Origin of the sequence: Paracoccus sp. SY, assembly GCF_002901215.1 — a bacterium.
Taxonomy (GTDB): domain Bacteria; phylum Pseudomonadota; class Alphaproteobacteria; order Rhodobacterales; family Rhodobacteraceae; genus Paracoccus; species Paracoccus acridae.
In genome coordinates, this window is the sequence record NZ_NWMQ01000003.1 from 54115 (window position 1) to 109856 (window position 55742).

Annotated in this window: 57 protein-coding genes and 1 pseudogene (2 of these 58 only partly in view); 18 read left to right on the forward strand and 40 right to left on the reverse strand. The window is 66.7% G+C overall.

Features of this window, described 5'->3' with window-relative positions; genetic code table 11:
* From CK944_RS04040 to cyoA, 12 genes are all read right to left on the reverse strand, one after another.
* A protein-coding gene (locus tag CK944_RS04040; protein WP_103171760.1) for a BatD family protein crosses the window boundary here: on the reverse strand, window positions 1-238 show its start. It extends 923 nt beyond the left edge of the window; 238 of the gene's 1161 nt are visible here — the first part of the coding sequence; its start codon is at window positions 236-238; its stop codon lies off the left edge, out of view.
* Complete coding sequence (locus CK944_RS04045) at window positions 232-846, reverse strand: hypothetical protein (RefSeq protein WP_103171761.1); 615 nt, start codon at window positions 844-846, stop codon at window positions 232-234. The genes CK944_RS04040 and CK944_RS04045 overlap by 7 nt, the downstream gene beginning before the upstream one ends.
* Complete coding sequence (locus CK944_RS04050; protein ID WP_103171762.1) at window positions 843-1742, reverse strand: VWA domain-containing protein; 900 nt, start codon at window positions 1740-1742, stop codon at window positions 843-845. Before CK944_RS04050 ends, CK944_RS04045 begins: the two co-directional genes overlap by 4 nt.
* Window positions 1730-2677: a VWA domain-containing protein gene (locus tag CK944_RS04055; RefSeq protein ID WP_103171763.1), complete on the reverse strand. Its 948-nt coding sequence runs from the start codon at window positions 2675-2677 to the stop codon at window positions 1730-1732. Before CK944_RS04055 ends, CK944_RS04050 begins: the two co-directional genes overlap by 13 nt.
* Window positions 2674-3012 (reverse strand): hypothetical protein, encoded by a 339-nt coding sequence (locus CK944_RS04060; protein ID WP_103171764.1) that lies wholly within the window; start codon window positions 3010-3012, stop codon window positions 2674-2676. Before CK944_RS04060 ends, CK944_RS04055 begins: the two co-directional genes overlap by 4 nt.
* Window positions 3009-3842 carry a DUF58 domain-containing protein gene (locus CK944_RS04065; RefSeq protein ID WP_239985951.1) on the reverse strand — a complete coding sequence of 278 codons (834 nt, stop codon included), beginning with the start codon at window positions 3840-3842 and terminating at the stop codon, window positions 3009-3011. Before CK944_RS04065 ends, CK944_RS04060 begins: the two co-directional genes overlap by 4 nt.
* Window positions 3836-4795: a MoxR family ATPase gene (locus tag CK944_RS04070; protein WP_103171766.1), complete on the reverse strand. Its 960-nt coding sequence runs from the start codon at window positions 4793-4795 to the stop codon at window positions 3836-3838. Before CK944_RS04070 ends, CK944_RS04065 begins: the two co-directional genes overlap by 7 nt.
* A gap of 101 nt (window positions 4796-4896) precedes the next feature.
* A complete protein-coding gene (locus CK944_RS04075) occupies window positions 4897-5580 on the reverse strand; it encodes an SURF1 family protein (RefSeq protein WP_205049002.1) in 684 nt (227 codons plus the stop codon).
* Window positions 5577-5993: a cytochrome o ubiquinol oxidase subunit IV gene (locus CK944_RS04080; protein WP_103171767.1), complete on the reverse strand. Its 417-nt coding sequence runs from the start codon at window positions 5991-5993 to the stop codon at window positions 5577-5579. The genes CK944_RS04075 and CK944_RS04080 overlap by 4 nt, the downstream gene beginning before the upstream one ends.
* Window positions 5993-6610 (reverse strand): cytochrome o ubiquinol oxidase subunit III, encoded by a 618-nt coding sequence (gene cyoC, locus CK944_RS04085; protein ID WP_103171768.1) that lies wholly within the window; start codon window positions 6608-6610, stop codon window positions 5993-5995. The genes CK944_RS04080 and cyoC overlap by 1 nt, the downstream gene beginning before the upstream one ends.
* A gap of 3 nt (window positions 6611-6613) precedes the next feature.
* On the reverse strand, window positions 6614-8620 hold the full coding sequence (cyoB, locus tag CK944_RS04090) for a cytochrome o ubiquinol oxidase subunit I (RefSeq protein ID WP_103171769.1): 2007 nt from the start codon (window positions 8618-8620) through the stop codon (window positions 6614-6616).
* Between the two features lie 9 nt (window positions 8621-8629).
* On the reverse strand, window positions 8630-9817 hold the full coding sequence (cyoA, locus tag CK944_RS04095; RefSeq protein ID WP_103171770.1) for a ubiquinol oxidase subunit II: 1188 nt from the start codon (window positions 9815-9817) through the stop codon (window positions 8630-8632).
* Between the two features lie 231 nt (window positions 9818-10048).
* Between cyoA and CK944_RS04100 the strand changes: the two genes are divergently transcribed.
* Window positions 10049-11368 carry an MFS transporter gene (locus tag CK944_RS04100; RefSeq protein ID WP_103171771.1) on the forward strand — a complete coding sequence of 440 codons (1320 nt, stop codon included), beginning with the start codon at window positions 10049-10051 and terminating at the stop codon, window positions 11366-11368.
* A gap of 9 nt (window positions 11369-11377) precedes the next feature.
* On the opposite strand, the gene CK944_RS04105 is transcribed toward CK944_RS04100, so the two are convergent.
* The gene (locus CK944_RS04105) at window positions 11378-12268 is read right to left on the reverse strand and encodes a LysR family transcriptional regulator (protein ID WP_103171772.1); all 891 of its coding nucleotides are present in this window, start codon (window positions 12266-12268) and stop codon (window positions 11378-11380) included.
* A gap of 168 nt (window positions 12269-12436) precedes the next feature.
* Between CK944_RS04105 and CK944_RS04110 the strand changes: the two genes are divergently transcribed.
* The gene (locus CK944_RS04110) at window positions 12437-13330 is read left to right on the forward strand and encodes a DMT family transporter (protein ID WP_103171773.1); all 894 of its coding nucleotides are present in this window, start codon (window positions 12437-12439) and stop codon (window positions 13328-13330) included.
* Here CK944_RS04110 and CK944_RS04115 read toward each other — a convergent pair.
* From CK944_RS04115 to cls, 9 genes and pseudogenes are all read right to left on the reverse strand, one after another.
* Window positions 13293-15485, reverse strand: a complete 2193-nt coding sequence (locus tag CK944_RS04115) for a malate synthase G (protein WP_103171774.1) — start codon at window positions 15483-15485, stop codon at window positions 13293-13295. The two genes, CK944_RS04110 and CK944_RS04115, sit on opposite strands and share 38 nt — an antisense overlap.
* Window positions 15486-15611: 126 nt before the next feature.
* Complete coding sequence (locus tag CK944_RS04120; RefSeq protein ID WP_103171775.1) at window positions 15612-16862, reverse strand: AI-2E family transporter; 1251 nt, start codon at window positions 16860-16862, stop codon at window positions 15612-15614.
* Window positions 16863-16930: 68 nt separating this feature from the next.
* Window positions 16931-18157, reverse strand: a complete 1227-nt coding sequence (locus CK944_RS04125; RefSeq protein WP_103171776.1) for a saccharopine dehydrogenase family protein — start codon at window positions 18155-18157, stop codon at window positions 16931-16933.
* 35 nt (window positions 18158-18192) lie between these two features.
* Window positions 18193-19293 (reverse strand): carboxynorspermidine decarboxylase, encoded by a 1101-nt coding sequence (gene nspC / locus CK944_RS04130; RefSeq protein ID WP_103171777.1) that lies wholly within the window; start codon window positions 19291-19293, stop codon window positions 18193-18195.
* An 86-nt stretch (window positions 19294-19379) separates the two neighbouring features.
* Entirely contained in the window at window positions 19380-19727 is a 348-nt protein-coding gene (locus CK944_RS04135; protein ID WP_146038602.1) for a hypothetical protein, read from the reverse strand.
* 10 nt (window positions 19728-19737) lie between these two features.
* A complete protein-coding gene (locus tag CK944_RS23940) occupies window positions 19738-20316 on the reverse strand; it encodes a DUF6478 family protein (RefSeq protein ID WP_146038603.1) in 579 nt (192 codons plus the stop codon).
* A pseudogene (locus CK944_RS24320) lies at window positions 20234-20509 on the reverse strand (DUF6478 family protein); the annotation flags it as partial. The pseudogene CK944_RS24320 and the gene CK944_RS23940, both read right to left, overlap by 83 nt.
* A gap of 56 nt (window positions 20510-20565) precedes the next feature.
* The gene (locus CK944_RS04150) at window positions 20566-20844 is read right to left on the reverse strand and encodes a 4a-hydroxytetrahydrobiopterin dehydratase (protein ID WP_103171781.1); all 279 of its coding nucleotides are present in this window, start codon (window positions 20842-20844) and stop codon (window positions 20566-20568) included.
* 6 nt (window positions 20845-20850) lie between these two features.
* The gene (cls, locus tag CK944_RS04155; RefSeq protein ID WP_103171782.1) at window positions 20851-22278 is read right to left on the reverse strand and encodes a cardiolipin synthase; all 1428 of its coding nucleotides are present in this window, start codon (window positions 22276-22278) and stop codon (window positions 20851-20853) included.
* 91 nt (window positions 22279-22369) lie between these two features.
* Between cls and accD the strand changes: the two genes are divergently transcribed.
* Complete coding sequence (accD, locus tag CK944_RS04160; protein WP_103171783.1) at window positions 22370-23290, forward strand: acetyl-CoA carboxylase, carboxyltransferase subunit beta; 921 nt, start codon at window positions 22370-22372, stop codon at window positions 23288-23290.
* Window positions 23291-23349: 59 nt separating this feature from the next.
* Window positions 23350-24621, forward strand: coding sequence for a folylpolyglutamate synthase/dihydrofolate synthase family protein (locus tag CK944_RS04165; RefSeq protein ID WP_103171784.1), 1272 nt, complete (start codon window positions 23350-23352; stop codon window positions 24619-24621).
* Window positions 24622-24626: 5 nt separating this feature from the next.
* Here the strand turns inward: CK944_RS04165 and zapE are convergent, their stop codons facing one another.
* Entirely contained in the window at window positions 24627-25727 is a 1101-nt protein-coding gene (gene zapE, locus CK944_RS04170; RefSeq protein ID WP_103171785.1) for a cell division protein ZapE, read from the reverse strand.
* Window positions 25728-25829: 102 nt separating this feature from the next.
* On the opposite strand from zapE, the gene CK944_RS04175 reads away from it, so the two are divergent.
* Together CK944_RS04175 and CK944_RS04180 are read left to right on the forward strand one after the other, a co-directional pair.
* On the forward strand, window positions 25830-26477 hold the full coding sequence (locus CK944_RS04175) for a 5'-methylthioadenosine/S-adenosylhomocysteine nucleosidase (RefSeq protein WP_103171786.1): 648 nt from the start codon (window positions 25830-25832) through the stop codon (window positions 26475-26477).
* 51 nt (window positions 26478-26528) lie between these two features.
* A complete protein-coding gene (locus tag CK944_RS04180) occupies window positions 26529-28325 on the forward strand; it encodes an ABC transporter transmembrane domain-containing protein (RefSeq protein ID WP_103171787.1) in 1797 nt (598 codons plus the stop codon).
* Here CK944_RS04180 and CK944_RS04185 read toward each other — a convergent pair whose 3' ends face one another.
* Entirely contained in the window at window positions 28326-28760 is a 435-nt protein-coding gene (locus tag CK944_RS04185) for a CAP domain-containing protein (protein ID WP_103171788.1), read from the reverse strand.
* A 270-nt stretch (window positions 28761-29030) separates the two neighbouring features.
* On the opposite strand from CK944_RS04185, the gene lysM reads away from it, so the two are divergent.
* From lysM to CK944_RS23140, 6 genes are all read left to right on the forward strand, one after another.
* A complete protein-coding gene (lysM, locus tag CK944_RS04190; RefSeq protein WP_103171789.1) occupies window positions 29031-29534 on the forward strand; it encodes a peptidoglycan-binding protein LysM in 504 nt (167 codons plus the stop codon).
* A 140-nt stretch (window positions 29535-29674) separates the two neighbouring features.
* Window positions 29675-31558, forward strand: a complete 1884-nt coding sequence (locus CK944_RS04195; RefSeq protein WP_103171790.1) for an acyl-CoA synthetase — start codon at window positions 29675-29677, stop codon at window positions 31556-31558.
* A gap of 80 nt (window positions 31559-31638) precedes the next feature.
* Window positions 31639-32727, forward strand: coding sequence for a DUF563 domain-containing protein (locus CK944_RS04200; RefSeq protein WP_103171791.1), 1089 nt, complete (start codon window positions 31639-31641; stop codon window positions 32725-32727).
* Window positions 32728-32738: 11 nt separating this feature from the next.
* Window positions 32739-33560, forward strand: a complete 822-nt coding sequence (locus CK944_RS04205) for a glycosyltransferase (protein WP_103171792.1) — start codon at window positions 32739-32741, stop codon at window positions 33558-33560.
* 72 nt (window positions 33561-33632) lie between these two features.
* Window positions 33633-33911, forward strand: coding sequence for an HNH endonuclease (locus CK944_RS04210; protein ID WP_103171793.1), 279 nt, complete (start codon window positions 33633-33635; stop codon window positions 33909-33911).
* A 71-nt stretch (window positions 33912-33982) separates the two neighbouring features.
* A complete protein-coding gene (locus CK944_RS23140; RefSeq protein WP_158247952.1) occupies window positions 33983-34126 on the forward strand; it encodes a hypothetical protein in 144 nt (47 codons plus the stop codon).
* 168 nt (window positions 34127-34294) lie between these two features.
* Here CK944_RS23140 and ettA read toward each other — a convergent pair whose 3' ends face one another.
* The 9 genes from ettA to CK944_RS04255 all read right to left on the reverse strand — a co-directional run bounded on the left by ettA (window position 34295) and on the right by CK944_RS04255 (window position 43486).
* Window positions 34295-35950, reverse strand: a complete 1656-nt coding sequence (gene ettA / locus CK944_RS04215) for an energy-dependent translational throttle protein EttA (protein WP_103171794.1) — start codon at window positions 35948-35950, stop codon at window positions 34295-34297.
* 58 nt (window positions 35951-36008) lie between these two features.
* Window positions 36009-36851 (reverse strand): sulfotransferase, encoded by an 843-nt coding sequence (locus CK944_RS04220; RefSeq protein ID WP_103171795.1) that lies wholly within the window; start codon window positions 36849-36851, stop codon window positions 36009-36011.
* A gap of 14 nt (window positions 36852-36865) precedes the next feature.
* Window positions 36866-37501: an MT-A70 family methyltransferase gene (locus tag CK944_RS04225; protein WP_103171796.1), complete on the reverse strand. Its 636-nt coding sequence runs from the start codon at window positions 37499-37501 to the stop codon at window positions 36866-36868.
* Window positions 37502-37585: 84 nt separating this feature from the next.
* Window positions 37586-38962, reverse strand: a complete 1377-nt coding sequence (gene rimO / locus CK944_RS04230) for a 30S ribosomal protein S12 methylthiotransferase RimO (protein ID WP_192877723.1) — start codon at window positions 38960-38962, stop codon at window positions 37586-37588.
* Between the two features lie 27 nt (window positions 38963-38989).
* Entirely contained in the window at window positions 38990-39520 is a 531-nt protein-coding gene (locus CK944_RS23145; RefSeq protein ID WP_158247953.1) for a hypothetical protein, read from the reverse strand.
* A 195-nt stretch (window positions 39521-39715) separates the two neighbouring features.
* Window positions 39716-40486: an ABC transporter permease gene (locus tag CK944_RS04240; RefSeq protein WP_103171798.1), complete on the reverse strand. Its 771-nt coding sequence runs from the start codon at window positions 40484-40486 to the stop codon at window positions 39716-39718.
* Window positions 40483-41424, reverse strand: coding sequence for an ABC transporter ATP-binding protein (locus tag CK944_RS04245; RefSeq protein WP_103171799.1), 942 nt, complete (start codon window positions 41422-41424; stop codon window positions 40483-40485). Before CK944_RS04245 ends, CK944_RS04240 begins: the two co-directional genes overlap by 4 nt.
* Before the next feature lie 12 nt (window positions 41425-41436).
* Window positions 41437-42018: an NADPH-dependent FMN reductase gene (locus CK944_RS04250; RefSeq protein ID WP_103171800.1), complete on the reverse strand. Its 582-nt coding sequence runs from the start codon at window positions 42016-42018 to the stop codon at window positions 41437-41439.
* A 199-nt stretch (window positions 42019-42217) separates the two neighbouring features.
* Window positions 42218-43486 carry a 4-aminobutyrate--2-oxoglutarate transaminase gene (locus CK944_RS04255; RefSeq protein WP_103171801.1) on the reverse strand — a complete coding sequence of 423 codons (1269 nt, stop codon included), beginning with the start codon at window positions 43484-43486 and terminating at the stop codon, window positions 42218-42220.
* Between the two features lie 122 nt (window positions 43487-43608).
* Here CK944_RS04255 and CK944_RS04260 point away from each other — a divergent pair, with 122 nt between their 5' ends.
* Window positions 43609-44031, forward strand: a complete 423-nt coding sequence (locus CK944_RS04260) for an META domain-containing protein (RefSeq protein ID WP_158247954.1) — start codon at window positions 43609-43611, stop codon at window positions 44029-44031.
* A 4-nt stretch (window positions 44032-44035) separates the two neighbouring features.
* Entirely contained in the window at window positions 44036-44761 is a 726-nt protein-coding gene (locus CK944_RS04265) for a rhomboid family intramembrane serine protease (protein ID WP_103171803.1), read from the forward strand.
* Here the strand turns inward: CK944_RS04265 and mnmD are convergent.
* Complete coding sequence (gene mnmD / locus CK944_RS04270; protein WP_192877724.1) at window positions 44758-45429, reverse strand: tRNA (5-methylaminomethyl-2-thiouridine)(34)-methyltransferase MnmD; 672 nt, start codon at window positions 45427-45429, stop codon at window positions 44758-44760. The two genes, CK944_RS04265 and mnmD, sit on opposite strands and share 4 nt — an antisense overlap.
* Here mnmD and CK944_RS04275 point away from each other — a divergent pair.
* Window positions 45428-46486, forward strand: a complete 1059-nt coding sequence (locus tag CK944_RS04275; protein WP_103171805.1) for an FAD-binding oxidoreductase — start codon at window positions 45428-45430, stop codon at window positions 46484-46486. The two genes, mnmD and CK944_RS04275, sit on opposite strands and share 2 nt — an antisense overlap.
* A gap of 66 nt (window positions 46487-46552) precedes the next feature.
* Here the strand turns inward: CK944_RS04275 and CK944_RS04280 are convergent, their stop codons facing one another.
* Entirely contained in the window at window positions 46553-47074 is a 522-nt protein-coding gene (locus tag CK944_RS04280) for an NnrU family protein (RefSeq protein ID WP_103171806.1), read from the reverse strand.
* Window positions 47075-47140: 66 nt separating this feature from the next.
* Between CK944_RS04280 and CK944_RS04285 the strand changes: the two genes are divergently transcribed.
* Both CK944_RS04285 and CK944_RS04290 read left to right on the forward strand, forming a co-directional pair.
* Window positions 47141-47704, forward strand: coding sequence for a DUF4202 domain-containing protein (locus CK944_RS04285; RefSeq protein WP_103171807.1), 564 nt, complete (start codon window positions 47141-47143; stop codon window positions 47702-47704).
* Window positions 47701-48396 carry a CbiX/SirB N-terminal domain-containing protein gene (locus CK944_RS04290; protein WP_239985952.1) on the forward strand — a complete coding sequence of 232 codons (696 nt, stop codon included), beginning with the start codon at window positions 47701-47703 and terminating at the stop codon, window positions 48394-48396. Before CK944_RS04285 ends, CK944_RS04290 begins: the two co-directional genes overlap by 4 nt.
* Here CK944_RS04290 and CK944_RS04295 read toward each other — a convergent pair.
* Window positions 48391-49104, reverse strand: coding sequence for a GNAT family N-acetyltransferase (locus CK944_RS04295; RefSeq protein ID WP_103171809.1), 714 nt, complete (start codon window positions 49102-49104; stop codon window positions 48391-48393). The two genes, CK944_RS04290 and CK944_RS04295, sit on opposite strands and share 6 nt — an antisense overlap.
* Window positions 49104-49844, reverse strand: a complete 741-nt coding sequence (locus CK944_RS04300) for a molybdopterin-binding protein (RefSeq protein WP_103171810.1) — start codon at window positions 49842-49844, stop codon at window positions 49104-49106. Before CK944_RS04300 ends, CK944_RS04295 begins: the two co-directional genes overlap by 1 nt.
* A 105-nt stretch (window positions 49845-49949) precedes the next feature.
* On the opposite strand from CK944_RS04300, the gene map reads away from it, so the two are divergent.
* On the forward strand, window positions 49950-50747 hold the full coding sequence (map, locus tag CK944_RS04305; protein ID WP_103171811.1) for a type I methionyl aminopeptidase: 798 nt from the start codon (window positions 49950-49952) through the stop codon (window positions 50745-50747).
* Between the two features lie 10 nt (window positions 50748-50757).
* Here map and CK944_RS04310 read toward each other — a convergent pair whose 3' ends face one another.
* The 3 genes in view from CK944_RS04310 to CK944_RS04320 are tightly spaced (each overlapping or abutting the next) and all read right to left on the reverse strand, a layout consistent with a single transcriptional unit that may run on beyond the window.
* Entirely contained in the window at window positions 50758-53808 is a 3051-nt protein-coding gene (locus CK944_RS04310) for an efflux RND transporter permease subunit (RefSeq protein ID WP_103171812.1), read from the reverse strand.
* Complete coding sequence (locus CK944_RS04315; RefSeq protein ID WP_158247955.1) at window positions 53805-54902, reverse strand: efflux RND transporter periplasmic adaptor subunit; 1098 nt, start codon at window positions 54900-54902, stop codon at window positions 53805-53807. The genes CK944_RS04310 and CK944_RS04315 overlap by 4 nt, the downstream gene beginning before the upstream one ends.
* On the reverse strand, window positions 54899-55742 hold the 3' portion of the coding sequence (locus CK944_RS04320) for an efflux RND transporter periplasmic adaptor subunit (RefSeq protein ID WP_103171814.1). 221 nt of this gene lie beyond the right edge of the window; 844 of the gene's 1065 nt are visible here — the last part of the coding sequence; its start codon lies off the right edge, out of view; its stop codon occupies window positions 54899-54901. Before CK944_RS04320 ends, CK944_RS04315 begins: the two co-directional genes overlap by 4 nt.

Below are 55742 nucleotides of genomic sequence, written 5' to 3' on the forward strand. Positions count from 1 at the left end.
TCACGCGATCCTTGTGCCAATCGTCCCGCGCGATCTGGATCCAGTCGTAGTCGGGCGAATTCGGGAACTGCATATCCTCGAGCGAAACGGTTAGGTCGTATTCGCCCCGGATCGTCAGTTCGACCATTTCCGACACGACCGGGTTGCCGTGGTCGTGCAGGATCATCAGGCGCGTGTCGCCCTGGGCTAGGACCGCGCCCGCCATCACCAGCCATGCCAGGATGATGCGGATCACCATGGGTCGCCCTCCTCGGGGCGGATCAGGCCCATCTGGGCGCGCCGGTCGAATTCGGCGCGGATGCGCAGCTTCAGGAACTCGCCCGGGTCGTCGGTGATGGCCTCCAGCCATTGGTCGGTCGCGGCCAGGCCCTTGGCATCCAGCCGCCGTTCCCATTCCGGCCCCGACGCATTGGCCAGAAGATCCGAGATCGGGATATCCCCCGCGTCCAGCCCCCCTGCCCCCTTGATGCGGCCCGGCACGGTGGAATCGCCGCGTTGCGGGGGGTACATCGCGGCGACAAGGTCGCGGTTGCGCCGCGCCTGTTCGTCGGCGGGATTGGCAAACAGCATGGCGTCGAAATAGGCGACCGACAGCGGGTAATCCCCCAGGGCCGCCAGCGACAGCCCCCGGTTATAGGTCTGCGTCCGCCCCGCCTGGGCGAAGGCCGCATCCGCGCCCGCATGATCGCCCAGCCGATACAGCGCCACGCCCCGCGCCGCCGGATCGGACAACAGCCAGGCGGCAGGACGGTCCAGCCCGGCATGCAGGGCCAGCCGCCCCAGCGCACCGGGCCCCGCGACCGCAAGGGCGGCAAGACCGGCGATTGCCACCAGCAGGGGCCTCATTCCAGCCTCCGCAGCATCACCAGCAGGGCGGGCAGCGCCAGCATCGCCAGCCAAGGTCCAAGGTCGCGGTATTGCAGGGCTTGCAGGACCGGATCGCGAACGGACCCGCCGCTGCGGATCAACCGCGCCGCCAGCCGGTCCGACTGATCCCAGGACGCGGCCTCACCGCCGCGCAGCAGGCGGTCCAGGGTATCGGGGGCCGGGGGCGGCCCATCCGCCGCACGCCCGTCCAGCCGCAGGGCCGAGATGCGCACCCCCTGCCCCGCCAGCCGGTCGGCCTCGGCCAGGGCCTGGCTGTCCACCCCGCCGCCGTCGGAAATCAGCACCAGATCGGCGCGGGGCAGCCCGGCCAGCATCTGCGTCGCCATGCCGATGGCCGCCGCCGGGCGGCTGCCCTTGCCGGGCATGGTGTCCGCATCCAGGACGCCGATCTGCGTCTGCAATGTCGCGATGTCCAGCGTGGGCGCCGATGCGGTGAACGCCTCGCCGCCATAAAGGATCAACCCGACCGGTCGGCCGGACAACCCCTGCGCCAGCCCCGCGGCGGCGATCTTGGCCTGATCCAGTCCCGCCCCCTGCGCGACCGAGGGGGACAGATCCACCGCAAGCACCACCGCATCGGCCTGCGCCAGCACCGGCGCATCGGTGCGCGGCAGGGCCGGACCCGCAAGCCCGCAGATCAGCAGCGCCAGCGCCAGGGGTGCCAGCAGCCGCATCCACAACGGCTGCCGACCGCCCAGATGCCCCAGCGCCTGCATCGCCCGCAGCATGTCACGGGGCATCACGCCTTCCCATCCCCCGGCATCGGGTGACCGCGCCAACCGCATCAGGACCAGCCCCGCCAGCGGCAGCAGCGCCAGCAGCCACCAGGGTCGCAGAAGGATCAGCCCGTCCATCCGCGCCGCCTCCCCGCGATCAGGAACAGGCACAGGGCGGCGACCGTCGCGGGCCAGACCCACAGGGGCTGCCACAGCCGCATCGGCGGGCGGGCCGAAGGGTTCGGCTCCAGCCGGTCCAGGCTTTCCGCCACGGCCTGCAGGTCGTCGGTGCCGCGCACGCGGAAGCTTTCGCCATCCGCCACCTGGGCCACCGCGCGCAGGGTCGCCACATCCACGGCGTCGCGCGATTGGGGCTGGTTTTCCAGATCCTCGGGGCCAAGGGCGATGGAGTGGACGCGGATGCCGTGGTCATGGGCCAGCCGCGCGGCCTCGATCGCGGGCACGGTCCCCGAGGTGTCCACCCCGTCCGACATCAGCACGATCACCCGCGTGGGCGCATCGCTGCGCGACAGGCGTTTCGCGGCCAGGCCCAGCCCGTCGGATATGGCGGTGCCGCGACCGGAAATGCCGATCTGCGCCTCGGTGATGGCGCGGGCCACGGCATCCACGTCGAAGGTCAGCGGCGCCGCGAAATAGGCGCGTTCGCCAAAGATCACCAAGCCGATCCGGTCGCCCCGCCGCGCGGCGACAAAGGCAGATGCGGTGCGCTTCACCGCCTCCAGCCGGGTGACGGGCTGGTTGTCAAGGAAGAAATCTTCCTTCAGCATGCTGCCCGACAGATCCATGACCAGCACGATGTCGCGCCCCGATGCCGGGATCACGTCGCTGGCGACCTCGATCCGGGGACCGGCCAAAGCCAGGACCAGGGCGATCCAGGCCAGCCCTGCCAGCCAGGGACCGCGCCTGCGCACCGCAGGGGCCGGCCGGGCCGCCTGGAGCAGATGCGGCGGCAGGGTCAGCGCGGGCCGGGGCACGTCCAGGGACGGCAGCAGGCGGCGGACGACCAGCGGCAGCGGCAGCAGAAGCAGCAGCCAGGGCCAGGCAAGGCTCATCCCCGGCGGGTCCGGCGCAGGGCGATGCGCTCGATGGCGGCATCGTCGGGGGCGGGGACCGCGCCATAGGCCGCGGCGTGCAGCGGTTCTGGAAGCTTGCCCAGAATGCGGGCGATGGCCAGGATGCGGGCCTCGGGCGCCATGCCGCGCGTGGCACGGATCAGGGCGCGGCGCGACGGCTTGCGGGCCGTCAGGGGCCGCAAGGCCAAGGCCACCAGCAGCCCGGCCAGCAGGCCAAGGCCCAAAAGCGCAAGCCCCTCGCGCCAGCCAAGCACCGCCATGTCCAGCGGCAGGCGCGGCGGCGAAAGCTGGGCCAGCAACTCCTCGCGCGTCATGGCATGACCTCGGTCACGGTGGCGCCCAGGGCGCGCAGGCGGGTCAGGTCGGCGGCAAGATCGGGAACCGCCAGACGGGCCAGGCGGCTGCGATGACCGTCGCTGATGGCCAGGGACCGGCCGGGGGGCTGCAACTCGGCCTCGTCCATGATCAGCGCCAGCGTCAGGGACCGGCGACGGGCCAGCGACGCCAGCATCGGCTCGGACCCCTGCCATCCATCGGGGCCGGTGGCGACCAGCACCTGCCCGCCCGAGGGCGACAGTCGCAGGACACGCGCCAGGCCCTCGGCCAGCGGCGGGACCGCCGGGGCCGCCAGCGCCTGGTCGTGCTGGTGGGCCAGGGCCTTGCAGATCGCGGACATGTGCCCGTCCCCGCCCGCGCCCGCGATCTCGCCCGCCCGCCCGCCCGCCAGCACCAGCGCCGCGACCGAACCTCCGCGCGCCGTTACGCGCCAGCCCGCCTGGGCCAGATGCCGCGCGGCACGGACGGACCGAAGCGCCGCGCCCGTGCCCCAAAGCATCGGCGCACGGAAGTCCGCCACCAACAGGATCGTATCGTCGCGATCCTCGTGCAGGCTGCGGATATGGGGATGGCCGGTGCGGGCGGTGGCGGCGGGGTCCAGCCGCCGGGGATCGTCGCCCGCGACATAGGCGCGGATTTCGCGAAGGTCCATGCCCGCGCCGGGCGTCCGCGCCGGCACCGCGCCCGCGCGACGGGTCAGCGGGCGGTGCCGGCCCCGGTCGGGGGCCTGGTCGCGCAGGGCCAGAAGCTCGGCCGCCGTCAGGCGGATGCCCGGCGCGTCTGGCAGTCCGGCAGGCAAGGCTACCACGGGCGCACCTGGCGCAGGATCTCGGCCACGATGCCGCGGGCGGTACGACCCTCGCCGCTGGCGGACCAGGCGGGGATCAGGCGGTGCGACAGGGCGTCGGCGGCAAGCGCCTCGGCATCCTCGGGCAACCCGTGGTCGCGGCCGTGCAGCCAGGCGCGCGCCCGCACCCCCGCCGCCAGGGCCAGCGTCCCGCGCGGCGAGACGGGATGTTCCACCCATTCCGCCACCGCGCCGCCGGCCCGCGTCGCCATGACCAGCCGCACGATGAAGTCCTTGAGCGCGGGGGCCAGATGCACGCGCGCAACCTGCGTCCGCGCCTGGGCCAGGTCGGCGGCGCGGATCATCGTGCCCGCCTGCGCGGCCGGGGCGACCGCCTCGGCCTCGACCAGGTCCAGGATCGCGCGCTCGGCCTCGGCCCCCGGCAGGTCCAGCCGAAGATGCAGAAGGAAGCGGTCCAGCTGCGCCTCGGGCAAGGGGAAGGTGCCTTCATGCTCGATCGGGTTCTGGGTCGCCACGACCATGAAGGGGTCGGGCAGCGGGCGGGTGGTGCCGCCTGTCGTCACCTGTCCCTCGGCCATCGCCTCGAGCAAGGCCGACTGCACCTTGGGCGGCGCGCGGTTGATTTCATCGACCAGCACCAGGCTGTGGAAGATCGGTCCGGGAATGAAGTCGAAGCCGCCGGTTTCCGGCCGGAACACCTGCGTGCCGGTCAGATCCGAGGGCAGAAGGTCGGGCGTGCACTGGATGCGGGCGTGGCTGCCCGGCAGATGCGCCGCAAGCGCCTTGACGGCGCGGGTCTTGGCGATGCCCGGCGGCCCTTCGATCAGGACATGGCCCCTGGCCAAGAGCGCGATCAGCAGGCGTTCCACCAGAACGGCATGGCCGATCAGCGTGGCGCCGATCTCGGACCCCAGGCGGCGGACGGCATGGGTCGGTTCGCTGTGATCGTCCATCGCTTCCTCCCCTCGCGCTGAACTTGCCTACTGTGCAACTGCGTGGGATCGCGATCCAGTGCTAATGCGGGATTTTCCCTGCCACTTTGGTCGGAAAATGCCTAGCGCCGCAGCGCATAGGCCACCAGGACCAGCAACCCGCCCGCCATCGCGAACCAGGTCAAGGCATAGGTCAGGTGGGAATTGCGGAAGGCGATCACGGTCAGTCCGCCGATGGGTTGGGCATCACCCGCGCGGTCGGCGTCGATGAAATAGGGTGCGACATCGGCAAGGCCCAGCGTCGCGGCAATCGCCTGGGTGTCGCGGGAATACCAGCGGCCCGCATCCGGGTCGTTGGCGCGCAGGAAGGCGCCGCCGGGCTGCGACAGGCGTAACAGCCCTGTTACACCTTGCGGACCCTGCGGCAGCGGGCGGTCGTCGCGGCGGCCGGCGGCGACGAAGCCGCGATTGACCAGCACCGTCCAGCCGTCTTCGGTGACAAGCGGCGTCATCACCCAGAAGCCCGGCCCCCGTTCCGTCACCGCCTGCACAAGCACGTCGCTGTCGGGCCGGTATTCGCCCCCGACGCTGACGCGGCGGTATTCGGCATTCTCGGCCGTCAGCCCCGCCCATTCGCCAGGCGGCGGCGCGGGAACCGGGGCCGCCGCCACCCGCGCGTCCACGCGGGCGATCAGGTCGGTCTTCCAGGCCAGCCGCTGCACCTGCCAGATGCCAAGGCCCATCAGGACCAGGAAGACGATCCCCGCCGCGACCAGCAGGGCGACAGGGCGGCGGCGGGCGGTCACGATCCCAGTCCCAGGGCCTCGTGGTTCATCTGGGGCATCATGTTGGTGTTCATGTTGAACATGACCCACAGCGACCCGGCCAGGACGATGACCAGGATCACGACGGTGAAGATCAGCGCCATCATGGTCCAGCCTTCGTCGCTGCGCGTGTTCATGTGCAGGAAATAGACCATATGGACCAGGATCTGCACGATCGCCATGCCCACCACCACGGCGGCGGTCAGGAAGCGGCTTTCAAAGCCGCCGGCCATGACGATGGCAAAGGGGATCGCGGTCAGGATCACCGACAGCACGAAGCCCGTTAGATAGGACCGGACGCTGCCGTGGTCGTGGCCGTCGTCGTGATGGTCGCCATGCCGTTCGGCGTGGCGTTCGGCGCGGTGCTTGTCGCCCTGGGCTTCAATCGAGGCCATCAGATCATCCCCAGCAGATAAACGAAGGTGAAGACGCCGATCCAGATCACGTCCAGGAAGTGCCAGAACATCGACAGGCAGGCCAGCCGGCGGCGGTTGGCCGGGATTAGCCCGCGCTGGCGGATCTGGATCATCAGCGTGACCAGCCAGAGGCAGCCAAATGCCACGTGCAGCCCGTGGGTGCCCACAAGCGCGAAAAAGGCCGACAGGAAGGCCGAGCGCTGCGGCCCCGCGCCCAGGTGGATCAGGTGCTGGAACTCATAGATCTCGACGGCCAGGAACAGCAGCCCGAAGACCAGCGTGATCCCCAGCCACATCAGCGTGCCACGGGTGTTTTCCTTGACCATCGCCAGCATGGCGAAGCCATAGGTGATCGAGGACAGCAGCAGGAAGGCCGTGTTCAGCGCCACCAGTTCCAGGTCGAACAGGTCCTTGGGCCCCGGACCGGCGGCATAGCTGCCGCCCAGGACCCCGAAGACCGCGAAGAGCACCGCGAACATCAGGCAGTCGCTCATCAGGTAGATCCAGAAGCCGATGCTTGTGGACGCGCCCTCGTGGTGGTGGTGCGGCTCGACTTCCCAGAAGTCGCCGGGGGCCGTTTGGGTGGCTGTGTTCATGGATCAGACCCCTGCGCTTGCCAGCTGGCGATCGCGCGCGTCTTCCGTGGCGCGGACCTCCTCGGCCGGGATGTGGTAGTCGCGGGCATAGTTGAAGGTATGGATGATCGAGGCGATCACGATGCCCGCAAAGGACAACGCCGCCAGCCACCAGATATACCAGACCAGGGCAAAGCCGCAGATCGTGGACAGGCCCGCGATGATGACGCCCGTTCCGGTGTTCCGGGGCATGTGGATGGGCACATAGGTCGCGCGCGGCCGGGTCTGGCCGTAACGCTTCATGTCCCACCAGGTATCCAGCCCGTGGCTGACCGGCGTGAAGGCGAAGTTATAGGCCGGCGGGGGCGAGGATGTCGCCCATTCCAGCGTGCGCCCGTCCCAGGGATCGCCGGTCTCGTCCCGCAACTGGTCGCGCCGCGCGATGGAGACGCCGAACTGGATGAACATCGCGGCGATGCCGATGGCGATCAGGACGGCGCCGAAGGCCGCGATCACGAACCAGATCTGCAGGCTGGGATCGTCGAAGACCCGCACCCGCCGCGTCACGCCCATCAGCCCCAGGATATAGAGCGGCGCGAAGGCGACCCAGAAGCCCACGACCCAGAACCAGAAGCTGACCTTGCCCCACCACGGATCCAGCCGGAAGCCGAAGGCCTTGGGCCACCAGTAATAGACCGCCGCGAACAGCCCGAACAGCACGCCGCCGATGATGACGTTATGGAAATGCGCCACCAGGAACAGCGAGTTGTGCAGCACGAAGTCGGCGGGCGGCACGGCCAGCAGCACGCCCGTCATGCCGCCGATCACGAAGGTCAGCATGAAGGCGATGGTCCACATCATCGGCAATTCGAACCGGATGCGGCTGCGATACATGGTGAACAGCCAGTTGAAGATCTTGGCCCCTGTCGGCACCGAAATGATCATCGTGGTGATCCCGAAGAACGAGTTCACGGACGCCCCAGACCCCATCGTGAAGAAGTGGTGCAGCCAGACCAGATAGGACAGGATGGTGATGCAGACCGTCGCATAGACCATCGAGGTATAGCCGAACAGCCGCTTGCCGGTGAAGGTCGCCACCACCTCGGAATAGACGCCGAACAGGGGCAGGATCAGGATATAGACCTCGGGGTGGCCCCAGATCCAGATCAGGTTCACATACATCATGGCGTTGCCGCCAAGATCGTTGGTGAAGAAGTTGGTGCCGACATAGCGGTCCAGCGTCAGCAGGACCAGCGTGGCCGTCAGCACCGGGAAGGACGCCACGATCAGGATGTTCGTGCAAAGCGAGGTCCAGGTGAAGATCGGCATCCGCATCATGGTCATGCCGGGCGCGCGCATCTTGATGATGGTCACCAGCAGGTTGATCCCCGACAGCGTGCTCCCCACCCCGGCGACCTGAAGGCCCCAGATGTAATAGTCCACGCCCACATAGGGGCTGGACCCCAGGCCCGACAGCGGCGGGAAGGCCAGCCAGCCCGTCTGCGCAAATTCGCCCACGAACAGCGACGCCATGGTCAGCACCGCGCCGCCGACCGTCATCCAGAAGGACAGGTTGTTCAGGAACGGGAAGGACACGTCGCGCGCGCCGATCTGCAAGGGCACGACATAGTTCATCAGCCCCGTGACGAAGGGCATCGCCACGAAGAAGATCATGATGACCCCGTGGGCCGAGAAGATCTGGTCGTAATGGTGCGAATTCAGGTAGCCCTCGGACCCGCCGAAGGCGATCGCCTGCTGAAGCCGCATCATGATCGCGTCGGCGAAACCGCGCACGAACATGACCAGTGCCAGCACGACATACATGATGCCGATCTTCTTGTGATCGACCGTCGTGAACCATTCGTGCCACAGGTATGACCACAGCCGGTACTTGTGCAGCATCCACAACAGCCCGGCGCCGCCGATGGCGACGACCACGCCGGTGGCCCAGACAATCGGATCCTGCGGGATCGCGTTCCAGTCCAGGCGGCCCAGCAGGAAGGTTGTCTCGATATTGGAAGGGACTGCCATCTTCGGCCTCTACAGGTTCTGGTCGGCGCCGGCCGGCGGCGTCGTTTGGGTCAGGCGGTTCGGGATCAGGTTGCGGCCCAAGATGCCCTGCGGCGCCTCCAGCGCCCGGCCGCGCAGGGGCGACATGTCGCGCGGCGTGCTTTCGGCGGGGACGGCGCTTGCCAGCATCTGGTCCAGTTCCTCGACGGTGCAGATGCCGGTGACCTGGAAGGGCGGCAGGCCCAGGACGGGGCGCGGCGTGCCGCGTCCGGCTTCGGCCAGAACGGTGACGTTGGCGATGCCCGGCAGGCCCAGCCCGCCCTGCGCGTCATAGGCCATCATCTCGGCCATGCACATGCGGCCATCTTCCACGCACATGTTCACGACACGGTTGAAAAGCTGGGGATCAACCTGGGCAAAGGCCATGGGCGCGACATTCTCGCTGGGCTTTTCCAGTTCCAGATAGCGGGCGCGGTCCAGCGTCTCGCCGCTGTCGGCCGCCTGCGCCACCCAGTTGTCGAAGCCCGCGCCGTCAAGCGCATGGGCCTTGAACCGCATCCCCGAAAAGCCGTGGCCCGAATAATGCGAGGCCAAGCCCTGGTATTCGCCCGCCTCGTTGAAGACGCCATGCAGCGTGGTCTGCATTCCGGGCATGGCATAGATCATCCCCGCCATCGCCGGGATATAGAAGGCGTTCATCACCGACGTCGCGGTCAGCGTGAACTGGACTGGCCGGTCCACCGGGACCGCCAGTTCGTTGACCGACGCCACCCCCTGTTCGGGATAGATGAACAGCCATTTCCAGTCCATCGCCACGACCTGCACCTGCAGGGGCTGCTGGTTGCTGACCGGGGTTTCCGCGTCGATCCGGTCCAGCGGACGGTACGGATCCAGCAGATGCGTGCCCACCCAGGTCAGCGCGCCCAGGCAGACGATGATCAGAAGCGGGATGGCCCAGATCACCAGTTCCAGCTTGGTTGAATGGTCCCAGTCGGGATTGTAGGTCGCCTGCCGGTTCGACGCCCGGTAACGCCAGGCGAACCACACCGTCAGCGCCATCACCGGCACGATGATGATCAGCATCAGCAGCGTCGATTGCACCAGCAGTTCCGCCTGCCGCGCCGCGATGTCGCCCGATGGCCGCAGCACGACCGCCTCGCACCCCGCCAGCAGCGGCAGCGGTGCAAGCCAGGAAAGACGTTTGAAGAAATGTGTCATGTGGTGATGACCCCGTTGGACCCGCGCGAATCGCGCGCCGTTCGGACGACGACGCCCTGAAGTTGCGGCTGAGATAAGTTCATTGATCTGGATCAAACATAAGACAATTTGTCGCGTGTCCATCCCCGGCATTTTGTAGCATTGATCGTCCCGACCAAGGGCGAATCCCGCCAGGATTCCGCCTGCCTTTGCCCTTCATGCCTTCTGGCCCAATCCAAAGTGGTTCACGCAATGGCGACATCTGCCGAAACCCATGACCGTCGCAGCCCCGGCAAGGACGCCGACGACATCCATGTCTCGCCCTCGGACATCGCGGTTGGCGTGGTGATCGGGCGGACCTCGGAATTCTTCGACTTCTTCGTCTTCGCCATCGCCTCGGTCATCGTGTTCCCGGCGCGGCTGTTTCCCTTCGTCGATCCGCTGACGGGGACGCTGCTGTCCTTCATGCTGGTGCTGCTGGCCTTTGTCGCCCGTCCCATCGGCACGGCGATCTTCATGTATATCGACCGCAAGCAGGGGCGCGTCGCCAAGCTGACGCTGGCCCTGTTCCTGCTGGGCACCTCCACGGTCGCCATGGGGCTGGTGCCGTCCTATGCGGTGCTGGGCGAATGGGCGATCATCATCATGGCGGTGCTGCGCATTGGCCAGGGCCTTGCCATCGGCGGAAGCTGGGACGGGCTTTCCTCGCTGCTGGCGCTGAGCGCGCCCAGGGAAAAGCGCGGCTTCTATGCGATGGTGCCGCAGTTGGGCGCGCCGATCGGGCTGATCGTGGCGGCGCTGCTGTTCTCCTATCTGGTCTCGACCCTCTCGGCCGAGGATTTCCTGGATTTCGGCTGGCGCTATCCGTTCTTCGTGGCCTTCTCGGTCAACGTGGTGGCGCTGTTCGCCCGGCTGCGGATCGTCGCCTCGCCCGAGTTCCAGGAAGCGTTCGAAACGCGCGAGTTGCAGCCGACCCGCATCCGCACGACCTTCAAATCCGACTGGCGGGCGATCTGGCTTGCGTCCTTCGTGCCGCTGGCAAGCTTTGCGATGTTCCACATGGTGACGGTGTTCCCGCTGTCCTGGGTGTTTCTGTATACCGACGAGACGCTGACCTTCTTCCTGAACCTGACGGCCCTCAGCGCGGCCTTCGGCCTGGTCTCGGTGCTGGTGTCGGGCTGGCTGTCGGACCGCTTCGGACGGCGGCGGGTGCTGCTGTGGGGTTCGCTTGGCATCGGCGTCTTCAGCCTGATGGCCCCCCTGCTGCTGAGTGGCGGCAAGACCGGCGTTTCCGCCTATATGATCCTGGGCTTCCTGGTCCTGGGGATCAGCTTCGGCCTGTCGTCGGGCGCGGTGGCGTCGATGTTCAACAGCCGCAACCGTTACACGGATTCGGCCTTTGCATCCGCCCTGGGCTGGCTGTTCGGCGCCGGGCTGGCGCCCCTGACGGCGCTGTTCCTGTCCACGACGCTGGGCTTGTTCGCGGCGGGGCTCTACCTGCTGTCGGGCGCGGTCGCCACGGCAGTGGCGCTGTGGGCGGCGCGGCAACTGGAATTCCAGAAGCAGGGGTGATCCCCTGTTTCAGCCCGCCAGCATCAGCCCGCCATAGCGGCCGATCTCGCGCTCGATCTCGGCCACAAGCGTATCAAGCGCGGGGTTGCGGGTCTTGCGCGCGCGCCGGATGACATAGGCCAGATCCGGCGGATCGGGCAGACGGCCCCTGATCACCTCCATCTCGGGGCGCAGGTGCCGGTCGTTCAACAGGCCCATGCCCATGCCCGCCGTGACCGCCGCCACCACCCCCGCCGCGCTGGCACATTCGAAGACCGTCTCCAGCATGTCCTCGGGCCCCTGACTGACGCCGGACGCCCAACGGCGATAGAAGCACTGTTCGTCGAAGGACACGAACGGGATCGGGCCCTCGGCGGGCAGCACCAGATCCGGCGCCTTGACCCAGTTCAGCCTTTCGCGGAACAGCACCACGTCGCTGGCCCTCAGCTCATGCGCGAAGACCTGCACGATGGCGGCGTCCAGTTCACCGGCATCCAGCATGGCCTGCTGGACGAGGCTCATGCGGACCTTGCTGCGCACGGTCACGTCCGGGTGCAGGCGGCGGAACCGGCCCAGGATGCGCGCCAGATCGGAACAGGCCGTATCCTCGGTCATGCCCAGGGTAATGCGCCCGGACAGGGGCGTTCTGGACAGCGACAGCAGCGCCTCGTCATGCAGGCCAAGGATGCGGGCGGCATAGTCCAGCAGATCCTCTCCGGCGGTGGTGAAGACGGCCACGCCCGGCTTGCGGTTCAGCAGATCGCAGCCAAGGCTTGTTTCCAGCCGCCTGATCTTGTGGCTGACGGCGGATTGCGACAGGCCAAGCGCCTCGGCCGCGCGGGTGACGCCGCCGTGATGGCGGACGGCCTGCAAGGCGCGAAGGGCATCTATTTCCAGACGGCGGCCGTTGAGATGGGTCATGACGTTTCCGCGAATGTGGTTCGGCGACTCTAGCGTATTTTAACCTAAAAGGCTTCCGATCATGCCGAGATAAAATCCAACATCATGACGTAATCGAAATTTGTCATGTGCTTTCCCGAAAGGTGCAACCTACCAAGGCAGGACGACACCCTGCCAAAGGATCGCTCCATGACCCTCACCGCGCCTTCCCTGCCCGTTTCGCGGCACCCGCTTCTCTGGCCGGTCATGGCCACGCTTCTGGTGATCAGCTGGAGTTCGGGCTTCGTCGGCATCCGCTTCGCCAGCGAGGAAGCGAGCATTGCCCTGCTGCTGTTCTGGCGCACGCTGTTGTCGGGCCTGATCCTGCTGCCCTTCGCATTGATCGTCGGGTCCAGGCTGCGGCCGCGTCAGATCCTGGACCAGATGCTGTTCGGGGTGATGTCGGTCTTTCTCTACCTTGGCGGTTTCGCCCTGGCGATCGGGCAGCGGGTGCCGACGGGACTGGTCGCGCTGATCTCCGACCTGCTGCCGCTGGCCGTCGCCGTGCTGTCGCAGCCGGTCCTGGGCGAAAGGCTCAGCGCGCGGCAATGGCAAGGCACCGGCCTTGCGGTCCTGGGGGTGTTCATCGTGTCCTTCGACAGCCTGGGGCTGGGGACTGCCCCGCCCTGGGCCTATGCCCTGACGGTGGGATCGACGCTGGTCTTCGCCCTGGCGACGGTGCTGCACAGGAAATGGCCGGGCCTGCGCCTGCCGGTGCATCAAAGCCTGTGCATCCATTCCCTGACCGGGGCGGCGCTGTTCGGCCTTTGCGCGGCATGGCAGGGCGACCTGGCCCCGCCGATGACGCGGGATTTCGCCATCGGCATGGCCTGGCTGGTGGTTCTGGGCACCTTCGCAGCTTACGGCGTCTATTACACCATGCTGCGCCTGTTCCCGGTGGCCAGGGTCAGCGCCGCCATCTATCTCAGCCCGCCGGTCACCATGCTTTGGTCATGGGCGCTGTTTTCAGAACCCCTGACCGCCGCCATGTTCGCGGGCCTTGGCGTCACGCTGGCTGGCGTATGGATGACGACGCGGGGCTAGCCCGCAGCGCCTTGGCCTGCCGGCGCCGCGCGTGCAGCGCGGGTTCGGTATAGCCCGAAGGCTGCGTCGTTCCCGTCAGCACCAGATCCCGCGCGGCCTCGAAGGCGGGGCCGTCGAAGCCGGGGGCCATCGGGTGATAGTTCGGGTCGCCCGCGTTCTGTTCGTCCACCTTCAGCGCCATGCGGCGCAGCGCGTCCTCGACCTGGTCGCGGGTGATCAGCCGCTGTTCCAGCCAGTTCGCCAGCAGTTGCGCGCTGATGCGGCAGGTGGCGCGGTCCTCCATCATCGGCACGTCGTCGATGTCGGGAACCTTGGAACAGCCGACGCCCTGATCGACCCAGCGGACCACATAGCCCAGGATGCCCTGGGCGCTGTTGTCCAGTTCGCGCAGGATCGCATCCTGCGACAAGGGCGCATCGCCCATCAGCGCCGGGGTCAGCAGCACGTCCAGATCCGGCACCGGCTGGCCTGCCAGTTCGTCCTGGCGCGCGGCCACATCGACCATGTGGTAATGCAGCGCGTGCAGCGTCGCCGCCGTGGGGCTTGGCACCCAGGCGGTGTTCGCACCCGCGCGGGGGTGGCCGATCTTGGCCTCCAGCATCTCGGCCAGGGCGTCGGGCTTGGCCCACATGCCCTTGCCGATCTGGGCCTTGCCGCGCAGCCCGGCGTTCAAGCCGATCAGCACGTTGCGATCCTCATAGGCCTTGAGCCAGCCCGATTTCCGCGCGGCGTCGCGCCCGGCAAAGGCGCCCGCCTGCATGGACGTGTGGATCTCGTCCCCGGTGCGGTCCAGGAACCCGGTGTTGACGAAGAACAGCCGGTTGCGCAGGGCATGGATGGTCGCGGCAAGGTTGGCGCTTGTGCGGCGTTCCTCATCCATCAGGCCCAGCTTCACAGTGTTGGCGGGCAGGCCCAGGATTTCCTCGACCCTGGTGAAGGTGCGGTCGGCGAAGGCGGCTTCGTCCGGGCCGTGCATCTTGGGCTTGACCACATAGATCGACCCGACGCGGCTGTTGCGCGGCCCGTCGGACTTCTTCAGGTCGTGGAGCGAACAGGCCACCGTGACCATCGCGTCCATCAGCCCTTCCGGCGTGTCCTGCCCGTCCAGGCGAACCGCGTCGGTCGTCATCAGCAGGCCCACGTTGCGCACCAGCAGCAGCGCGCGACCCGGCAGGGTGATGGTGCTGCCGTCGGGGCGCGTGACATCGCGATCCCCGGCAAGGCGGCGGGTCATCTGCTTGCCGCCTTTTTCGAAGGTATCGGTCAGGTCGCCCTTCATCAGGCCCAGCCAGTTGGCATAAACGCCGACCTTGTCCTCGGCATCCACGGCGGCCACGCTGTCCTCACAATCCTGGATGGCGGTCAGCGCGGCTTCCATGATGACGTCGCGCAGTCCCGACGGGGATGCGGCGCCGATGGGATGATCGGGATTGATGACCAGTTCGACATGCAGCCCGTTATGGCGCAGGACCAGGGCGGTGTCCCCGCCCTCGACCCGACGGCCGACAAAGGCAGACGGATCGCGCAGCGTCACCTCGGACCATTCGATCGTGGCCTTCAGCCCTTCGGCATCGGCGCGATAGCCCGACACCTCGGCATGGCTGCCCGTGGTCAGGGGGAAGGTCTCGTCCAGAAACTGTGCGGCACGCGCCACCACGGCGTCGCGGCGGGCCGGATCCAGCGAACCCGGCGCAGGCGGCGGTCCCATCGCGTCCGACCCGTAAAGCGCGTCGTAAAGCGATCCCCAGCGGGCATTGGCGGCGTTCAGCGCGAAGCGGGCATTGCTGACCGGCACCACAAGCTGCGGCCCGGCGACCTGCGCGATTTCCGGGTCGATCCGGCCGTTGTCGATGGCGAAGGGCGCGGGTTCGGGGACGAGATAGCCGATTTCCGTCAGGAAGGCGCGATAGGCCGCCGTATCCCAGGGCTGGTTGCCGCGCGCCTTGTGCCAGGCGTCGATCTGGGACTGAAATTCCGCGCGACGCTGCAGCAGCGCACGGTTCTCGGCCGAGAATTCCGCCAGCAACCCGGCATAGCCCGACCAGAAGCGGTCCGCATCGACGCCCGTGCCGGGCAGCACGCGGCCTTCCACGAAGGCGGCCAGTTCCTCGGCCACGTCCAGGCCATGCCTTTGGGTGTAACAGGTGTCGGTCATCGCGCTCTCCTTCCACGTCGGGCAACGGTATACCATTGCGCACTTTGCCGTCATTTACGCCATGAAGGCCCGCTTTCCAAGATGCGTGAAAAGTTTTTCTGTGTTTCGGAAAAAGTCTGGGGCGTCCTAGACGGTCTCGTTGTCCTCGACCACCTCGGCGGTGACGGCCCGTGCGGAAACCTCGTCCTCGGCCTCGGAACCGGCCTCGACGATCTCTCGGGCTTCTTCCTCGTCCTCGTCCTCAATGGCGGGGGGATCCTCGCCCGCCAGGAAATTCCCGAACTTTTCCCAGCCCGGCACATAGTCGGCCAGCACCCGCATGACGACCAGGACGGGGACCGCGATGATCATGCCGATCACCGACCACAGCCAGGCCCACAATGCGACGGCCAGGAACACCACCACCGTGTTCATCTGCAACCGGCGCGACACGAAATAGGGCGTGATCACCTGCCCTTCCAGCGCGGTCAGCATCATGTATGTTCCCGCCACCATCATCGGCCAGAAGACCCCAGGCATCACCACAAGGGCGACAAGCCCTGCCGTGGCGACGCCCGCGATCGCCCCCAGATAGGGGATGAAATTCAGCACAAAGGCGCCCAGGCCGAACAGCAGCGCGCCGGGCATTCCCCAGGCGAACATCGCCAGTCCGATAGCCAGGCCCAGGCCCGCGTTGATGATGGTGATCGCGCCCAGGTAATTGCCCAGCGAATCCTCGATCTGGCGCAGGGCCAGATAGGCGCTTCGCTTTTCGGACATGGAATCGAAGCTTTGCACGATCTTGAGATACAGAAGATCGCCCGACCCCAGCATGAAGAACAGCAGGACCAGCGTGAACACCACCTGCCCGGCAATGGTCGGGGTGAACTTGACCAGCGATTTCAGGGTGCTGTCGGTTTCCTGTTCGACGGTGATGGTGGCGCCGGCATCGCTGCCGCCGCTTTGGACCTCGTCGATCTTCTCGGCAGCCTTCTGCAAGTCCTCGATCGAGGCGCGCACCTCCTCGAACTTGTGTTCCAGCCGGGTGCTGATCATGGGCAGGTTATGGGTGGCCTGGCTGATCGGCCCGCTGGCGGCATAGGCGATCAGCGCGACCGCCATCACAAGCCCCAGCGTGACGCCTGTCGCGGTCAGCCAGTCCGGGATGCCGCGCCGCCGGGCCAGGCGCCGCAATGGCGTGAAGACGAAGAACAGCAGGACCGCCAGCGTGACCGGCATCAGGAAGTCGCGGCCCGCCGCGATGGCGGCAAAGGCGAGGATCAGGAAGATTCCGATGACCGCCCAGTTCGCCGCGCGTTCGCTGGCGCCGCTGCCATCCGCGCCGAAACGCGGGAAGCTGTATCGCTTGTCCGCCAATGCGCCCCCCCCTGAACCCATGCCGGGTTCGAACGCAAGCGGCGGCCCGGACGTTCCGGGCCGCCGTGGATGCCGGTCGGGCAGTCGTGTCAGATCGGGTGGTCGCCGGTGGCGTCGATCACCCGCGTGGGCAGGCCCATCTGCCCCAGCAACTCAAGGAAGGGCCGCGCCGGCAAATCCTCGACATTGACCATCTTCTTCACGTCCCAGATGCCGCGGGCGACCAGCACCGCCGCCGCAACCGGGGGCACGCCGGCGGTATAGCTGATGCCCTGGCTGCCGACCTCGGCGAAGGCTTCCTTGTGGTCGGCGACGTTGTAGATGAAGACCTCGCCCGGCTTGCCGTCCAGGCTGCCCTTGACCAGATCGCCGATGCAGGTCTTGCCGGTATAGTCGGGGGCAAGGCTGGCCGGGTCGGGCAGCACGGCCTTGACGACCTTCAAGGGCACGACCTCTTGCCCCTCGGCGGTCTTCACCGGCTGTTCGGACAGAAGGCCCAGGTTCTTCAGCACCGTGAAGACATTGATATAGTGGTCGCCGAAGCCCATCCAGAAGCGCACGTCCGCGTCCTTGTATCGGGCGGACAGGCTGTGAACCTCGTCATGGCCCGACAGATAGGCCTTCTGCTTGCCGACGACCGGCAGGTCCCATTCGCGGCCGACCTCGAACATCTGGTTGGTGCGCCATTCGCCGCCCTGCCAGGAATAGACCACGCCGGTGAATTCGCGGAAGTTGATCTCGGGGTCGAAGTTCGTGGCGAACCAGCGGCCATGGGAACCGGCGTTGATGTCCACGATGTCGATGCTGTCGATCTTGTCGAAATATTCATCCTCGGCCAGGCGGGCATAGGCGTTGACCACGCCCGGATCGAAGCCCGCGCCCAGGATCGCGGTGATCCCGGCCGCCACCACATCCTCGCGCCGCTTCCATTCATAATTGCCGTACCAGGGCGGCGTTTCGCAGATCTTCGTCGGATCCTCGTGGATGGCCGTGTCGATATAGGCCGCGCCCGCACGGATGCAGCCTTCCAGAACGGTCATGTTGATGAAGGCCGTCCCCACATTGATGACGATCCCTGCGTCCAGCTTGCGGATCAGCGCCTCGACCGCGCCCGCATCCATCGCGTCCAGCGCATGGCTGGTGAAGGGCATCTGGTGGCCCTTGTCGCGCAGGGTCTGGATGATCGCGTCAGCGCGTGCCTGGGTGCGGTTGGCGATGTGCAGATCGCCGAATTCCGCAGCCTGTTGCGCCACCTTGTGCGCCACGACTTGCGCGACGCCACCCGCGCCGATGATGAGGACGTTCTTCTTGGCCAATTCTGGATCCTTTCCGGGGTTGCAGAGAGGGCGCCTCAGGAGAGGCTGGACTTGTAGTCTTCATAGGGGAATTCGCGAACGGTGCGAATGCTGCCGTCGTCTTCCCTGATGGCGATGGCGGGCATGGCGACGCCGTTGAACCAGTTCTTCTTGACCATGGTATAGCCCGCCGCATCCGCGATGCTGATCCGGTCTCCGACCTGCAAGGGCTGCGGAAAGCGCGCATCGCCGAAGATGTCGCCCGCAAGGCAGGTCTTGCCCGCGACCTGGTATTCGTGGTCGCCCGACTGCGGCAGCTTGGCCGTTTCGCGATAGATCAGCAGGTCCAGCATATGCGCCTCGATGCTGCTGTCCACGATGGCGACCTGCTTGCCATTGTCGATGACGTCCAGCACGCTCACCTCCAGCGAGGTTGTGCCGGTGATGCTGGCCTCGCCCGGTTCCAGATAGGCCTGGACGCCGAAGCGGTCCTGGAAGGCCTTCAGCCGGTCGGCCAGCCGGTCGATCGGATAACCCTCGCCCGTGAAATGGATGCCGCCGCCAAGGCTGACCCAGTCCAGGCGCTTCAGGATCTCGCCGAACTCGGTTTCGATCCGGGTCAACTGGCTGTCGAACAGGTCGAAGTCGCGGTTTTCGCAGTTGTAATGGATCATCACCCCGCTGATGCGGTCCATCGCCTGTTCCAGCCGCGACAGATCCCATTCGCCCAGGCGGCTGAAGGGCCGCGCCGGGTCGGCCAGGTCGAAGCCGCTGGTCGAAAAGCGCGGGTTCAGGCGCAGCCCGCGCGCGATCCCCGCCGCCTTGTTGTCGAAGCGGTCAAGCTGGGACAGGCTGTTGAAGATGATCTTGTCGGCGTAACCCACCGCCTCGTCGATCTCGTGATCGGCCCAGGCGACGGAATAGGCGTGGGTTTCCTTGCCGAATTCCTCGTGCCCCAGGCGCAGCTCGAACAGCGACGATGATGTGGTGCCGTCCATGTAGTCGCGCATGAAGTCGAAGACCGACCATGTCGCAAAGCATTTCAGCGCCAGCAGCGCCTTGGCGCCCGACGCTTCGCGCAGGCGGGCGATCTGTTCCATATTGCGGCGAAGCGCCGGCTTGTCGATCAGATAGAAGGGCGTCTGCATCGCGGCCATGCGAACCTTTGGCTGAAAGCGGAACGGCCGATATAGAGACGGCAAGGGCTTTTCGCAAGAAAGCGTGTCAGGCCCGTGACATCGCCTCAGCCGCCCGCCGCAAGGCGGCGGAACTCTCGTTTCAGCAGGTCCAGTTCGGCGCGAAGCTGCGCGACCTCGGCCAGCAGGTCGTCGCCCGCAACCGTTCCCGCAACCAGGGTCAGACCGGCCAGCACACTGTCCCCGGCCACCAGCAACAGGCTGTGGACGCCATTGTCGATGACCGAAGGCGGAAGATCGGCCGAAACCGCCCAGACGCCGGGCCCTGCCTCACGCAGGGTGGCCTGGGTCACCACTGTCCCCCGATGGGTCACGGACAAGGGGGCGGGGGGGCTGTCGGATTGCAGCGTGCCGGTCCAGCATCCGGCCGACACGCCATGGCTTTCGAACGTCATGCCCATCCCTTCAAGCCTGCGCACGCGGGCGGCCCGACAGGACCGCATCGTTGACGGTGACGGCGTTCATGCGCGGCGCCTCGAAGATCAGGTCCAGCCAGGCCCGTTCAACCGGGCGGTTGGCAAGGTCGGCATAGGCCAGATCGAATTCCGCCTGCCGCGCCGCGCCCTGCCCCGCGACCGGGTGGCCAAGCTGGCGCAGCACCGTCTGGGTGTTCGGCCCCTGAACCAGGTTGATCCGGGCATAAAGGGTGATCGGGCGTTCCGCATCCACTACCGTATCCAGCCGCAGGATCCGCTCGGCCGCCAGGCCGTCCAGCGCCTCGGCCGGCAGGTCCAGGGCCAGCGACAGGAAGCTGCCGGAAAAGCCCAGCATCTCGATCACCAGGCCATGGCAGGCCGCCTGCCCCGGCCGAGGACGGGATCGTTGCCGCAGGATCAATGCCTTGTGACCACAGTCGTGCCACAGGGCCGCATCCTCGCCCAGCCGGTGGCCGTTCCCCGGGGGCGGCGATGGCTTGCGGGCTGATCCGGCCCATGAACAGCCGGGGACGCCAGTGCCAGTCCGTGCCGGGCGGCAGATCCGCATCCGGCACCCCGACCGGGCGCAGCATCCAGGGGTCCGACGCTTGCAGGAAACGCCCCAGCTGGCGATGCAGCGCCTGCGCGCGTTCCCGCAATTCGGGATCGACAGGGCGCGGCTTGCGGTCCTGGCGATCGGCCAGACGCGCCCAATCGACGCGGCTTCGGTCCGATTGCAGGATCTCCAACAAACGCTTCATCGCGGCCCCCTTCCTTGCGCTGCCTGAATAAACCGCAACCGGAAGGCGAACAAGCGTCACGCAACCAGTTCGTCCAGACGCGCGGCGCAGGCGAAGTCGGCCTCGGTCAGGCCGCCCGTGTCATGGGTCGTGAAGGACACCTGGCAATAGCCCCAGCCAAAGGCGACATCGGGATGGTGGCCCTGCTTGTTGCCCAGCCAGGCCGCCAGGTTCGCCATCTCGACCGCCTTGGCGAAGCCCTTGAAGTCGAAGCGCCGGGTGATCGCGCGTCCGTCGGATGAAAGCGTCCATCCGTTCAGCCGGGACAGGCGCGCGGTGATGTCGTCTTGCTCCATTCTTCCTCACAACAAGGGCGATGCCAGGGCCAGCAGGTTGTTGCGCAACCGGCGCAGGACCGACCAGTTGCGAACCTCCTCCAGCGTGATCTCGCGCGAGCGTTCGACATAGCTGTCCTGCCGGGCATCCAGTTCCTCGATGAATTCGAGGTCGAAGACCGCCATGTTCACCTCGTAGTTCAACTCGAAGCTGCGGCGGTCCAGGTTGGCGCTGCCGACCATGCCCATGCGGCCATCGACGGTCATGATCTTGGAATGCAGCAGCCCGTCCTGGAACAGCATGATCCGCGCCCCTGCCGACAGCAGCCCGTAATAGAACCCCTGGCTGGTCGCGCCCACCACGATGGAATCGTTGCGCGCGGGCAGGATCATCGTGACCTCGACCCCGCGTCGGGCGGCGGCGCGCACGGCGGCATCAAGGGCGGTGTCGGGGACATAGTAGGGGGTCGTGATGACCACCCGGTCGCGCGCCGCGTGCAGCATCCCCGCCAGACAGTCGGAAATCGAGCCCTGCCGCCGGTCCGGTCCCGTGGGAATGACCTGGGCGATGTCGCCCGGATCGGCGACGGGTTCGACGGGCAGCAGCATATAGCCCAGATCCTTGCCGGTATAGCTCATCCAGTCGCCCAGGAAGACCGACTGGAACTGCCGCACGACCGGGCCTTCGACCGACATCACGATATCGACCCAGGGCGCGAAGCGCGGCTTGATGGCGAAGGCCATGTCGGCGCAGTTGCGGCTGCCGGAAAAGGCAATGCGGTTGTCCACGACAAGGATCTTGCGGTGGTTGCGCAGATCCAGCCTGCGGAACAGTACGCTGATGAAGGGCAGGCCCCAAGGGAAGGCCGTGACGCATGCGGCCCCGGCTTCCTGCATCTGGATCCACAAGGGGGATCTGACCAGCAGGCGCGAACCAAGGGCATCCACGATCACCCGGCACTCGACCCCGCGGCTGGCGGCGCGGGCCACGGCCTCGGCCACCTTCTGCCCGGAATGGTCGGGCAGCCAGATATAGAACAGGATATGGACGTGATCCGTGGCGCGGTCGATGGCGTCGATCATCCGGTCGATGGCCTCGTCGCCTTCCTCCAGCAGGCGGATGCGGTTTCCGGTCAGCGCCGACATGCCCCCCACGGCCGCATTCGCAGCCACCACCGGCAGCGCGTAATGCGGGGGCTCGGCGATCACGGCGGGGTTCGGGATGCGCAGGTTCGTCAGCCTGTCGCGCACGTCGGCCATGCGCTGCACCTCGGCCTGGTTCAGGCGCACCTCTCCGAACAGGACATAGGACAGGATGCCGACGACCGGCAGCGCCTCGATCACCATGATCCAGGCCAGGCGGACCGAGGGATCCAGCCGCGGGCGGATCAGGACGCGCGCGATCAGGGCCAGCGTGACCGTCGTATGCAGCATGACAAGGAACGAGGTCCACATGCCGCGCATCATTCCCGCCCGCCACGGCAATTGCAATTCCCCCCGTCGCGGCCTATCTCGGGGGCTTGAAAACAGCAGGGGCCGCCCGCGAATGAACTGGATAACCAACTACGTCCGTCCGCGCATCAATTCGCTGTTCTCGCGCCGAGAGGTGCCCGAGAACCTGTGGACCAAATGCCCCGAATGCGGGACGATGCTGTTCCATCGCGAACTGTCGGACAACCTGAACGTCTGCACCAGCTGCGACCACCACCTGGCGATCAGCCCGCGCGACCGCTTCACCGCGCTATTCGACGGCGGCGCCTTCCTGGAAGTCAAGGTTCCCGAACCCATCGCCGACCCGCTGCAGTTCCGCGACCAGAAGAAATACCCCGACCGCATGAAGGCCGCGCAGAAATCCACCGGCGAGAAAGAGGCCATGCTGGTCGCCGAGGGAGAGATCGGCCGCACCCCCATCATCGCCGCAGCCCAGGACTTCAGCTTCATGGGCGGGTCGATGGGCATGTATGTGGGCAACGCCATCATCGCCGCCGCTGAACGGGCCGTTAAGACCAAGCGTCCCCTGGTGCTGTTTTCCGCAGCAGGCGGCGCCCGAATGCAGGAAGGCATCCTGTCCCTGATGCAGATGCCCCGCACCACCGTCGCTGTGGAAATGCTGCGCGAGGCGGGCCTGCCCTATATCGTCGTGCTGACCCACCCGACCACGGGCGGCGTCACCGCCAGCTATGCGATGCTGGGCGACATCCAGATCGCCGAACCCAACGCCCTGATCTGCTTTGCCGGTCCCCGCGTGATTGAACAAACCATCCGCGAAAAACTGCCCGAGGGCTTCCAGCGCGCCGAATACCTTCTGGAACACGGGATGCTGGACCGGGTGACGCACCGCAAGCAGCTGCGCGACGAACTGGTCTCGATCCTGCGCATGGTGGGGGGCTTGTCCGCGCCGACCCGCGCCGACCTGCCTTCGCCTGCGGTCGAACCCGCCCAGCCGGAACCCGCGCCCGCCGACTGACCATCTTCTGTGTCCAAATATCCCGGGGGTCCGGGGGCTGGCCCCCGGCTTGATCTGCCATGAGCCATTCCGACGCCATCCTGGACCGCCTGATGTCCCTGCATCCCAAGGTCATCGACCTGTCGCTCGACCGGATGCACCGGCTGCTGGCGGCGCTCGGCAATCCCGAACGCCGCATCCCGCCGGTGATCCACATCGCGGGCACCAACGGCAAGGGCAGCACTCAGGCGATGATCCGGGCCGGGCTGCAGGCCGGGGGCGCCCGCGTCCATGCCTATACCTCGCCGCATCTGGCGCGTTTCCATGAACGCATCCGCCTGGCGGGCGATCTGATCGCGGAACCCGACCTGGCTGCCGCGCTGGAGGAATGCGAGGTCGCCAACATCGGCCAACCCATCACCTTCTTCGAGATCACCACGGCAGCGGCCTTCCTGGCCTTTTCCCGCACGCCCGCCGACTATACCCTGCTCGAAGTCGGCCTTGGCGGCAGGCTGGACGCGACCAACGTGATCGACAGCCCCCGCCTGACGGTCATCACGCCGGTCAGCATCGACCATACCCAATACCTGGGCGAGACGCTGCCGCTGATCGCGGGTGAAAAGGCGGGCATCATCAAGCGCGGCGTGCCTGTCGTCGTGGGTCCGCAGGACGACGAGGCCCTGCGCGTGATCGAGGCCAGGGCCTCCGGCCTGACAGCGCCCGTTTTCGCCCATGGCCAGCACTGGATGATCGCGCCGGACCGGGGCGGCATGGTCTATCAAGACGACCACGGGCTGTGGGACCTGCCGCTGCCGAACCTGATCGGCCCGCACCAGATCCAGAACGCCGGCACCGCCCTTGCCGCGCTGCGCCACCTGGGCGCGACCGATGCCCAGGCGCGCGCGGCGGTCACGCAGGCTGAATGGCCCGCCCGGATGCAGCGGCTGCGCCACGGCCCGCTGGTCGATCTGGCAGGTCCGCAGGCCGAACTGTGGCTCGACGGCGGCCACAACCCGGCCGGGGGCGAGGCGCTTGCCGCCACGCTTGCCGCCCTGCCGATGCGGCCGACGCATCTTGTCTGCGGGATGCTGAACACAAAGGACATCGCCGGCTATCTGCGCCCCTTGGCGGCGCAAGCCTGTTCCCTGACCGCCATCGACATCCCCGGAGAGCCGAATACCCTGCCCGCTGCCACCACCGCGGGCGTCGCGGCAAGCGTCGGCATGATCGCGGGTGTGGCCGAAGATGCGGCGGCCGCCGTTTCGGCAATCGCCGTGCGGGATCCACACGCGCGGATCCTGATCTGCGGGTCGCTCTATCTCGCGGGCCGGGTGCTGCGCGAAAACGGCTGAAGGCCCTAGGCCCCCTGCCCCCAGCCCGCGTCCTGCATTTCGCGCAGGCGGCTGGCGGTGCGCTCGAACTCGAAGCTGCCCTCGCCTTCGTTGTAAAGCTGTTCCGGCTGGTCCGCCGCGCTGGCGACCAGCCGCACCTTGGCTTCATAGATCGCGTCGATCAGGGTGACGAAACGCTTGGCCTCGTTGTAATTGGACGCGGACAGGCGCGGGATCCCGTCGATCATCAGCACCTGCACCTCGCGCGACAGCGCCAGGTAATCCGCCGGTCCCAGCGGCTTGCCGCACAGATCCCAGAAACTGGACCGGCCTACGCCGTCCGCAAAGGCCTCCAGCGTGAAGCTGCGCCCGCCGACCTCGATCCGCCGGGCCTCGCCCTTGCCGCCGCCCGTCAGGTCGTCCCAGATCGCGTCCATCGCGGCCCTGGCAGAGGCATCGGCCGGGCAGAACCACACCTGACCGCCCGTCGCCCGGCCCTGCCGGTGGTCCACGGGGCTGTCCAGGCACACGACCTCAAGCCGCTGGCGGATCAGGTCGATGAAGGGCAGGAAAAGCTGCCGGTTCAGCCCGTGCTTGTACAGATCCTCGGGCACGCGGTTGGATGTCGTGACGATCACCACCCCCTGTTCCAGCAGGACCTGGAACAGCCGTCCGACGATCATCGCGTCGGCGATGTCGGTGATCTGCATCTCGTCGAAGCACAAAAGCCGGACCTTGGCCGCGACCTCAAGCGCGACGGGACGCACGGTGTCTTGGTCGCCCCGCTGACGGGCGCGGTTCAGGCCCGCCTGGATCTCCTGCATGAATTCGTGGAAATGCACGCGCCGGGCGGGCACCGTCGCGGCCTCGGCCAGCAGGTCCATCAGCATCGACTTGCCGCGCCCGACACCCCCCCAAAGGTAAAGCCCCCTGGCCGCAGGGACCGGCGGCGGGGGGCTGCCGACGCCCAGGAAGACGCGCCAGGCCGACCGCTTTTCGGGCGCGGGCGTGGCGGCGATGTCGTCCAGAACCCGGTCCAGATGCGGCAGAACGGAAAGCTGCGCCGGATCCGGCTCGATCCGGCCTTCTGCCACGCGCTGCCGATGAAGTTCGCTGACCTTTCCCATGGGCCGCACCTGACACGGATGCCGAAGGCCCCGCAAGGGCCAATGCTTGACCCGCGACCCCGCCCCGTGCCACCCCTGCCAAGGCAAGCGCCACGAGGTTTCATGCCCAAGTCCCCCACCCTGATCGCGGATACCCCTGTCCTGTTCGTCATGGCGGCCGAGGCCGAATACGGCCCCGCCCTGCGCGCCCGGATCGACCCCCTGATCACCGGCATCGGCCCGGTCGAGGCTGCCGTGCAACTGACGGCCGCCCTGGCCGGGATGGCGGACCTGCCCCGGCTGATCGTGTCGCTGGGATCGGCCGGATCGGCACGGCTGGAACAGGCCGAGGTTTACCAGGTCACGGCGGTGGCCTATCGCGACATGGACGCATCGCTCCTGGGCTTCGAAAAGGGGCGCACGCCGCTGCTGGATCTGCCGGTCCGGGTCGCCCTGCCCCACCGGGTCGAGGGGATCCCGGCCGCGACCCTGTCCACCGGCGCCAACATCGTCAGCGGCGCGGCCTATGACGACATCGCCGAGGACATGGTGGACATGGAAACCTTTTCCCATCTGCGCGCGGCCCAGCATTTCGGGGTGCCGCTGATCGGATTGCGCGGCATTTCCGACGGGGCGGCCGAACTGCAGACCCTGTCGGACTGGACGCAATACCTGCACATCATCGACGAAAAGCTGGCGGGGGCGGTGGATCGGATCGCGGACCAGCTTGCGAACGGAAGTCTGATCCCCGGCGCCCCGCGCTTGTCCTGAGGGCTGCCAGCCCCTAAACCCCTGGGGGCACAGCTACCGGACAAGGCAGATATGGCACGCGGCACGACAATCATTCACGACCGGCCCACCAGCAAGCGCGTGGGTGCGCTGCGTGCCTTGGGACCGTTCCTGCGGCCCTATCGCCTGCAGGTGGTGCTGGCGCTGATCGCGCTTGCCGCGACTTCGGCCATCAGTCTGGTCCTGCCGCTGGCCGCGCGCCGGGTGGTGGACAATTTCGACGACGGGGCGGGACTGCTGGACGAATATTTCGGCGCGGCCCTGCTGATCGTGGCGGCGTTGGCGCTTGGCACGGCGGCGCGGTATTACTTTGTCACCCGGCTGGGCGAACGGGTCGTGGCCGATATCCGCAAGGCGGTCTTCGCCCGCGTCGTCACCCTGTCGCCGGGCTTCTTCGAACGGGTGATGACCGGGGAAATCCTGTCGCGCATCACCACCGACACCACCTTGATCCAGTCGGTGATCGGGTCGTCCCTGTCGATCGCGCTGCGCAACATGATCATCCTGGCGGGCGGGCTTGGGATGCTGGCCTTCACCTCGTTGAAGCTGATGGGGTTGGTGCTGCTGATCATCCCGGTGATCCTGGTGCCGATCATCGTGCTGGGTCGCCGCCTGCGCGGGCTGTCGCGCGCCAACCAGGACTGGATCGCGGCATCCTCGGGCGCGGCGTCGGAAACCCTGCTGGCGGCGCAGACGGTGCAGGCCTATACGCATGAAGGGCGCAGCATCGCCCGCTTCGACGACGTGACCGAACGGTCCTTCGGCGTGGCCCTGACGCGGATCCGCACGCGGGCGGTGATGACGGCCATCGTGATTTTCCTGATCTTCGCGGGCGTGATCGGTGTTCTGTGGATCGGCGCGCGCGACGTCCAGGCCGGCGTGATGACCGCCGGGCAACTGGTGCAGTTCGTGATCTATGCGATCCTTGTCGCCAGTTCGACCGGGGCGCTGTCGGAAATCTGGGGCGAATTGCAGCGCGCGGCGGGCGCGACCGAACGCCTGGGCGAACTGCTTGCGGCCGAGGACGCGTTGACCGACCCCGCCCGTCCCGTGCCCCTGCCGCGCCCCGTGCGCGGCCATATCGCGCTGGAAGGCGTCAGCTTCCGATATCCCACGCGGCCCGATGTCTCGGCCTTGGAAGGGGTCGGCCTGACCATCCGGCCGGGCGAGACGGTGGCCCTGGTCGGCCCCTCGGGTGCGGGCAAGACGACCGTGATCCAGCTGATCCAGCGGTTCTGGGATCCGGCTGCGGGGCGGGTGACGCTGGACGGCATCGACCTTCGCGACATGGCGCGGGCGGATTTCCGGCAGGCCATGGCCCTGGTGCCGCAGGATCCGGTGATCTTCGCCACGACCGCGCTGGAAAACATCCGCCTCGGCCGCCCCGACGCCCCCGCGTCCGAGGTCGAGGCCGCGGCCCGCGCGGCCCATGCCCATGACTTCATCACCGCCCTGCCACAGGGTTACGACACCCCGCTGGGCGAACGCGGGGTGATGCTGTCCGGGGGCCAGCGACAGCGGATCGCCATCGCCCGCGCCATCCTGCGCGACGCGCCGGTCCTGCTGCTGGACGAGGCGACAAGCGCGCTGGATGCGGAATCTGAATCGCTGGTGCAGGCCGCCGTGAACCGCCTGTCCGAAGGCCGCACCACGGTCGTCGTGGCGCACCGGCTGGCCACGGTGAAGAAGGCCGACCGCATCGTGGTCTTCGATGGGGGCCGCATCGTCGCCCAAGGCACCCATGACGCCCTGGTGGCCGAAGGCGGGCTTTACGCCCGGCTGGCGCGGATGCAGTTCACGGACATGCCGGTCCTGCCGGAACCGGCCTGATCACTTCGGCGCGGCATAGACCGCCGCCCAGAACCGCGTCTTGCCATCCGGCCCGATCGCCTGGCCGATGCCGTAATCGCGCATCTGCGGGATCAGGATATTGGCCCGGTGCCCGCTGGACGCGTTCCATTCCGCCAGAACCCGTTCCTGAGAGAACGGCCCCGCCGCGATGTTTTCCGCCGTGACGCGGGGCGCATAGCCCGCCGCCTTGACGCGCGGCCCTGGACCGGCCGTCCTGCTGCCGGTATGGGTCATGCGGCCACGCTGCGCCATGTCGCAGGCGTGCTGGGCCGCGACCCGGGCCAGGACGGGATTGGGCCTTACCGGAGGCAATCCGGCCGCGCTGCGCAGCGCGTTGGTGGCCGCCGCGCCATGGTCGTTCTGGCCGGGACTGGTCGGCAGGCAAGTCGCCTGGCCCGCGGACATCAGTTGCATGGCATGGGGATCATCGCCACTGCTCTTGGGATTTGACGGGGCCTGTGCGCAACCAGCCAGGACGGCGCAGACCAGGACGGCAGACATTTGCAAGGGATTAGGCATGGTTTCACCTTTTGAAGCGGGGTGCATCCTACGGGTGAAATTGTGAATGCATTAACAATGCACAGTTGTTGTATGCACGAAATCAGGCGGAATGGCCACATGGAACGCTTGGATCAATCCCGCGTTTTTTGTCAAACCATTCAGAAACATCCGAAAGGACGCATCATGGCCATCTGGGATTTCGTCAAGGACGCCGGGAAATCGGTCTTTGGCAAAGCCGAAGCCGCCGAGGCAAAGCCCGCCCCGGCCCCTGCGGCAGGCAAGGCCCCGCAGGATCCCGAAACGACCCGCAAGGTCGCGGCGCTCAAGGCGGAACTCAGGGCGCTGAACCTGGACAAGGACGACGTTCACCTGACCCTGCGCGGCGGCGACACCGTCAAGATCGAAAGCAAGGGCGCCGACCGCGAGACCCTTGAAAAGCTGATCCTGGCCGTGGGCAACATCGAAGGCATCGCCAAGGTCGAGGCCGACCTGCCCGAGGCCGGAGTGGAAGCAGGCAAGGCCCCCGTCTTCCACACCGTCAAGAAGGGCGAGACCCTTTCGGCCATCGCCAAGGCCTATCTGGGCAGCGCCAGCAAATACAACGCCATCTTCGAGGCGAACCGGCCGATGCTGACGGACCCCGACAAGATCTATCCGGGCCAGACCCTGCGCATTCCGCAGGAATGACGGCCTGACGCGGCGTCGGGGATGACCTGACGCCGCGTTTCGCCGCGCCCCGCGGACAAGCCTATTGCCCCTTTTCCCGCCGATAGCCCATTGTATTGAAAAGCGGGATCAGGAGGGTGATCCCGGTGGGAGGGGGAAATATGACGCGCTTTTGCAGCTATGACGACCGCAACGCCCTGGAAGCGGAAATGCCTTATGACGCGCGGGGCCTGCCGGTCACGATCCATGGCTTTCTGACCCGCACCGCCGAACGCTTTCCCGACCGGCCCGCGATCAGCTTCCAGCTTCTGTCCGATCCGAAAAGCCACGCCACGACCCTGACCTGGCAGGACTTGCTGGAACGCGTCACCGAAACGGCCAATCTGTTCCGCAAGCTGGGCGTCGGCCCCACCGACACCGTGGCCTATCTTCTGCCCAACAGCATCGAGACGCCGGTGGTCCTGCTGGCTGGCGCGACCGCCGGCATCGTCAACCCGATCAACCCGCTGCTGGACGCCCAGCAGATCGCGGGCATCCTGCGCGAAACCCGCGCCAAGGTGCTGGTGACGCTGCGCGCATTCCCCAAGACCGACGTGGCCCAGAAGGCGGCCGAGGCTGTGGCCCTGGCCCCGAACGTCACCCATGTGATCGAGGTGGACCTGAACCGCCATCTGCGCGGGCTGAAACGCTGGATCGTGCCGCTGATCCGCCCGCGCGTGAAGCGCCGCCACAAGGCCAAGGTGCTGAACTTCGAGGCCGCCACCAGTGCCGAAAAGCACACGCGCCTGGATTTCGACGACGTGCAGCAGGACCGCGTCGCGGCCTATTTCCACACCGGCGGCACCACCGGCACGCCCAAGGTCGCGCAGCACAAGTATTCGGGCATGATCTACAACGGCTGGCTGGGCGGGTCGCTGCTGTTCGACGAAAACGACGTACTGATGTGCCCGCTGCCGATGTTCCACGTCTTCGCGGCCTATCCGGTGCTGATGTCCTGCATCGCTTCGGGGGCGCATGTGGTGATGCCCACCCCGGCCGGATATCGGGGCGACGGTGTCTTCGACAACTTCTGGAAGCTGATCGAACGCTGGCAGGCGACCTTCCTGATCACCGTGCCGACCGCGATCTCTGCGCTGATGCAGCGGCCGGTCAATGCCGACGTGTCATCGCTGAAAACCGCGATCTCGGGGTCGGCCCCCCTGCCGATCGAGCTTTACAACCGCTTCAAGTCCGCCACCGGGGTCGAGATCGCCGAAGGTTACGGCCTGACCGAGGCGACCTGCCTTGTCAGCTGCAATCCCGTGGACGGCATGAAGAAGGTCGGCTCGGTCGGCATCCCCCTGCCCTATACCCATGTCCGCATCCTCAACCACGACGACGCGGGCAAGGTGCATGAATGTCCGACCGATGTCGTGGGCGAGATCTGCGTGGCCAATCCCGGCGTCTTTCCGGGGTCCACCTATACCGAGGCCGACAAGAACCACAAACTGTTCGCCGAGGACATCTATCTGCGCACCGGCGACCTGGGGCGGCTGGATCACGACGGCTATCTGTGGATCACCGGGCGGGCCAAGGACCTGATCATCCGGGGCGGCCACAACATCGACCCCGCCGAGATCGAGGAGGCGATGCTGTCCCATCCCGCCGTGGCCTTTGCCGGCGCCATCGGCCAGCCCGACAGCTTCGCGGGCGAACTGCCCTGCGTTTATGTCGAACTGGTGGCCGGGGCCACCGCCACCGAGGCGGAACTGCTGGATCACGCCAAGACCCACATCCACGAGCGCGCCGCCATCCCCAAGCATGTCGAGATCCTGCCCGAACTGCCCAAGACCGCCGTGGGCAAGATCTTCAAGCCTGATCTGCGCCGCCTGGCGATCAAGCGTGTCTATGACGCCGCCCTGCAGGGCACCAGCGCCCATGTGTCCGAGGTCGTCGAGGACAAGAAGCGCGGCCTGGTGGCGCGGCTGGCACGCGACGGGGCCGTGGACGAGAATGCGGTCAAGGCGAAGCTGGGGGAATTCACCCGGCCTTGGGAGTGGGGGTAAGTCCCGACAAACCCTCTGGTTGTGCGATTCTCACAAAGGAGCTATCAACCCTCCGATACTATCAGGCATCCGTGAGAAATATGACACAACCCACCGCACCGATGCCGGACAAAGGCTGGTCGAGAGAATTGGTCATCCTTGAAAACGCGACCGTCGCCCCGCCGATGGTATCGCGCCCACGGACACCCAGCGGCGTCTGGTGCGATGGCGACATTGCTCAAGCTGCAATGTGGCGCCACGACGACCGGATGTCGCTTGCTCTGACCGAAAAGCCCGAGCCGGTCGAGACGCTGAAGGGCCGCTATCTGTTCGGCGGCATGTTCTACAAGGAATTCGGGCATTTCATTACCGAGACGATCGGGCGGCTGTGGGCCAACGACAATAGCTATGACGGCATCCTGATGACGCCGAAACACGCCCACCTGACCGGATTTCCGCTGTGGCAACGCGAGTTTCTGAAGACCATTGGTGTCGAAAAGCTGCCGTTGCTGATCGCCCGGCCGACGCTTGTTGAACATCTGACCGTGCCGGGACAAGGCTTCGGGCTCGGTTCGATCTCAACAGGGACACCGGAATTCAAGGCGATGATCAAAAACACCATCGGCCGCATGCCTGCTGCCGGGCCGGACAAGATCTATATCTCTCGGACACAGTATGGTGCCAAGGGCGGCATTCTAGCAGAATCGGTGCTGGAACAGAACCTCCAGCAGTCAGGCTATCAGCCGGTCTTTGCGGAAAAGCTGAGCTGGAAGGAGCAAATCGCCCGTTATCTCGCCGCGAAAAAGGTCGTCAGTTTGGACAGTTCGGCCCTGCACATGGTGGGCCTTGCCGCCAATCCCGGCACCGAAATTGCGGTGGTCGTCCGGCGCAACAATTTCGAATGGGACTGCATGCGCCGCCAGCTGGAAAGCTTCATCGGCAAGCCTCCGGTCATCATCAACAGCCTTGTTGCGGAACATCTTGTGGCCGGAAAGAAGTCCAACCATCAAAGCTGGGGCGAGATCGATTTTGACGAGGTTAGGGCGCATCTCGTTGATCATGGCTTCATCGCCCCGGACGCGCCTTGGTCCTCCCCGACGCCCGAGCTCCTGGCCCGCGACATTGCCGACGCGCAGCGTCGCGACGAAAGGCCCCTGTTTCATACTCCCGTCACGGCTCGGGTCAGCTGATGGCGCCCAGTATGACCATTGTGGGGATCTGCCGGTTTTCGATGATCGGCCAAGGCGACTGGAAAGCCTATCGCAAGATCGACCCGCAAAATTTAGAAAGGGTCTATGCCGAAAAGGAAGCCGAGCTTTTCGACGAAGACCGGATGGAAACGCGCCTGCGCACCTTTGAAAAGCTGACGCTGGCCTCGCTGAAAGCGCAGAATGACCGAGATTTTCTCTTCCTGGTCGTGTCCTCGGACCGGATGTCCCCGGCCTATCAGGCGCGGCTGCGGGACTTGTGCGCCGCCTGTCAGAACGTCGTTTTGCGCTTCGTGCCGCCCATGCACGTCGTGGATGCCCAAAAGGACATCCTGGCCGAACTGAACCTGATCCAGCGCGACTGCCTGCAGTTCAGGCTGGACGACGACGACGCTCTATCCAAACGGTTCATCGAACGGCTGAGGCTGCATGGACAGGCACTGTGGGCGCAATATCCCGCCTTTTCCATCAGCTTTCCCAACCTGATCTATTCGGTGATCGACGGCGACACGCAGGGCCTTTACCGCTGGTTCAATCCCTTCCTGGGTATCGGCCTTGCTGTGCGTAACGCGAAAAGATCGGTCTATGGCTATGCTCATTACAAGATCCCGCAAGCGATCATCGGCCTCACCGATCCGTCGATCTGCAATCTTGTGACTCATCACGGCATGAACGACACCCCGCGCCATCGCCAAGAGATCCTGAAAAAGCGCGGCATGGTGAAATCCTCACTTGAAGAACTGCAGCCTATCGTCAGCAGAAATTTCGACTTCTTGTCCGACGAAGGGCGGGCGCTGGCAGGCTTGGCCGAATAAGCCGGACAGGCGCAACGGTACGCCTCGGGCCGCGTTGTGTCCCGCCGGATGTGCAAGCAGGCTGCCGAACCGATGGCCCAAGACCCGATCTGCCCGCTGTGCCTGCGCCCGATCCTGCCGGGCGTGCCGCAAAGCCGCCATCACCTGGTCCCCAAGCTGCGCGGCGGCAAGGGCGGAGAGACGGTGCTGCTGAACCATGTCTGCCACAAGACCATCCACAAGACGCTGAGCGAGACGGAACTAGCCCGCAACTATGCCACGGTCGAGGCGCTGCGCGCCCATCCCGACTTGCGGCGCTTCTTCGACTGGGTGGGCAAGCGTCCGCCGGGATGGACGGGCAAGGTCCGGTAACGCGGCTGTGTGTTTGCGCCCGACGCGATTCGGGTCACGCTGCGTTACCCAATGACAGGAAAGGAACGTCCATGAAGAAGCTTGCCCTGACGACCCTGACCGCCTGCCTGCTGGCAGCCCCGGCCCTCGCCGCGCCGACCCTGGCGCCCGAGGCCGCCGCGCCCGGCACCACGATCCTGGCAAACTGCCCCGGCAAGCCGCCGGTCAACGCCTGAAGGCTGCGCAACGCCGGAAGGCGTTGCGTGTTCTGGCGAAGATTGGTCTAAACCGCACCGGTGGATGGCCGGGTTGACCGCCAGTCATAGGTAGGGTGCGTGATTTCACGCACCATCACTGCACGGGAACGGTGCGTGCGAAGCACGCACCCTACGGCTGTTTACTTTCTATCGCGCAAACTTCTTGTACTTCACCCGCTTCGGCTCGATGCTGTCCGGCCCAAGCCTGCGCACCTTGTCGGCTTCATAAGCCTCGAAGTTCCCCTCGAACCACTCCACATGCGCGTCGCCTTCAAACGCCAGGATATGCGTGCAAAGACGGTCCAGGAAGAAGCGGTCGTGGCTGATGATGACGGCGCAGCCGGCGAAATCCTCCAGCGCGGCTTCCAGGGCCTGCAGGGTTTCCACGTCCAGGTCGTTGGTCGGTTCGTCCAGCAGCAACACGTTGCCGCCGGATTTCAGCAGCTTCGCCATGTGGACGCGGTTGCGTTCGCCGCCTGAGAGCTGGCCCACCTTCTTCTGCTGGTCGCCGCCCTTGAAGTTGAAGGCGCTGCAATAGGCGCGACTGTTCATCGACGCGTCACCCAGGACGATCTGCTCGGCCCCGCCGGAGATCTCCTCCCACACGGTTTTCTGGGCGTCCAGGGCATCGCGGGACTGGTCCACATAGGACAGTTGCACCGTGTCGCCATAGGCGATCTCCCCGGCATCGGGCTTTTCCTGGCCGGTCAGCATGCGGAACAGCGTGGACTTGCCTGCGCCGTTCGGGCCGATCACGCCCACGATGCCGCCGGGCGGCAGGGCAAAGTCCAGATCCTCGATCAGAAGCTTGTCGCCCATGGCCTTTTTCAGGCCCGACACCTCGATCACGCGGTTGCCCAGGCGTTCGCCGTTCGGGATGATGATCTGGGCGCGCGACAGCTTCTCGCGCTCGGACTGGCTGGCCAGTTCGTTATAGGCGTTGATCCGGGCCTTCTGCTTGGCCTGGCGCGCCTTGGCGCCGGCGCGGATCCATTCAAGCTCGCGTTCCAGGGTCTTCTGCTTGGACTTGTCCTCGCGCGATTCCTGTTCCAGCCGTTTGGCCTTCTGTTCCAGCCAGGCGGAATAGTTGCCTTCGTAGGGGATGCCGCGGCCGCGATCCAGTTCCAGGATCCAGCTGGTGATGTCGTCCAGGAAATAGCGGTCGTGGGTCACGATCAGGATCGTGCCTTTGTATTCGATCAGGTGCTTTTGCAGCCAGGCGATGGTTTCCGCGTCCAGGTGGTTGGTCGGTTCGTCCAGAAGCAGCATGTCCGGCGCTTCCAGCAGCAGCTTGCACAGCGCCACCCGGCGGCGCTCGCCGCCCGACAGGCTGGTCACGTCGGCATCGTCCGGCGGGCAGCGCAGCGCCTCCATCGCGACGTCCACCTGGCTGTCCAGATCCCACAGGTTCTCGGCGTCGATCTCGTCCTGAAGGCGCGCCATCTCCTCGGCGGTCTCGTCCGAGTAGTTCATGGCCAGTTCGTTATAACGGTCCAGCTTGGCCTGCTTGGCCTTCACGCCTTCCATCACGTTGCCGCGCACGTTCAGGGCCGGATCCAGTTCCGGTTCCTGCGGCAGGTATCCCACGGTCGCGCCCTTGGCGGCCCAGGCCTCGCCGGTGAAATCCTTGTCCCAGCCGGCCATGACGCGCAGCAGGGTCGATTTACCTGCGCCGTTGACGCCGACGACGCCGATCTTGACGCCCGGCAGGAAGTTGAGGCGGATGTTTTCGAAGACCTTCTTGCCGCCGGGATAGGTCTTGGACACGCCGTCCATGTGGTAGACGAACTGATAGGACGCCATCGGAATCTCCTGCCAAAGCTTTGCGGCTATGTAGGCGAAAGCGGGGGCCGGGAAAAGGTCAGCGTGTCTGGGCCAGGAAATCGGCGCCCAGGTGATCTTTCAGGAAGTCCAGTTGCGGGGCCAGGCGGGTTTCCAGGGCTGCAATGGCCTGCGAGGGAAGTTGCAGCGGATCGCGGTTGGCAAAGACCCTTTCGGCCATGTTCGCATAAGGCCAGGGGTTGATGCCCAAATGGGCCTCGACCGCATCCATCACGGCTTGCGGTTCGCGGGCGATGCGGCCGAAGGGCAGGACCAGCATGCCGGGATATCGCGCCTCCCAGCGGGGCAGATAGCTGGCATAATCGCCCCGGTCATACAGCACCGGATTGTCGAGTTCCGCCATCCAGTCGGCAAGCGTCCGGGGCTGGCGCCTTTCGCGTTGCAGGTTCATGCGCAGTTGCGAAATGGCCCGGTCCACCGGATGACGGATCAGATAGATGATCTTGGCCTTGGGCAGGAAGTTCGCGACATAATCCACGCCCTCGGCCGGCAGGGTCGAATATTCCGGGGTGAAGTCCATGGGCATGGCAGAGGGTGGCGCAGGCGCGAAGATGCGCTTGTACCACTGGTTGTGGAACATTTTTCCACGCGCCACGCCGTTCAGATAGGCGTTCAGTTCCGGCGGCATGGGGATGCCGCGCCGCGCATGGCGGTCGCGGATTTCCTGCGGTTTCTGGCGGTAATGCCAGGCGATCCAGCGGCGGTGTTCGGGGATGAACAGGTGGTTGAAATACTGCACCTCCTTGAAGGGCGGGATCCAGAACTGCGGGTGCTGGCCCAGCATCTGCGCCAGCCAGCTTGTGCCCGCCTTCTGCGCGCCGATGCACAGCGCGCCGGGCTTGCGCGGCTGCCCGTCAGGCATCGGCCCCCCATCGCTCACCGCAGTTTCACCGCATTGCTTTGGGAATGGTTGGAATAGGTCGGCCAGTCGGGCTGGTAATCCTCTGCCTGGTTGCCCCAGACGGTCCAGCCCTTGCGCGGGCCGCGCGCGAACATTTCTAGGCGCGGGCCCCAACTGCAGGCCTCGATCAGGCCGTATTGCTCGTCCGGCTTGCGCGAGTGTTCGCGCTTCTGGGTGGCGATGACGTTTTCCTGGCTGCGTCCTGGGTCCAGCGTCCGCACGTCCTTGCCGCGCACGCCGAACAGCAGGATCTCGGTCACGTTGCGGAAGTAAAAGCCCACGCCCCGCCGGTCAGGGCCGCCGTCCTTGCGGGTCTTGTACCAGATCAGGTTCGACTTGTAGGTGAAGCCCCAGCTTTCCATCACCTTCAGCCCCTCGGGCAGCAGGGCATTGGGCACCCACAGATAAAGATGCGACCGGGCATCGGCGATGCGGTCCACCGGCAGGGCGCAGATCTCGTCCAGGGTCATCGTGGGGTAGCGCGACAGGCGCTTGTGTTCGGGGGCCATCTTGCCGGTGCGGTTTTGGAACTGCCAGGGCGGATCGGCCAGGACCGTGCCGAACCGCACCGCGCCTGCGGTGGCCAGAAGATCGTCGGACGCGCTTGTCAAACCGGCCTCCGGTCAGGGGTTTCGCTGTTCCCGATACCCTTTACCGGACAGGCCCGCCCGCCGCCACTGCCAAGGTGGCCGCCGTTACAGCCGCCCCCACAGGTCGTATTCGCCGGCCTCGTCCACGGTCACCGTCACGATGTCGCCGGGCGACAGCGCCTCGAAACCCTCGTCGACGAACAGGTTGCCGTCGATTTCCGGCGCATCGGCCTTGGTGCGGCAGGTGGCGCCCTGATCGTCCACGCTGTCCACGATCACCTCCAGCCGGGTGCCGACCTTGGTGGCCAGCTTGGCTTCGGAAATGGCCTGCGCCTTTTCCATGAAGCGGTCGAAGCGGTCCTGCTTCACCTCCGCAGGCACATGGTCGGGCAGGTCGTTGGCGCGCGCGCCCTTGACGTTTTCGTACTGGAAGGCGCCGACGCGATCCAGTTGCGCCTCGTCCAGCCAGTCCAGCAGGGTTTGGAACTCGGCCTCGGTCTCGCCGGGATAGCCGACGATGAAGGTGGATCGCAGGGTGATGTCCGGGCAAATCGCGCGCCAGGCGGCGATCTCGTCCAGCGTCCTGGCCGCGGCCGCTGGCCGGGACATGCGGCGCAGCACATCCGGGTGGGCGTGCTGGAAGGGGATATCCAGATAGGGCAGCACCAAGCCTTCCGCCATCAGCGGGATCAGGTCGCGGACATGGGGATAGGGATAGACATAGTGCAGCCGCACCCAGGCCCCCAGCGACCCCAGATCGCGCGCCAGATCGGTGATATGGGCGCGGTGCCCCCGATCCGTCGCGTGCCGCAGGTCAAGGCCATAGGCACTGGTGTCCTGCGAGATGACCAGCAATTCCCTGACGCCCGCCTGCACCAGCTTTTCCGCCTCGCGCACGATGGCATGGGCCGGGCGGCTGACAAGGCGTCCGCGCATGTCGGGGATGATGCAGAACTTGCACTTGTGATTGCAGCCTTCCGAAATCTTCAGATAGCTGTAATGGCGCGGCGTCAGGCTGACGCCCGATGCGGGCAGCAGGTCGATGAAGGGATCTGGCTGCGGCGGCACGGCGGCGTGGACCGCGTCCAGCACGGCCTCGTACTGATGGGGGCCGGTGACGGCCAGGACCTTCGGATGCGCGCCGGTGATGTATTCGGGTTCCGCCCCCAGGCAGCCGGTGACCAGAACCTTGCCGTTCTCGCGCAGCGCCTCGCCGATGGCGTCCAGCGATTCCGCCTTGGCGCTGTCCAGGAAGCCGCAGGTGTTCACGATCACCGCATCCGCCCCCTTGTAGTCGGGGCTGATCGCATAGCCTTCAGCCCGCAGGCGGGTCAGGATGCGTTCGCTGTCCACAAGCGCCTTGGGACAACCGAGGCTGACCATGCCGATGGTCGGCTGGCCTTCGCGGCGCCCCAGAAGGCTGTCATCGGAAATGCGGGCGCGGGCCAGGTCGGGGCGCAGGTCGGGCGGGTTCATGTGCATCCGCCGCAAATAGGTGATTCGGTGCGATCAGAAAAGAGGAGAGACGGCCCTGCCCTGACATTCCCGCGAGGCGGGCTTTTCAAGATCGCCCTGCGGCCCCATCATGAAGGGCATGAAGAAGATTGGTGGATGGATCGTGATCGGCCTTGTGCTGGGGCACGATGGTGCTGGCCGATATCGTGATGGCGCAACCGCCCGGGCTGATCTGACGTTGGGTCGGCGTGCAAGGGGCAGGACCGTCGCCAGAACGTGATTTTCCCCTGCGCGATCAATCGGCAAGATGGCCCCATGACACGATTTCGCCTGATCCTGACCCTGGCTGCCGCGCTGAGCGCCGCAATCCCCGCCGCTTCCCAAGCCGACATCGTCGAGCGCGGCCGCTTCATCGACGTGGTGAACCACCGCGGCGGCAATGTGCTGCAGATGGTGCAACTGCGCGAAAGGCTGGCCCAGTCGGGCAAGACGGTCCGCATCCGGGGTTATTGCCGTTCGGCCTGCACGATCCTGACGACGTTGCCCAATTCCTGCCTGGGACCGCAGGCGCGCATCGGTTTCCACGCCCCGCGCATCCCCAACACCCAGATCATCCCGCCCTATGTCGATCAGATCATGGGCAATTACTATCGCGGCGGCATCCGGGACCGCTGGTTCGGCGGTTGGAACCGCACGATGGAAATGCAGGTGATCACCGCGCGCGACTATGTCCGCATGGACCCACAGGCGCGGATCTGCGACTTTGGCCAGCAGACCGGCTCACTCGCGCAGCCGCCAGCCGGTCGCAAAGATCCAGCGGATCGCCAGGCAGCAGACCGCGATCATCAGGCTGACCGCCACCAGGGACACGCCCACCGGCACGTCCGCAAGGCCGAAGAACGACCAGCGAAAGCCCGACACGAGGTAAAGGACCGGGTTCAGCTTGGCGACGCCTTCCCAGAATGGCGGCAGCATGTCCGCCGAATAGAACGCGCCGCCCAGAAACACCAAGGGCGTGATCACCATCATCGGCACGATCTGCAACTGCTCGAAGCTCTTCGCCCATAGCCCGATGATGAAGCCCAAAAGGCTGAAGCCCGTGGCCGTCAGGATCAGAAAGGCCAGCATCCAGAACGGATGCAGGATATGGACGCCCACGAAGAAGAAACTGGTCAGCAGGATCACCAGCGCGATCAGCACGGCCTTGGTGGCGGCCGCGCCCACGAAGCCCAGCGTCACCTCGATCCAGCCCACGGGGGACACCAGGTATTCATAGATCGTGCCGCTGAACTTGGGGAAGTAGATGCCGAAGCTCGCGTTGCTGACCGATTGCTGAAGGATCGTCAGCATCATCAGCCCGGGCACGATGAAGGCGCCGTATTCTACGCCCTCGACCGACTGGATGCGCCCGCCGATGGCCGCGCCGAAGACCACGAAGTAAAGCACCGTGGACACGACCGGCGACAACAGCGACTGCATGACGGTGCGGAAGAACCGCATCATCTCGTGATGAAAGATCGCCCAGACGCCGGGCCAGTTGACACCGCTCATGCCGTCACCTCCTGACGCGGTTCGCTGACCAGCGTCATGAACACTTCTTCCAGGCTGGATTGCCGGGTGGATACGTCGCGCACCATGATCCCCTGCCCCGCCAGATCGCCCAGCAGGCGCGCAATGCCGGTCCGATCGGCGCGGGTGTCGTATTCATAGGTCAGCGCACGGCCGTCGGGCGACAAGCGCAGACCCCGGCCCAACAGTTCATCGGGGATCATCGTCAAGGGCGCGGTCAGTTCGATGGTCAGGGTCTTCTTCCCGAATTCGCCCATCAGATCCGCCGTGGGCTTGACCAGCAGAAGCCGGCCCTTGTTGATGACGCCGATGCGGTCGGCCATTTCCTCGGCTTCCTCAAGGTAATGGGTGGTCAGGATGATGGTCACGCCGTCGCGGCGAAGCTGGTCCACGACCTCCCACATCTCGCGGCGCAGGGCCACGTCCACGCCCGCGGTGGGTTCGTCCAAGAACAGCACCTTGGGCCGGTGCGACAGGGCCTTGGCGATCAGCACGCGCCGCTTCATGCCCCCCGACAATTCGCGGGTCATGGCATCGCGCTTGTCCCACAGGGCAAGGCTGCGCAGCACCTGTTCGATATAGGCGTCGTCGGGGCCTTCGCCGTAAAGGCCGCGGGTGAAGCGGACGCAGTTGATGACCTTCTCGAACGGCTCCAGCGCGATTTCCTGCGGGACCAGCCCGATCAGCTTGCGCGCGGCGCGCCAGTCCGTGCGGATATCGTGGCCGCCCACCAGCACCCGGCCCCCGGTCGGCACCACCAGTCCGCAGATGATGGAGATCAGCGTGGTCTTGCCCGCCCCGTTCGGGCCCAGCAGGGCGATGATCTCGCCCTCCTCGATCGACAGGGACACGTCGCTCAGCGCGCGGGTGCCGCTGTCATATTGCTTGGACAGGTTCTCGATCTGGATGATCGCGGTCATCGTCTTGTCCTTTCACTCGTCCTCGGGGTGATAGGGGCGCGCGTGGCGCGCATTCGCCAGGGCCTCGACCCACCAGTCCAGCCGATGCGCAAAGACGGCCATCGCCGCCTCGGCTGCGGCGGCGTCGTTGGGATCGGTCATGTGCCCCAGTTCGTCGAACTTCCGCCAGGGCGAGGCGAAGCTGACCGTGTCGCGCAGCGTGACGGTATGCAGTTCCGCCAGGATGATCCGCAACGCTTCAAGCGCCCGCAACCCGCCCGAAAGGCCGCCATAGCCGATCAGCCCCACGGGCCGCCCCCACCATTCGGCGGTGACGCTGTCGATCAGCGTCTTAAGGTGGCCGGGTTCGGCGTGGTTGTATTCGGGCGTCACGATGACGAAGCCGTCAAGGTCGGCCATCCGGTCGCGCAGGCGCCTGATCGCCGCCCCGTCCCCCATCTGCAACGGCAGCAGGTCGGGATCGGCGGGGTCGATGGTGCGCGTGGCGAAGCCGTGGATTTCCAGTTGGCGGATCACCCAATATGCCACGCGGTCGTTGATGCGCCCTTCCCGGATCGACCCCAGGATCACCCCGATGCATTTGCGTTCCGCCATGGCCGTTCCTTGAATTCCTGATCGGGCTGCGCCCCTAAAGACAATCGTCCTTGGTCAAGAACAAGGCGAAAATCCATCGGCCCCTTGCATGTAATCGGCGACGCCGGGCCAGCAAGGGTGCCGGGGGTGTTTTGGAGGGACTGGTCTTTGGCTGGCGAAAGCAAGGGCCTGCCTGTTTCGACAGGCCCGCCGTCATGCCCTACCCCCTTGCTGCCAGCAGACTTTCGTCCAGGATGTCCAGCGCCTCCTCGAACACCGCGTCCGGGATGGTCAGCGGCGCCAGGAAGCGGACCACGTTGCCATAGACGCCGCAGGTCAGCAGGATCAGGCCTCGCTTCAGCGCCTCCTCTCGCACCTTGTTGGTGAAGTCGGGGTTGGGGCTGTCGCTGCCGGGCAGGTTGAATTCGACCGCGTTCATGAAGCCGGGGCCGCGGATGTCGGCGATCTGCGGGATCCGGTCGCGGGCGGCGGCCAGCCGCTGCTTCAGGCGCTGCCCCAGGCGGGTGGCGCGGTCGCAAAGGCCCTCTTCCTCTATCACGTCCAGAACGGCATGGGCCGCCGCCACGCCAAGCGGATTGCCCGCATAGGTGCCGCCAAGGCCGCCGGGATGGGGGCTGTCCATCACCTCGGCCCGGCCGGTGACCGCGCTGATCGGCAGGCCGCCGCCCAGGCCCTTGGCCATGGTCACTAGGTCGGCCGCGACGCCGTGATGTTCCATCGCGAACAGCTTGCCGGTGCGGGCGAAACCGGTCTGCACCTCGTCCGCGATCAGCAGCATCCCGTGGTGGTCGCACAGCGCACGCAGTTCCGCCATGAAACCCTGCGGCACTTCGTAGAAGCCGCCCTCGCCTTGCACGGGTTCCACGATGATGGCGGCCACGCGGGCGGGTTCCAGATCGGCCTTGAACAGCTGCTGCAGCGCCTTCAGCGCATCCTCCTTGGAAACACCGTGCAAGGGGTTCGGGAAGGGCAGGTGCCAGACATCGGGCATCATCGGCCCGAAGCCCGCCTTGTAGGGCTGCACCTTGCCGGTCAGCGCCATGCCCATGAAGGTGCGCCCATGGAACCCGCCCGCAAAGCTGACGATGCCGGGGCGGCCGGTATAATGGCGGGCGATCTTGATGGCGTTTTCCACCGCCTCGGCGCCCGTGGTGGCGAAGATCGTCTTCTTGTCGAAATCGCCGGGAACCAGGCTGTTCAGCCGTTCCGCCAGCGCGACATAGTTTTCATAAGGCACGACCTGGTGGCAGGTATGGGTAAAGCGGTCCAATTGCGCCTTCACGGCCTTGATGACCTTGGGATGGCGGTGGCCGGTGTTCACGACCGCGATCCCGGCGGCAAAGTCGATATAGCGGTTGCCGTCCTTGTCCCAGATCTCGGCATTCTCGGCCCGTTCGGCATAGATCTGGGTGGTCATGCCCACGCCGCGCGAAATGGCGGCGTTCTTGCGGTCGGTCATGGTCGTCATCGGAATCGCTCTCCCCTCGGGTTTGGCGGATGCTAGCGCAGCATTCCTGCCCCGAACAGGCCCGCCCTTGCGCCGGGCGTCGGGGCGGGCGATGCTGGCCCTGCACGCTGCCCGAGGACCGCATGACGATCACCCGCCCCCTTGCCCTGCTTGCCGCCATGGCCAGCCTTGCCGCCTGCCAGGACGCGGGCGAACGGTCCGTCGCCATGCTGCGTCCCGGCGACAGCTATGTGGTCACCCGCATCGACGGCGCCCCCGCCCCCGCCGGCGTCACGCTGGAGGTGGGTGAAGGCGGCCGCGTCACCGGGCGCGCGCCCTGCAACCGCTACAGCGGCCAGTTGACCGAAAACGGTGGCGCCATGGCCGTCAGCGGCATGGTCATGACCCGCATGGCCTGCGCCGAACAGGACCGCAACATGGCCGAGGTTCGCTTCGGCAATGCCATGGGCAGCATCACGGCCGCCCGCCGCACCGGCGACGGCGTCGTCCTGACCGACCCCGAGGGGCGCGAACGCATCGCCCTGGCCCGGTCCGAGGGGCAATAGCCCGGTGTTTCCGATCCGGGACCACAACCCGTCGGAACAAAGGCCCTGGATCACCTATGGGCTGATCGCGGCCAACATCATCCTGTATCTGTCCACCCTGCCGATGGTGGCGGGGGGCGAATGGCTGTGGGTGCGGCTGGCGCTTTATCCCCTTGCGGTGGTCAATGGAGAACTGCTGTGGGGGCTGGTGACCCACATGTTCCTGCATGGCGGGATCATGCACCTGGTCGGCAACCTGCTGTTTCTGTACATCTTCGGCGACAACCTGGAAGAACAGCTTGGCCGTTTCGGCTTTCTGGTCTTCTATCTGCTGGCCGGGCTGGTGGCGGCCGCGGCCCAGATCGCGGCGGACCCGTTCTCGACCATCCCCATGGTCGGGGCATCGGGCGCCATCGCGGGCGTGATGGGCGGCTATCTGCTGCTGTTTCCGCGCGCCAAGGTCGATATCCTTGCGATCTTCATCATCTTCTTCAAGGTCTTCACCCTGCCCGCCTGGATCGTCCTGGGCGTTTGGCTCGCGATCCAGGTCTTCGGCGGCTACACCACCCCGACCGCCGGGGGCGGCGTCGCCTATTGGGCCCATGCCGGGGGCTTTCTGGCAGGGGTCGTTCTGGCCCTGCCGCGCTTCCTGCGCCTTGGCGGCCGGTCCTTCTGGGCGCGCACCCATGGCCATCCGCCCCACCCCGAGGTGGTCTATGCCCCCACCCGTATCCCGCGCGTGGGCCGCTAGGGCCTGACACCCACGCTCATGTGGCGCTTGCGGCCAAAGCCGGGGCGGCGTTCCACCCGGAAACCGGCATCGGTCAGCGCCCGCCGCACCCCACCCGCCGCCGTATAGGTCGCAAAGCTGCCCCCCGGCGCGGTGCAGCGGCCGACATGGGCCATGATCTCGTCCCCCCACATCTCGGGGTTCTTGGCGGGGGAAAAGCCGTCCAGGAACCAGGCATCCGCCCTGCCCTGCCAGCCGGGCAAGGTCTGCGCGACATCCCCGATCACCAGCCGCAACCGGACCTGGCCCACCTGGATCTCATCGGAACCCCAGCCTGCGCGAAGCCGGGCGGCAAGGTCCGCCAGTTCGGGAAAGGCGGCATGGGCCTGTTCAAGCTGCGCGATGCTCATGGGCCAGGCCTCGAAACTGGTCATCACCACGGGGACTGTCGCCACCTGCGCCAGGGCCAGGCAGTTCAGCCCGGTCCCGAAGCCCAGTTCCGCGACGTGAAAGCCGGGCCGCAGCCGCGCGGGCAAATCGTTGCCGTCCAGAAAGACATGCCGCGTTTCCGCCAGCCCGCCCGCAAGGCTGAAATAGGGATCGTCGAAACGGGTGGACACGGGGATGCCGCCGTCGCGCCAGTCAAGCTGCGGGTGGCGGGCGGGGTCGGGATCGGATAACGCGCTCATGCCCGCAGCTAGGGGAAAGGGACATGTCTTGACAAGCGTCACGATCATCGGCGGCGGCATCCTCGGCCTCAGTTGCGCCTGGGAAATGACCCGGCGCGGCGCAAGCGTCCGGCTGATCGAGGCCGCGCGGATCGGCGCCGGATCATCGGGCGGCCATGTGGGCGCGCTTGCCCCCCACGCGCCCGAGAACTGGAATCCGAAGAAGGCCTTCCAACTGGACAGCCTGCTGATGGCCCCCACCTTCTGGGCAGGGGTCGGGGAAGCCGCTGGCCTGCCCACCGGCTTTGCCCGCACCGGCCGGCTGCAACCCTTGGCCGATGCCGCCGCCGCAGACCGCCTGGCCGGCCGCATCGCCGCTGCGACGGAACGCTGGCCCGCGAACTGCGCGATGCACCTGACCAAGGCCCCGGCGGGCAACCTGGTGCCCGACAGCCCCTCGGGCCTCTGGCTGTTCGACCGGCTGACCGCGCGCCTTGCGCCCCGCGCCGCCGGGGCCGCGCTTGCCCAGGCCATCCGCAACCGGGGCGGAGAGATCGTCGAGGGCCAGGCCCCCAGTGACCCGGCCGGACCGGTCCTCTGGGCGACCGGCACGCCGGGGCTTGCGGATCTGTCGCGGGACCTGGGCCGCCCCATCGGCAAGGGCGTCAAGGGCCAGTCGGCGCTGCTGCGATACGCCGCGCCCGATGCACCGCAAGTTTTTGCCGAAACCCTGCACATCGTGCCCCACGCGGATGGCACGGTGGCTGTCGGCTCGACATCGGAAAACGACTATGACCACCTGGACCCTGACGACCGGATCGACGCCCTGGTCGCCAAGGCCCGCGCGATCTGCCCGCAACTGCGCGACGCCCCGGTGATCGACCGCTGGGCGGGCGCCCGCCCCCGCGCGCGCAGCCGCGCTCCGATCCTTGGCCCTTGGCCGGGCCGCCCCGGCCATTTCGTCGCCAATGGCGGCTTCAAGATCGGCTTCGGCATGGCGCCCAAGATCGCGCAGGTGATGGCCGACCTGATCCTGGACGGCCATGACGCCATCCCCGACGGCTTTCGCCTGACCTGATTTCACTTTGGATCAAATATCCTCGGGGGGTCCGGGGGGCGAAGCGCCCCCGGCCTTCGCCTGCCGTCAGGCAGGCAGCGGCGACACGCCGATCACCAGCGGATGCAGGTGCAACAGCGCCGCCCAGATCACCACGGCCAGCAGCAGCCGTTGCCAGGTCACGCGGAACGCGCCTGGCAACCCCGACCGCGCCACGCCGGACAGGGCAAAGACCCCCATCCCGCCGAAGAAGACCGCATGCGCCAGATCGCCATTGGCGACCAGATGCGAACCCGCCCACAGCGCGAAGGCCGCGACCAGCCCCGACATGCCGACCGCAAGCGACCCCAGCAGGATCGCGGCGGGCATGGCGATGTTGACCAGCCAGCGGCTCCAGCCCGGCTGGTCCCACAGATGCACATAGGGCGCGCGTCCCGCAGCCAGGATCAGCCAGTACAGAAGCCCGATCGACAGCAGGCTGAAGGCCGCCAGATAGCCCCGCCGCCCCAGTCGGGCGACCAGCCAGCCGCGCGGCCCAGGCAGCGCGGGGATCATGTGGGCGCCCAGGAAACAGGCCCAGGCGGCGATATATTCGGTCCATCCGGTCATGTCCCTCCTCTAGCCGCTTGCGAAGCGCAGCGCCAGAAGGTGAAACTGCGGCAAAAAGGACGCGCCATGACCACACGCCTTGACCACGCCTTCCAGGCCATCGACGCCGCCAACGCGCAGGACCCGAACCTCGACGACGGCAAGCCCGCCAACCTGCTCTACGGCCAGCGGATGACGGAACAACAGCAGCACCTGTTTCCCCAGGCTTCGGAGGTGCTGCGCATCGCCTGCCGGGGGCAGCATATCGAACGCTGGCTTCTGCCGCGCGACGCCTATCCGATGGACCGGGCGGGCTATCTGCAATGGCGCCAGGAACAGGGCCGCCGCCATGCCGACCGCATCGCGGGGATCATGGCGGACGCGGGCTATGGCCAGGACGACATCGACCATGCCCGCAGGATGCTGACCAAGCAGGGCCTCAAGCGCGACGATCAGGTGCAGGCGCTTGAGGACGTGATCTGCTTCACCTTCATCCGCTGGTATCTGGGCGACTTCATGGCGACCATCCCGGACGAGAAGATGGACCGCATCATCCAGAAGACGGCCGCCAAGATGTCACCCGAAGGCCGCGCGCGGGCATTGGAGGAGTTTCCGATGCCCGAGGCCGTGGCCCATCATTTCCGCCAATGACGCGCGCCATGGTTTGCAAGGCCGTCATCGTCTCGCACGGCCAGCCCGGCGATCCCGGCCCCCAGCAGCACGCCATCGAGGATCTGGCCGCCCGTGTCGCCGCCTGTGATCCCGGCTGCGAAGTCGTGGGCGCGACGCTGGCGATGCCGGGCGCCCTGGCGGCGGTCGCCGACGACGACTGCCTGATCTATCCGATGTTCATGGCCGAAGGCTGGTTCACGCGCAGCGAATTGCCCCGCAGGCTGGCCCAGGCCGGCGCGGGCAAGGCGCGGGTGCTGCGGCCCTTCGGCACCGATCCGGCCCTGCCCGGCCTGATCGTGGCACAGGCCCATGCTGCAGCAACCGAACAGGGATGGACACCGCAGGACACGACCCTGCTGCTTTCCGCCCATGGCTCGCAACGCTCTCAGGCGTCCTTCACCATCACGACCGCCCTGGCCGAAACCATCGCGCCGCAATTCGCCCGCGTCGTCACAGGCTTCGTGGAACAGGAACCCTTCATCGCCGATGCCGCGCGCGGGCTGGACCGCGCGGTCAGCCTGCCCTTCTTCGCGCTGCGGGCGGAACATGTGCTGGACGACCTGCCCGAGGCGCTGGATCAGGCGGGTTTCACCGGCCCGCGCCTGGATCCCATCGGCCTTGCGCCCCAGGTGCCCGCACTGATCGCCGCCAGCATCCGCGCCGCCTTATAGGTCCTTGGCGTAATAGGCATATCCGGCGACCTCGGTGAACCCCAGCCGGTCATAGGTGGCCCTGGCGCCGCCATTGGCCCGGCTGACGGCCAGGCCGATCCGGGTCGCGCCGCGGTCCGCTGCCCATTGGGCCACCTGCCGCATCATCCAGCCCGCAAGGCCGCGGCGGCGGAAGGCGGGCAGCACCTCGACCGCATGGACCATCGCCACCCCTGCCGCAATCGCGGCAAAGGCCGCGCCCGCCGCACGGTCGTCGATGCGGCCCAGAATGGCGGTCCTTGGACCGGACACCCGGTCCATGACCGCCTGCCGCATCGGGTCGATGTTGCCCGCCGCCCAGATGTCCCGCTGGATCGCCAGGGGCGGCCAGATCGCGAAGGTGGTCAGGACAGGAATTGTCTGGCCAGTCAGCAAGGCAACCGGTGCCTGCATGATCGCGGTCGGCGTCTCGCGCCGGTATCCGGCTGCCGTCAGGGCGGCGATCAGGGCCGCATCCCCGTCCAGGACGCGGAACATCGGGGGCTGGTCCCAGCCGCGATGGATCGCCTCGACCCTTGCGATGTCGTCCGGCTTCCAAGGGCCGACCGCCCGCGCCGAACTGACCCGCCCGCCTGCGCCCAGGCCCCGGCCCAGGCGGAAACCCCCGGCATCGACGTATTCCGCCGCGGGCCAGGTCTCCTCGAAGGCCTGGGCCAGGGCCGCGTCCATCACAGGCCCAGCCGCTGTTTCAGCGCCGCCATCGCCTGGGCCACGCGATCCGCATCAAGGCCCCGCACCACCAGGTTCGTGCCCCAGCCGGTCGGATCCTGGAAGGGATATGAGCCCAACGACAGGTCGGGATAATCGTCCGCCACGGCCCGCAACCCCTCGGCCACGTCGCTTTCGCCGCGCCGGACCTCGACGCTTTGGGACTGCACGGGGCGGCCGGCGGACAGGCGCGGGATCAGCCAATCGACCATGCCCCGGAACACCTCGGGGACGCCTGCCATGACATGCGTGTTGCCGATGGAAAAGCCGGGCGCGGCCGATACCGCATTGTCGATCAGCGTGGCGCCCACCGGAATGCGGGCCATGCGCAGGCGGTTTTCCGTCAGTTCGGTTCCCATCCGGTCGCAGCGGGCCTGCAGCAGGGCGCGCGCTTCGGGGTGGATTTCGACCGTGGTGCCATGCGCATCGGCCACGGCATCGGCGGTGATATCGTCATGTGTCGGCCCGATCCCGCCGCTGGTGAACAACAGGTCGTAATCCCCGCCCAGGCTGCGGTCCAAGGCGCGGATGGCCGCGACGATCCTGGGGTGATCGTCGGCCACCACGCGGATCTCGCGCAGGTCAAAGCCCGTCGCGGACAGCACCTGCGCCAGGTGATGGGCGTTGCCTTCGCGGGTGCGGCCGGACAGGATTTCGTCCCCGATCACCAGGATCGCCGCCGTCGGATTGTCGGATTGCATCGCCCGCCCCCTGAAACCTGTGCTGCCTGCATCTATGCGCACGCACGGGGCTGGAACAAGTGGCCTTCCGGGTCTATCTATGCGGCCAGACGAAAGGGATCTTCGATGGACCAGAGCCACATCACCAAGGAAGGCATCCGCATCCACGCGCGCGAGGATTTCGCCGGGATGCACAAGGCCGGGGCCGTGGCGTCGCAGATCCTGGACGAGGTGGGGCCCCTGGTCCAGCCGGGCGTTTCCACCGGCGCGCTTGACGATTTCATCACCCGCCGCATCGCGGAACTGGATGTCACCTCGGCCACGATCGGCTATCGCGGCTATGAACATGCAAGCTGCATCAGCGTCAATCATGTGGTCTGCCACGGCATTCCCGGCGACAAGGTGCTGGCGAATGGCGACATCCTGAACATCGACGTGACGGTGATCGTGGATGGCTGGTATGGTGACACCAGCCGCATGTATGTGGCGGGCAAGGCCCCGATCAAGGCCAAGCGGCTGATCCAGGTCACGCATGACGCGCTGATGAAGGGGATCGAGGCCGTGCGCCCCGGCGCCACCTTCGGCGACATCGGCGCGGCGATCCAGTCTTACGCCGAAGGGCGCGGCATGTCGGTGGTGCGCGACTTCTGCGGCCACGGGCTGGGCCGGGTCTTCCACGCGCCCCCCAACGTGCTGCATTTCGGCCGCCCCGGCAAAGGCCCGGTGCTGGAGGAAGGGATGTTCTTCACCATCGAGCCGATGATCAACCTGGGCCGCCCGGAAACCAAGGTCCTGGCCGATGACTGGACCGCCGTGACCCGCGACAAGTCGCTGTCGGCGCAGTTCGAACATGCCATCGGCGTGACCGCCGACGGGTGCGAGATCTTCACGCTGTCCGACAAGTTCTTCCCGGTCCTGGACTGACCGGCGCCGGTCAGCCCCGGCCCTGCGGGTCGGGCCTGACCCGCATCACCGCGCAATAGAGCGCGGGCACGAAGACCAGCGTGATCAGCGTGCCCGCGATGATGCCGCCCATCATCGAAAACGCCATCGGCCCCCAGAACACCTGGCGCGAGATCGGGATCAGCGCCAGCGATGCCGCCGCGGCCGTCAGAAGGATGGGCCGGGCACGGCTGTCGGATGCCTCGAACACGGCCTGCCACTGGCTGCGGCCCTTGTGCAGCAGCTCCTGGATTTCGTGGACCAGGATGATGGAATTGCGGATCAGGATGCCGATCAGCGCCAGGATCCCCAGGATCGCGACAAAGCCCATCGGCACGCCGAAGGGTACCAGCACCGCGACCACGCCGATCAGGCCCAGGGGCGCTGCGGCGAAGACGATCAGCGACAGCCGGAAGCTTTGCATCTGCGCCATCACCAGCAGCGCCATGACCAGCAGCATCACCGGCACCACGGCGGCGATAGGTTCCTGGCTGTCGGCCGAGGTTTCGACCGTGCCGCCCACTGTGATGGTCACGTCCGAGGGCAGGCTGGCCTGGAATTCGGTCACGGCCGGGACCAGGGCGTTGACCAGCGTGGCGGGCTGGTCCTTGGTGGATATGGCGGCCTTGACGGTGACGGTCGGCAGGCCGTTGCGCTGTGCGATCAGCGGCTGTTCGGTCGCATAGTCCAGCGACACGACCGAGGACAGCGGCGTCCCCCCGCCATTCGGCAGCCGCAGTTGCAGGTTGCGGATCGATTCGATCGAAGTGCGGTCCTCGGCCTGCCCCCGTCCCACGACGTCGATCAGGAAGATGTCGTCGCGCAACTGGGTGATGAGCTGGCCCGAAAACAGCGCCGACAGCGTGTCGGCCACGTCCTGGCTGGTCAGGCCCAGCCGCCGCACCTGGTCCTGGTCGATTTCCAGCCGCACCACGCGGGCAGGCTCGTTCCAGTCCATCGAGATGTCGCGCAGCCGCGGCTCTTGCGCCAGGACGGCGGCCAGTCGGCGGGCGGCATCGCGGGCCGCGTCGGCATCGGGCGCGCTGACGCGGTACTGCACCGGCTTGCCGACCGGAGGCCCGATTTCCAGGTTCTTCACATAGATATCGATACCCGGAAATTCGCGCGCGGCCTTGTCCATCAGCAGCGCCTTGACCCGGTCCCGGGCCGCCAGATCCGGGGTCTGGATCACGATCTGGCCCATATAGGGACCGGGCGTCGGCACATCCATCGCCAGCACGAAGCGCGGCGCCCCGGTGCCGACATAGGATGTCCAGAACAGCACGTCCCCGTTCCCCGCAAGGACCTGTTCCAGGCGGTCCATGTCCTTGCGCGTTTTGGCGATCGAGGTGTTCTGGCGCTCGACGATATCGACCAGAACCTCGGTCCGGTCCGATGTGGGGAAGAACTGCTGCTCGACAAAGCGCATTCCCCAGACGGACAGGGCGAACAACGCCAGCGTGACGACGATCACGATCCACTTGAAGCGCATCGACCACCAAAGCACCGCGTGGAACCGCCGCCGCAGCCAGCCCGGCTTTTGTTCATGATGGGCGTCATAGCGGCGCAGGAAGGTCACGCCCAAGAGGGGCGCGAACAGCACGGCCACCACCCAGGACACCACCAGCGACACGGCGATCACCACGAACAGCGAAAAGGTGAACTCGCCCGCCGCCGAACTGTTCAAGCCGATCGGGATGAAGCCGGCGACGGTCACCAGCGTTCCCGTCAGCATCGGGAATGCGATCGAGGTCCAGGCATAGCTGGCGGCCTTTTCCAGCGACTCGCCGATCTCCAGCCGGGAAATCATCGTCTCGATGGCGATCATCGCGTCATCGACCAACAGCCCAAGCGCGATGATCAGCGCCCCCAGCGAGATGCGTTGCAGCGTGATGCCGTACAGATCCAGGATCACGAAGGTGATCGCCAGCACCAGCGGGATCGTCAGCGTCACGACGAAGCCCGCGCGGAAGCCCAGGCTGACGAAGCTGACGACCAGCACGATCGCCACCGCCTCGGCCAGGGCGGTGACGAAGTGGCCGACCGCGTCTTCCACCACATGCGGCTGGTCGGCAACCTTGGCCATCTCGATCCCGATGGGCAGGTCGCCCTCGACGCGGGCCATCAGCGCATCCAGTTCACGCCCGAATTCCAGGATGTTCTCGCCGTCGCGCATCCCGATCTGCAAGCCGATGGCGGGCTGGCCGTTGTATCGGAACAGCGATTGCGGCGGGTCTTCATAGCCGCGCCGGACGGTGGCCACGTCGCCCAGGTTGAAGAACCGCTCGCCCACGCGCAGGTTGACGGCGGCGATCGCCTCCGCGTCGTCGAACTGGCCGCCCACGCGGACCAGCACCTGTTCCGGTCCCGCCTGGATCACCCCGGAGGGCGCAATGGCATTCTGCTGGGCCAGGGTCGCCACGACCTGCTGCTGGTTCAGGCCAAGCGCGGCCAGACGCGCCGCCGAGAATTCAAGATAGATCTGCTCGGCCTGTTCGCCCAGGATCTCGGTCTTGCCGGCGGCGTCCAGTGCCGCGACCTGCTTGCGGATGCGTTCCACCCGGTCGCGCAATTCGCGCGGGCTGTATCCGTCGGCGGTAAAGGCATAGATGTTGCCGAACACGTCGCCGAAATCGTCGTTGAACTGGAAGCCCGCGAATTCCTGGGGGAAGTCCGGGCGGATGTCCGACATCATCTGGCGCACGCGCTTCCAGATTTCGGGCACCTGCGGACCCCGCGTCGTGGGCAGCAGTTCCAGATAGACGACCGCCTGGCCCGGCATGGTGACGGACCGGGTGAAATACAGCTCGTCCAGTTCCTCGAGCTTCGTTTCGATACGCGTGGTGACCTGGGTCAGCGTTTCTTCCACGGTGGCGCCGGGCAGGGCCGCGCTGATCACCATGATCTTGATGGTGAAGTTCGGGTCTTCCTCGCGGCCCAGGTTGTTGTAGCTGATGGTTCCCGCGATCAGCGAGACGATCAGCAGGAACCAGACGAAGCTGCGATGGTTCAGCGCCCAGTCCGACAGGTTGAAACGCTTCACGGCTGGACCCTTTCCCCGACCGGCTGACCGTCCGTCAGGGAATTGACGCCCCGAATGACCACCTCGTCCCCCGGCTCCAACCCTTGTGCAAGCAGGATGCGGCCCTGGAAATCTCCGGCGATGGAAACGGGAACGGCCTCGACATGGGCGCCGTTCTCGCGGCGCTGCACGCGCCAGACATGGGGCCTGCCGTCCCGCTGGAAGATCGCTGCGCTGGAAAATGTCAGCACCGGTTCGCTGGCGGTGCCCAGCCGCGCCCGGATCAGGGCGCCCAGGCGAAACGGCGCATCCGCCGGAAGGGTCAGATACAGCCTGCGCGTCCGGGTCGCCGCATCCGCGATCGGATCGACCCGGTTCAGGACCGCCCGCACCTGGCGGTCGGGATCGGTCCGTTGCCAGATCGAAAAGACCGCATCCGCGGGCAAGCCCGCAAGGGCCGCTTCGGGCAGGTCGATCACGGCCTCGCGCTGATCCTCGGCCGACAATTGCAGGACAGGCGTTCCCGCGCCCAGAACGCTGCCCGGAACTTCATAGACGGCGCTGACCACGCCCGAGAAAGGCGCCGTCATGCGGGCATAGCCTTCGGCGTCGCGGGCCTGAACCAGGGCCGAGCGGGCCTGTTCGGCCCCGGCCTCGGCGGCGGCGGCGGCGCGTTGGGCCTGTTCCAGTTGCGCGGTGCTGGCGACGTTGCGGGCGACCAGGGCCTGGGCGCGCTCCAGCGCCAGGCGGGCGGTGTCGCGCTGAACCTCGGCCGCGGCAAGGGCCGCTTCGGCCGCGCGGGTGGTAGCGGCCAGATCCTCGGATCCCAGATTGGCAAGCACATCCCCCTGTTCGACCCGATCGCCCAGATCGACCGGGCGCGACACCATCCGGCCAAGCGTCTGGAAAGCCATCGTCACCTGCGTCCGGGACGCCACCACGCCGGGAACCCAGCGTGCGTCATGGCCCCGATCCTCGACGATCTCGGACACGACGGGGCGGGGGGGAAGGGGTTCGTCGGCCCGGGATTCGAAGCCCAGCCAGGACGGCCATCCCAGCGCATGGGCGGGCAAGGACAATGCCAGGGTCGCCGCCAGGACGATCAGCACCTTCACGGCAGCACCTCGGCCTTCTGGACCTGGCGTCCGGGATACAGCAATTGCGAGCCGGCGCCCACAACGACATCGCCCGGCGCGATGCCGTCGGACAGATACACGACGCCATTGGTGAACTGACCGATGGTGACGGGCACAAGGCTGACGCGGTTGTCGGCATCGACGCGCCAGACGGCCGGATGGTCGCCGTCACGCATCAGCGCCGTCCAGGGCACCGCGATGCCCCGATCGACGGCAATGTCCAGGTGCCCCCGCACCGCCGCGCCCAGCAGGGCGGTATCGGCGGACACATCGTCGATGGCGACGCGGATCGTCACCGTTCCTGTCGCAGGATCCACCAGGGGCGAGATTTCCGTGACCCTGCCCTGCATTTCCGGGTGGTCGATGTCGATGGTGTCAAGCCGGACCTGTCCGCCCATGGCATTGTCCAGCCGGGGATGGTCGGGGGCGTCGAACACCGCCTCCAGCCCGTCCAGAACCGCAAGGGTCAGGACCGGTTGCGCGGCACCGACGATCTGGCCCGGCGCCATGTCGCGGGCGGTCACGACCCCGTCCTGGGGCGCGCGCAGGATGGTATCCTGAACCGCCCTTCGGGCCTGGTCCAGCGTGCTTTCCGCGCGTTCCAGCGTTCCCTGCGCCTCGGACAGGACGCGCAGGGCATCATCGCGCGCAGCGCGGGTGCCGACGCCACGCGCAAGCAGGCCTTCGGCGCGATCGCTGGCCTGGCGGGCCTGGGACAGCCCGGCCTGCGCGGCATCCAGCCCCGCCCTGGCCACGCGCAGGGCCTCGTCCTGCTGGACCGAATCCAGCCGCGCCAGTTCCTGCCCCCGGGCCACGCGG

Bases quoted from the DNA above. Each gene is read 5' to 3' on its own strand.
- CK944_RS04045 (WP_103171761.1), bottom strand. From the start codon at position 846: ATGAGGCCCCTGCTGGTGGCAATCGCCGGTCTTGCCGCCCTTGCGGTC.
- CK944_RS04050 (WP_103171762.1), bottom strand. From the start codon at position 1,742: ATGGACGGGCTGATCCTTCTGCGACCCTGGTGGCTGCTGGCGCTGCTG.
- CK944_RS04055 (WP_103171763.1), bottom strand. From the start codon at position 2,677: ATGAGCCTTGCCTGGCCCTGGCTGCTGCTTCTGCTGCCGCTGCCGCTG.
- CK944_RS04060 (WP_103171764.1), bottom strand. From the start codon at position 3,012: ATGACGCGCGAGGAGTTGCTGGCCCAGCTTTCGCCGCCGCGCCTGCCG.
- CK944_RS04070 (WP_103171766.1), bottom strand. From the start codon at position 4,795: ATGGACGATCACAGCGAACCGACCCATGCCGTCCGCCGCCTGGGGTCC.
- CK944_RS04080 (WP_103171767.1), bottom strand. From the start codon at position 5,993: ATGGCCTCGATTGAAGCCCAGGGCGACAAGCACCGCGCCGAACGCCAC.
- cyoC (WP_103171768.1), bottom strand. From the start codon at position 6,610: ATGAACACAGCCACCCAAACGGCCCCCGGCGACTTCTGGGAAGTCGAG.
- cyoB (WP_103171769.1), bottom strand. From the start codon at position 8,620: ATGGCAGTCCCTTCCAATATCGAGACAACCTTCCTGCTGGGCCGCCTG.
- cyoA (WP_103171770.1), bottom strand. From the start codon at position 9,817: ATGACACATTTCTTCAAACGTCTTTCCTGGCTTGCACCGCTGCCGCTG.
- CK944_RS04100 (WP_103171771.1), top strand. From the start codon at position 10,049: ATGGCGACATCTGCCGAAACCCATGACCGTCGCAGCCCCGGCAAGGAC.
- CK944_RS04105 (WP_103171772.1), bottom strand. From the start codon at position 12,268: ATGACCCATCTCAACGGCCGCCGTCTGGAAATAGATGCCCTTCGCGCC.
- CK944_RS04110 (WP_103171773.1), top strand. From the start codon at position 12,437: ATGACCCTCACCGCGCCTTCCCTGCCCGTTTCGCGGCACCCGCTTCTC.
- CK944_RS04115 (WP_103171774.1), bottom strand. From the start codon at position 15,485: ATGACCGACACCTGTTACACCCAAAGGCATGGCCTGGACGTGGCCGAG.
- CK944_RS04120 (WP_103171775.1), bottom strand. From the start codon at position 16,862: ATGGGTTCAGGGGGGGGCGCATTGGCGGACAAGCGATACAGCTTCCCG.
- nspC (WP_103171777.1), bottom strand. From the start codon at position 19,293: ATGGCCGCGATGCAGACGCCCTTCTATCTGATCGACAAGCCGGCGCTT.
- CK944_RS04135 (WP_146038602.1), bottom strand. From the start codon at position 19,727: ATGACGTTCGAAAGCCATGGCGTGTCGGCCGGATGCTGGACCGGCACG.
- CK944_RS23940 (WP_146038603.1), bottom strand. From the start codon at position 20,316: ATGCGGATCTGCCGCCCGGCACGGACTGGCACTGGCGTCCCCGGCTGT.
- CK944_RS04150 (WP_103171781.1), bottom strand. From the start codon at position 20,844: ATGGAGCAAGACGACATCACCGCGCGCCTGTCCCGGCTGAACGGATGG.
- cls (WP_103171782.1), bottom strand. From the start codon at position 22,278: ATGTGGACCTCGTTCCTTGTCATGCTGCATACGACGGTCACGCTGGCC.
- accD (WP_103171783.1), top strand. From the start codon at position 22,370: ATGAACTGGATAACCAACTACGTCCGTCCGCGCATCAATTCGCTGTTC.
- CK944_RS04165 (WP_103171784.1), top strand. From the start codon at position 23,350: ATGAGCCATTCCGACGCCATCCTGGACCGCCTGATGTCCCTGCATCCC.
- zapE (WP_103171785.1), bottom strand. From the start codon at position 25,727: ATGGGAAAGGTCAGCGAACTTCATCGGCAGCGCGTGGCAGAAGGCCGG.
- CK944_RS04175 (WP_103171786.1), top strand. From the start codon at position 25,830: ATGCCCAAGTCCCCCACCCTGATCGCGGATACCCCTGTCCTGTTCGTC.
- CK944_RS04180 (WP_103171787.1), top strand. From the start codon at position 26,529: ATGGCACGCGGCACGACAATCATTCACGACCGGCCCACCAGCAAGCGC.
- CK944_RS04185 (WP_103171788.1), bottom strand. From the start codon at position 28,760: ATGCAACTGATGTCCGCGGGCCAGGCGACTTGCCTGCCGACCAGTCCC.
- lysM (WP_103171789.1), top strand. From the start codon at position 29,031: ATGGCCATCTGGGATTTCGTCAAGGACGCCGGGAAATCGGTCTTTGGC.
- CK944_RS04195 (WP_103171790.1), top strand. From the start codon at position 29,675: ATGACGCGCTTTTGCAGCTATGACGACCGCAACGCCCTGGAAGCGGAA.
- CK944_RS04200 (WP_103171791.1), top strand. From the start codon at position 31,639: ATGACACAACCCACCGCACCGATGCCGGACAAAGGCTGGTCGAGAGAA.
- CK944_RS04205 (WP_103171792.1), top strand. From the start codon at position 32,739: ATGACCATTGTGGGGATCTGCCGGTTTTCGATGATCGGCCAAGGCGAC.
- CK944_RS04210 (WP_103171793.1), top strand. From the start codon at position 33,633: ATGGCCCAAGACCCGATCTGCCCGCTGTGCCTGCGCCCGATCCTGCCG.
- CK944_RS23140 (WP_158247952.1), top strand. From the start codon at position 33,983: ATGAAGAAGCTTGCCCTGACGACCCTGACCGCCTGCCTGCTGGCAGCC.
- ettA (WP_103171794.1), bottom strand. From the start codon at position 35,950: ATGGCGTCCTATCAGTTCGTCTACCACATGGACGGCGTGTCCAAGACC.
- CK944_RS04220 (WP_103171795.1), bottom strand. From the start codon at position 36,851: ATGCCTGACGGGCAGCCGCGCAAGCCCGGCGCGCTGTGCATCGGCGCG.
- rimO (WP_192877723.1), bottom strand. From the start codon at position 38,962: ATGCACATGAACCCGCCCGACCTGCGCCCCGACCTGGCCCGCGCCCGC.
- CK944_RS04240 (WP_103171798.1), bottom strand. From the start codon at position 40,486: ATGAGCGGTGTCAACTGGCCCGGCGTCTGGGCGATCTTTCATCACGAG.
- CK944_RS04245 (WP_103171799.1), bottom strand. From the start codon at position 41,424: ATGACCGCGATCATCCAGATCGAGAACCTGTCCAAGCAATATGACAGC.
- CK944_RS04250 (WP_103171800.1), bottom strand. From the start codon at position 42,018: ATGGCGGAACGCAAATGCATCGGGGTGATCCTGGGGTCGATCCGGGAA.
- CK944_RS04255 (WP_103171801.1), bottom strand. From the start codon at position 43,486: ATGACGACCATGACCGACCGCAAGAACGCCGCCATTTCGCGCGGCGTG.
- CK944_RS04260 (WP_158247954.1), top strand. From the start codon at position 43,609: ATGACGATCACCCGCCCCCTTGCCCTGCTTGCCGCCATGGCCAGCCTT.
- CK944_RS04275 (WP_103171805.1), top strand. From the start codon at position 45,428: ATGCCCGCAGCTAGGGGAAAGGGACATGTCTTGACAAGCGTCACGATC.
- mnmD (WP_192877724.1), bottom strand. From the start codon at position 45,429: ATGAGCGCGTTATCCGATCCCGACCCCGCCCGCCACCCGCAGCTTGAC.
- CK944_RS04280 (WP_103171806.1), bottom strand. From the start codon at position 47,074: ATGACCGGATGGACCGAATATATCGCCGCCTGGGCCTGTTTCCTGGGC.
- CK944_RS04285 (WP_103171807.1), top strand. From the start codon at position 47,141: ATGACCACACGCCTTGACCACGCCTTCCAGGCCATCGACGCCGCCAAC.
- CK944_RS04290 (WP_239985952.1), top strand. From the start codon at position 47,701: ATGACGCGCGCCATGGTTTGCAAGGCCGTCATCGTCTCGCACGGCCAG.
- CK944_RS04295 (WP_103171809.1), bottom strand. From the start codon at position 49,104: ATGGACGCGGCCCTGGCCCAGGCCTTCGAGGAGACCTGGCCCGCGGCG.
- CK944_RS04300 (WP_103171810.1), bottom strand. From the start codon at position 49,844: ATGCAATCCGACAATCCGACGGCGGCGATCCTGGTGATCGGGGACGAA.
- map (WP_103171811.1), top strand. From the start codon at position 49,950: ATGGACCAGAGCCACATCACCAAGGAAGGCATCCGCATCCACGCGCGC.